Source organism: Streptomyces sp. NPDC045695, from assembly GCF_056432025.1.
The window spans coordinates 169,110-225,219 of record NZ_JBWKJU010000009.1 but is presented as its reverse complement, the minus strand read 5'-3'; the positions used below and the strand labels follow the sequence as shown (position 1 = coordinate 225,219).

Annotated in this window: 51 protein-coding genes (2 of these 51 only partly in view); 30 read left to right on the top strand and 21 right to left on the bottom strand. The window is 73.3% G+C overall.

Translation table 11 applies throughout. The annotated features are described in order from the left end of the window. The 10 genes from AC07DU_RS18535 to lgt all read left to right on the top strand — a co-directional run. Positions 1 to 1,191: the 3' portion of an anthranilate synthase component I gene (locus AC07DU_RS18535; RefSeq protein WP_479112338.1), read on the top strand. It extends 300 nt beyond the left edge of the window; the window shows 1,191 of its 1,491 coding nt (coding positions 301-1,491); its start codon lies off the left edge, out of view; the stop codon is at positions 1,189 to 1,191. Positions 1,192 to 1,205: 14 nt separating this feature from the next. Beyond that, positions 1,206 to 1,859 carry a TIGR02234 family membrane protein gene (locus tag AC07DU_RS18530; protein WP_360890578.1) on the top strand — a complete coding sequence of 218 codons (654 nt, stop codon included), beginning with the start codon at positions 1,206 to 1,208 and terminating at the stop codon, positions 1,857 to 1,859. A 116-nt stretch (positions 1,860 to 1,975) separates the two neighbouring features. After that, on the top strand, positions 1,976 to 2,227 hold the full coding sequence (locus AC07DU_RS18525; protein WP_360890575.1) for an HGxxPAAW family protein: 252 nt from the start codon (positions 1,976 to 1,978) through the stop codon (positions 2,225 to 2,227). Positions 2,228 to 2,301: 74 nt separating this feature from the next. Then, entirely contained in the window at positions 2,302 to 2,796 is a 495-nt protein-coding gene (locus AC07DU_RS18520; protein WP_479112335.1) for a DUF2752 domain-containing protein, read from the top strand. A gap of 171 nt (positions 2,797 to 2,967) precedes the next feature. Next, positions 2,968 to 3,777, top strand: coding sequence for an indole-3-glycerol phosphate synthase TrpC (trpC, locus tag AC07DU_RS18515; RefSeq protein ID WP_360890573.1), 810 nt, complete (start codon positions 2,968 to 2,970; stop codon positions 3,775 to 3,777). Between the two features lie 8 nt (positions 3,778 to 3,785). Then, positions 3,786 to 4,010 (top strand): tryptophan biosynthesis modulator TrpM, encoded by a 225-nt coding sequence (trpM, locus tag AC07DU_RS18510; protein WP_479032715.1) that lies wholly within the window; start codon positions 3,786 to 3,788, stop codon positions 4,008 to 4,010. Positions 4,011 to 4,205: 195 nt separating this feature from the next. Next, positions 4,206 to 5,450, top strand: coding sequence for a tryptophan synthase subunit beta (gene trpB / locus AC07DU_RS18505; protein ID WP_453372365.1), 1,245 nt, complete (start codon positions 4,206 to 4,208; stop codon positions 5,448 to 5,450). After that, positions 5,447 to 6,286 carry a tryptophan synthase subunit alpha gene (gene trpA, locus AC07DU_RS18500; protein ID WP_360890564.1) on the top strand — a complete coding sequence of 280 codons (840 nt, stop codon included), beginning with the start codon at positions 5,447 to 5,449 and terminating at the stop codon, positions 6,284 to 6,286. The genes trpB and trpA overlap by 4 nt, the downstream gene beginning before the upstream one ends. A gap of 110 nt (positions 6,287 to 6,396) precedes the next feature. After that, positions 6,397 to 7,320, top strand: coding sequence for a DsbA family protein (locus AC07DU_RS18495; RefSeq protein WP_479112333.1), 924 nt, complete (start codon positions 6,397 to 6,399; stop codon positions 7,318 to 7,320). An 87-nt stretch (positions 7,321 to 7,407) separates the two neighbouring features. Further along, on the top strand, positions 7,408 to 8,400 hold the full coding sequence (gene lgt, locus AC07DU_RS18490) for a prolipoprotein diacylglyceryl transferase (RefSeq protein WP_479112331.1): 993 nt from the start codon (positions 7,408 to 7,410) through the stop codon (positions 8,398 to 8,400). A gap of 436 nt (positions 8,401 to 8,836) precedes the next feature. Here the strand turns inward: lgt and AC07DU_RS18485 are convergent, their stop codons facing one another. The 7 genes from AC07DU_RS18485 to AC07DU_RS18455 form a co-directional block, all read right to left on the bottom strand. Next, on the bottom strand, positions 8,837 to 9,649 hold the full coding sequence (locus tag AC07DU_RS18485; RefSeq protein ID WP_479032725.1) for an HpcH/HpaI aldolase/citrate lyase family protein: 813 nt from the start codon (positions 9,647 to 9,649) through the stop codon (positions 8,837 to 8,839). Further along, complete coding sequence (locus tag AC07DU_RS18480) at positions 9,646 to 10,839, bottom strand: CaiB/BaiF CoA transferase family protein (RefSeq protein WP_479112329.1); 1,194 nt, start codon at positions 10,837 to 10,839, stop codon at positions 9,646 to 9,648. The genes AC07DU_RS18485 and AC07DU_RS18480 overlap by 4 nt, the downstream gene beginning before the upstream one ends. Continuing rightward, complete coding sequence (rbsK, locus tag AC07DU_RS18475; RefSeq protein ID WP_479112327.1) at positions 10,836 to 11,747, bottom strand: ribokinase; 912 nt, start codon at positions 11,745 to 11,747, stop codon at positions 10,836 to 10,838. Before rbsK ends, AC07DU_RS18480 begins: the two co-directional genes overlap by 4 nt. Next, the gene (locus AC07DU_RS18470; RefSeq protein WP_479112325.1) at positions 11,744 to 13,216 is read right to left on the bottom strand and encodes an ADP-ribosylglycohydrolase family protein; all 1,473 of its coding nucleotides are present in this window, start codon (positions 13,214 to 13,216) and stop codon (positions 11,744 to 11,746) included. Before AC07DU_RS18470 ends, rbsK begins: the two co-directional genes overlap by 4 nt. After that, positions 13,213 to 14,358 carry an ADP-ribosylglycohydrolase family protein gene (locus AC07DU_RS18465; RefSeq protein WP_479112323.1) on the bottom strand — a complete coding sequence of 382 codons (1,146 nt, stop codon included), beginning with the start codon at positions 14,356 to 14,358 and terminating at the stop codon, positions 13,213 to 13,215. Before AC07DU_RS18465 ends, AC07DU_RS18470 begins: the two co-directional genes overlap by 4 nt. Then, positions 14,355 to 15,710, bottom strand: a complete 1,356-nt coding sequence (locus AC07DU_RS18460; protein ID WP_479112409.1) for an ADP-ribosylglycohydrolase family protein — start codon at positions 15,708 to 15,710, stop codon at positions 14,355 to 14,357. The genes AC07DU_RS18465 and AC07DU_RS18460 overlap by 4 nt, the downstream gene beginning before the upstream one ends. A 1,211-nt stretch (positions 15,711 to 16,921) precedes the next feature. Continuing rightward, positions 16,922 to 17,908 (bottom strand): ADP-ribosylglycohydrolase family protein, encoded by a 987-nt coding sequence (locus tag AC07DU_RS18455; protein ID WP_479032740.1) that lies wholly within the window; start codon positions 17,906 to 17,908, stop codon positions 16,922 to 16,924. 248 nt (positions 17,909 to 18,156) lie between these two features. On the opposite strand from AC07DU_RS18455, the gene AC07DU_RS18450 reads away from it, so the two are divergent. From AC07DU_RS18450 to AC07DU_RS18440, 3 genes are all read left to right on the top strand, one after another. Further along, positions 18,157 to 18,888: a VIT1/CCC1 transporter family protein gene (locus AC07DU_RS18450; protein WP_360890534.1), complete on the top strand. Its 732-nt coding sequence runs from the start codon at positions 18,157 to 18,159 to the stop codon at positions 18,886 to 18,888. A gap of 374 nt (positions 18,889 to 19,262) precedes the next feature. Beyond that, positions 19,263 to 23,801: a glutamate synthase large subunit gene (gene gltB / locus AC07DU_RS18445; RefSeq protein WP_479112407.1), complete on the top strand. Its 4,539-nt coding sequence runs from the start codon at positions 19,263 to 19,265 to the stop codon at positions 23,799 to 23,801. Further along, positions 23,794 to 25,254 carry a glutamate synthase subunit beta gene (locus AC07DU_RS18440; RefSeq protein WP_360890531.1) on the top strand — a complete coding sequence of 487 codons (1,461 nt, stop codon included), beginning with the start codon at positions 23,794 to 23,796 and terminating at the stop codon, positions 25,252 to 25,254. Before gltB ends, AC07DU_RS18440 begins: the two co-directional genes overlap by 8 nt. 125 nt (positions 25,255 to 25,379) lie before the next feature. Here the strand turns inward: AC07DU_RS18440 and AC07DU_RS18435 are convergent, their stop codons facing one another. Then, positions 25,380 to 26,162, bottom strand: coding sequence for a GntR family transcriptional regulator (locus AC07DU_RS18435; RefSeq protein ID WP_479112321.1), 783 nt, complete (start codon positions 26,160 to 26,162; stop codon positions 25,380 to 25,382). Then, positions 26,159 to 26,701 carry a GntR family transcriptional regulator gene (locus AC07DU_RS18430; RefSeq protein ID WP_479112319.1) on the bottom strand — a complete coding sequence of 181 codons (543 nt, stop codon included), beginning with the start codon at positions 26,699 to 26,701 and terminating at the stop codon, positions 26,159 to 26,161. The genes AC07DU_RS18435 and AC07DU_RS18430 overlap by 4 nt, the downstream gene beginning before the upstream one ends. Before the next feature lie 149 nt (positions 26,702 to 26,850). On the opposite strand from AC07DU_RS18430, the gene AC07DU_RS18425 reads away from it, so the two are divergent. Continuing rightward, positions 26,851 to 27,240, top strand: coding sequence for an ATP-binding protein (locus AC07DU_RS18425; protein ID WP_479112317.1), 390 nt, complete (start codon positions 26,851 to 26,853; stop codon positions 27,238 to 27,240). A gap of 82 nt (positions 27,241 to 27,322) precedes the next feature. Here AC07DU_RS18425 and AC07DU_RS18420 read toward each other — a convergent pair whose 3' ends face one another. Both AC07DU_RS18420 and AC07DU_RS18415 read right to left on the bottom strand, forming a co-directional pair. Further along, positions 27,323 to 27,757 carry a hypothetical protein gene (locus AC07DU_RS18420; RefSeq protein ID WP_360890528.1) on the bottom strand — a complete coding sequence of 145 codons (435 nt, stop codon included), beginning with the start codon at positions 27,755 to 27,757 and terminating at the stop codon, positions 27,323 to 27,325. Positions 27,758 to 27,859: 102 nt separating this feature from the next. Continuing rightward, entirely contained in the window at positions 27,860 to 28,840 is a 981-nt protein-coding gene (locus AC07DU_RS18415; protein WP_479112314.1) for an ArsR/SmtB family transcription factor, read from the bottom strand. A 124-nt stretch (positions 28,841 to 28,964) separates the two neighbouring features. On the opposite strand from AC07DU_RS18415, the gene AC07DU_RS18410 reads away from it, so the two are divergent. Both AC07DU_RS18410 and AC07DU_RS18405 read left to right on the top strand, forming a co-directional pair. Further along, a complete protein-coding gene (locus AC07DU_RS18410; protein WP_479112404.1) occupies positions 28,965 to 30,182 on the top strand; it encodes an MFS transporter in 1,218 nt (405 codons plus the stop codon). A 98-nt stretch (positions 30,183 to 30,280) separates the two neighbouring features. Further along, positions 30,281 to 31,588, top strand: coding sequence for a DUF1906 domain-containing protein (locus AC07DU_RS18405; protein WP_479112312.1), 1,308 nt, complete (start codon positions 30,281 to 30,283; stop codon positions 31,586 to 31,588). On the opposite strand, the gene AC07DU_RS18400 is transcribed toward AC07DU_RS18405, so the two are convergent. Both AC07DU_RS18400 and AC07DU_RS18395 read right to left on the bottom strand, forming a co-directional pair. Next, on the bottom strand, positions 31,581 to 32,153 hold the full coding sequence (locus tag AC07DU_RS18400) for a pyridoxamine 5'-phosphate oxidase family protein (protein WP_479112310.1): 573 nt from the start codon (positions 32,151 to 32,153) through the stop codon (positions 31,581 to 31,583). The two genes, AC07DU_RS18405 and AC07DU_RS18400, sit on opposite strands and share 8 nt — an antisense overlap. Before the next feature lie 36 nt (positions 32,154 to 32,189). Then, a complete protein-coding gene (locus AC07DU_RS18395; RefSeq protein ID WP_360890516.1) occupies positions 32,190 to 32,918 on the bottom strand; it encodes a VWA domain-containing protein in 729 nt (242 codons plus the stop codon). A gap of 169 nt (positions 32,919 to 33,087) precedes the next feature. Here AC07DU_RS18395 and AC07DU_RS18390 point away from each other — a divergent pair, with 169 nt between their 5' ends. Continuing rightward, entirely contained in the window at positions 33,088 to 33,819 is a 732-nt protein-coding gene (locus tag AC07DU_RS18390) for a class I SAM-dependent methyltransferase (protein WP_479112308.1), read from the top strand. Here the strand turns inward: AC07DU_RS18390 and AC07DU_RS18385 are convergent. Continuing rightward, entirely contained in the window at positions 33,800 to 34,816 is a 1,017-nt protein-coding gene (locus tag AC07DU_RS18385; protein WP_479112306.1) for an acyl-CoA dehydrogenase family protein, read from the bottom strand. The genes AC07DU_RS18390 and AC07DU_RS18385 overlap by 20 nt on opposite strands. Continuing rightward, the gene (locus AC07DU_RS18380; protein WP_360890508.1) at positions 34,816 to 35,961 is read right to left on the bottom strand and encodes an acyl-CoA dehydrogenase family protein; all 1,146 of its coding nucleotides are present in this window, start codon (positions 35,959 to 35,961) and stop codon (positions 34,816 to 34,818) included. Before AC07DU_RS18380 ends, AC07DU_RS18385 begins: the two co-directional genes overlap by 1 nt. Before the next feature lie 110 nt (positions 35,962 to 36,071). Here AC07DU_RS18380 and AC07DU_RS18375 point away from each other — a divergent pair, with 110 nt between their 5' ends. From AC07DU_RS18375 to AC07DU_RS18355, 5 genes are all read left to right on the top strand, one after another. Continuing rightward, the gene (locus AC07DU_RS18375) at positions 36,072 to 36,857 is read left to right on the top strand and encodes an SDR family oxidoreductase (protein WP_453372346.1); all 786 of its coding nucleotides are present in this window, start codon (positions 36,072 to 36,074) and stop codon (positions 36,855 to 36,857) included. Positions 36,858 to 36,883: 26 nt separating this feature from the next. Continuing rightward, complete coding sequence (locus AC07DU_RS18370) at positions 36,884 to 37,510, top strand: TetR/AcrR family transcriptional regulator (protein ID WP_360890504.1); 627 nt, start codon at positions 36,884 to 36,886, stop codon at positions 37,508 to 37,510. A 27-nt stretch (positions 37,511 to 37,537) separates the two neighbouring features. After that, complete coding sequence (locus tag AC07DU_RS18365; protein ID WP_360890501.1) at positions 37,538 to 38,695, top strand: acetyl-CoA C-acetyltransferase; 1,158 nt, start codon at positions 37,538 to 37,540, stop codon at positions 38,693 to 38,695. Between the two features lie 353 nt (positions 38,696 to 39,048). After that, the gene (locus AC07DU_RS18360) at positions 39,049 to 39,255 is read left to right on the top strand and encodes a cold-shock protein (RefSeq protein WP_030707191.1); all 207 of its coding nucleotides are present in this window, start codon (positions 39,049 to 39,051) and stop codon (positions 39,253 to 39,255) included. A 101-nt stretch (positions 39,256 to 39,356) separates the two neighbouring features. Further along, on the top strand, positions 39,357 to 41,036 hold the full coding sequence (locus tag AC07DU_RS18355; protein WP_479112303.1) for a DEAD/DEAH box helicase: 1,680 nt from the start codon (positions 39,357 to 39,359) through the stop codon (positions 41,034 to 41,036). An 86-nt stretch (positions 41,037 to 41,122) separates the two neighbouring features. On the opposite strand, the gene AC07DU_RS18350 is transcribed toward AC07DU_RS18355, so the two are convergent. The 5 genes from AC07DU_RS18350 to AC07DU_RS18330 are packed head-to-tail and all read right to left on the bottom strand — an operon-like array spanning position 41,123 to position 45,498. Further along, positions 41,123 to 42,058: a tyrosine-protein phosphatase gene (locus AC07DU_RS18350; protein ID WP_479032785.1), complete on the bottom strand. Its 936-nt coding sequence runs from the start codon at positions 42,056 to 42,058 to the stop codon at positions 41,123 to 41,125. Positions 42,059 to 42,088: 30 nt separating this feature from the next. Further along, complete coding sequence (locus tag AC07DU_RS18345; protein ID WP_479112301.1) at positions 42,089 to 43,171, bottom strand: NAD(P)H-dependent flavin oxidoreductase; 1,083 nt, start codon at positions 43,169 to 43,171, stop codon at positions 42,089 to 42,091. Between the two features lie 4 nt (positions 43,172 to 43,175). Further along, positions 43,176 to 43,898 carry a CoA-transferase subunit beta gene (locus tag AC07DU_RS18340; RefSeq protein ID WP_360890489.1) on the bottom strand — a complete coding sequence of 241 codons (723 nt, stop codon included), beginning with the start codon at positions 43,896 to 43,898 and terminating at the stop codon, positions 43,176 to 43,178. After that, positions 43,895 to 44,746, bottom strand: coding sequence for a CoA transferase subunit A (locus AC07DU_RS18335; protein ID WP_360890486.1), 852 nt, complete (start codon positions 44,744 to 44,746; stop codon positions 43,895 to 43,897). The genes AC07DU_RS18340 and AC07DU_RS18335 overlap by 4 nt, the downstream gene beginning before the upstream one ends. Next, positions 44,743 to 45,498, bottom strand: coding sequence for an enoyl-CoA hydratase family protein (locus AC07DU_RS18330; RefSeq protein ID WP_479112299.1), 756 nt, complete (start codon positions 45,496 to 45,498; stop codon positions 44,743 to 44,745). The genes AC07DU_RS18335 and AC07DU_RS18330 overlap by 4 nt, the downstream gene beginning before the upstream one ends. Before the next feature lie 56 nt (positions 45,499 to 45,554). On the opposite strand from AC07DU_RS18330, the gene AC07DU_RS18325 reads away from it, so the two are divergent. From AC07DU_RS18325 to AC07DU_RS18315, 3 genes are all read left to right on the top strand, one after another. Continuing rightward, positions 45,555 to 46,355, top strand: coding sequence for an SDR family oxidoreductase (locus tag AC07DU_RS18325; RefSeq protein ID WP_479112297.1), 801 nt, complete (start codon positions 45,555 to 45,557; stop codon positions 46,353 to 46,355). A gap of 1 nt (position 46,356) precedes the next feature. Continuing rightward, positions 46,357 to 47,268, top strand: a complete 912-nt coding sequence (locus AC07DU_RS18320) for an SDR family oxidoreductase (protein ID WP_360890477.1) — start codon at positions 46,357 to 46,359, stop codon at positions 47,266 to 47,268. Positions 47,269 to 47,450: 182 nt separating this feature from the next. Continuing rightward, positions 47,451 to 47,906, top strand: a complete 456-nt coding sequence (locus tag AC07DU_RS18315) for a VOC family protein (RefSeq protein ID WP_479112295.1) — start codon at positions 47,451 to 47,453, stop codon at positions 47,904 to 47,906. 213 nt (positions 47,907 to 48,119) lie between these two features. Here AC07DU_RS18315 and AC07DU_RS18310 read toward each other — a convergent pair whose 3' ends face one another. Then, complete coding sequence (locus tag AC07DU_RS18310; RefSeq protein WP_479112293.1) at positions 48,120 to 48,779, bottom strand: HAD family acid phosphatase; 660 nt, start codon at positions 48,777 to 48,779, stop codon at positions 48,120 to 48,122. Between the two features lie 392 nt (positions 48,780 to 49,171). On the opposite strand from AC07DU_RS18310, the gene AC07DU_RS18305 reads away from it, so the two are divergent. The 5 genes from AC07DU_RS18305 to AC07DU_RS18285 all read left to right on the top strand — a co-directional run. Further along, on the top strand, positions 49,172 to 49,990 hold the full coding sequence (locus AC07DU_RS18305) for a serine protease (protein WP_453372337.1): 819 nt from the start codon (positions 49,172 to 49,174) through the stop codon (positions 49,988 to 49,990). A gap of 263 nt (positions 49,991 to 50,253) precedes the next feature. Then, the gene (locus tag AC07DU_RS18300; RefSeq protein WP_479112291.1) at positions 50,254 to 50,640 is read left to right on the top strand and encodes a chorismate mutase; all 387 of its coding nucleotides are present in this window, start codon (positions 50,254 to 50,256) and stop codon (positions 50,638 to 50,640) included. 38 nt (positions 50,641 to 50,678) lie between these two features. Next, entirely contained in the window at positions 50,679 to 53,186 is a 2,508-nt protein-coding gene (gene pepN, locus AC07DU_RS18295; RefSeq protein ID WP_479112289.1) for an aminopeptidase N, read from the top strand. A gap of 231 nt (positions 53,187 to 53,417) precedes the next feature. Beyond that, entirely contained in the window at positions 53,418 to 54,845 is a 1,428-nt protein-coding gene (locus tag AC07DU_RS18290) for a pyridoxal phosphate-dependent decarboxylase family protein (RefSeq protein ID WP_479112287.1), read from the top strand. Continuing rightward, positions 54,842 to 56,110, top strand: the 5' portion of a protein-coding gene (locus AC07DU_RS18285; RefSeq protein WP_360890459.1) for a lysine N(6)-hydroxylase/L-ornithine N(5)-oxygenase family protein. 141 nt of this gene lie beyond the right edge of the window; the window shows 1,269 of its 1,410 coding nt (coding positions 1-1,269); its start codon is at positions 54,842 to 54,844; the stop codon falls past the right edge of the window. The genes AC07DU_RS18290 and AC07DU_RS18285 overlap by 4 nt, the downstream gene beginning before the upstream one ends.

The following is a 56,110-nucleotide window of genomic DNA, read 5'->3' as shown; positions in this document are numbered from 1 at the left end:
GAGGCCCTGCACACGCCCCGGGACCTCGCGGGAGGCATGCCGCCCTTCACCGGAGGCATGGTCGGCTACCTCGGCTACGACATCGTGCGCCGCCTGGAGCGCATCGGCGAGCACACCGCCGACGACCTGCGGCTGCCCGAGCTGACCATGCTGCTCACCTCCGACCTGGCGGTCCTGGACCACTGGGACGGCACGGTCCTGCTCATCGCCAACGCCATCAACCACAACGACCTGGACACCGGGGTCGACGAGGCGTACGCGGACGCCGTCGCCCGCCTGGACGCCATGGAGGCCGACCTCGCACGGCCCGCCCCCTACACCCCGGCCCCGCTGCCCGTCTCCGAGCTGCCCGAGTTCTCGGCGCTGTGGGGCGGCGAGAAGTACCAGGCCGCCGTCGAGGACATCAAGGAGCGGATCCGGGCCGGCGAGGCCTTCCAGGTGGTGCCCTCGCAGCGGTTCGAGACCCTCTGCACGGCCTCCGCGCTGGACGTGTACCGGGTGCTGCGGGCCACGAACCCGTCCCCGTACATGTACCTCTTCCGCTTCGAGAACGGCTTCGACGTGGTCGGCTCCAGCCCCGAGGCGCTGGTCAAGGTCGAGGACGGGCGGGCCATGGTCCACCCCATCGCGGGCACCCGCCACCGCGGCGCCACCCCGCAGGAGGACCACGACCTCGCCGAGGAGCTGATGGCCGACCCGAAGGAGCGCGCCGAGCACCTGATGCTCGTCGACCTGGGCCGCAACGACCTGGGCCGGGTCTGCGAGCCGGGCTCCGTCGAGGTCGTCGACTTCATGTCCGTCGAGCGGTACTCGCACGTCATGCACATCGTCTCCACCGTCACCGGGCGGGTCGCCGAAGGCAAGACCGCCTTCGACGTGCTCACCGCCTGCTTCCCGGCCGGCACCCTCTCCGGCGCCCCCAAGCCGCGCGCCATGCAGATCATCGAGGAGCTGGAGCCCTCCCGCCGCGGCCTCTACGGCGGCTGCGTCGGCTACCTGGACTTCGCCGGGGACTCCGACACGGCCATCGCCATCCGCACCGCGCTGCTGCGCGACGGCACGGCGTACGTGCAGGCCGGCGCCGGGGTCGTCGCCGACTCGGTGCCCGAGCTGGAGGACAACGAGTGCCGCAACAAGGCCGCCGCGGTGCTGCGCGCGGTCGGAGCGGCGAACCGCCTCAACGGCTCTTGAGGGCGTAGGGGATAGTGGGGTACGTGAGTGCCGTACCCCCGCCCCGATCCGATGCCGCCTCCGAGCCCGACGAGGCTCCCGACAGCCGTAGCGGCCGCCGCAGCGTGGCCGTCGCGCTGCTGCTCGGCGCGCTCGGCGCGACCGTCGTCCTGCTCGCCTCCGGCCGCGTCTGGGCCCGGGGCACCACCGCCATCGGATCCGACGCCCTCCACCTGAGCGCCGACGGCCGGGACGTCTCCGGCCTCCCCGCGGCGCTGGCCATCGTGGGCCTCGCCGCGCTGGTCGCCGTCTTCGCCGTACGCGGCAAGGGCCGGGTGCTGGTGTCGGGGCTGCTGGCCCTCAGCGGCCTGGGCGCGGCGCTGTCCGCCGTCTTCGGCCCGGACGGGCGCCGGGCCCTGGACGCGCAGGCCGCCCGTACGACCGCGGACACCGCGGCGCACGTGGCCGGCCTGACCCAGACCGCGTGGCCGTACGTCACCGCCGCCGGAGCCGTCCTGATCCTGTTCGCCGGGCTGCTCGCGCTGCGGTTCGGCCGGAGCTGGCCCTCGATGGGCGGCCGTTACGAGCGGGACGGCAGCCCCCGTCCGCGTAGGGTCGCGGCGGTTGATCCGGACCGGCCGGAGGATCTGTGGAAGGCTCTGGACCGCGGCGAGGACCCGACCCGCTGACGGACCCCCCGTGGACGGCCGCCCCGCCCCGTGCGGGACAATGGTCACGGAGCGTCGACACAGACCGCGCTTTCCGCACCGCATCACCATCGCGACAGAGCAACGAGGAGCAACTCATGGCGGGCACGAGCCACGGACACACCCCGGCCGCCTGGACCGGTGTCGTCATCGCATTCATCGGTTTCTGCGTCTCCGGCGCCTTCATGGTGATCGCGAACCCGCTCGGCTTCTGGGCCGGTCTGGTCGTCGTCGCGCTCGGCGGTGTCGTCGGCCTGGCGATGAAGGCCGCGGGCATGGGCGCGCCGAAGGCCCAGCACAAGGACCTCGCCGAGGTCATCGCCGCCAACAAGGTCCCCGCCAAGGTCTGAGCGGCGCCTTTCGCTCTTCCGGGCGCATGAGGCGCGGCCGAAAGGCGCGGCCCCGTCGGGCTGCGCCTTTTGCCATGACTGGAGAGAATCAGCTGGTGGACGCCTCCCGTTCCCCCGATGTCCCGCCGCCGTCGTTGTCCTGGGTGCCCCCGGGGCCCGCGGAGCGGCCCTCAAGGGCCCGGCGGATGGCCGCCCCGGCGCTCTACCTGGCCGCGGCCGCGTCGGCCTTCGCGTACGTGGGCGCCGTGGACCCCAACGAACCGGGCCACTACCCGGTCTGCCCGATGCTGCGGCTGACCGGGATCCTGTGCCCCGGCTGCGGCGGGCTGCGCAGCGCGCACGCGTTCGCCCACGGCGATCTGATCACCGCTGCCGGGGCGAACGCCCTCGCCGTCGTCGGCTACTTCGCCTTCGCCGCCTTCATGGCCGTGTGGCTGGTTCGCGCCTATCGCGGCGGGCCCGTTCCCAGGCTCGCCCTGCGGCGGCCGCACTGGTGGGGGCTCGGCGTGCTCGCGCTGGCCTTCGTCGTGGTCCGAAATCTTTCTTTCGGGGCGGCGCTGGCGCCCTGAGCCCGTGAGCAGGCCTGATGAGGGCCCGATTCCGGATGTCCAGTTACTGGGACGCCGTCAACCGCGTGCGGAGCGCGACGCCTCCTGCGGATACCATTTGATTGCTGACCTCGCAGGTGTACGTGTCTGCAAGGCGGCCGACCGTCATCGACCCGGAAGGGGGCCGCTCGCGTGAGTGTGCTCGACGAGATCATCGAAGGGGTCCGCGAAGACCTTGCCGAACGGCAGGCCCGCGTGAGCCTCGACGAGCTCAAGGAGCGTGCCGCCAAGGCGCCCCAGGCCAAGGACGGCGTCGCCGCTCTGCGCGGCGACAGCGTCAAGGTGATCTGCGAGGTCAAGCGCTCCAGCCCCTCCAAGGGCGCGCTGGCCGCGATCGCCGATCCGGCCGGGCTCGCCGCCGACTACGAGGCGGGCGGTGCGGCGGTCATCTCGGTCCTCACCGAGCAGCGCCGGTTCGGCGGCTCGCTGGCCGACCTGGAGGCCGTCCGCGCCCGCGTGGACATCCCGATCCTGCGCAAGGACTTCATCGTCACGGCGTACCAGCTGTGGGAGGCCCGTGCCTACGGCGCCGACCTCGTGCTGCTGATCGTCGCGGCCCTGGAGCAGGAAGCCCTCGTCTCCCTGATCGAGCGGGCCGAGTCCATCGGCCTCACCCCGCTCGTCGAGGTGCACGACGAGGAGGAAGTGGAGCGCGCGGTCGCCGCCGGCGCCAAGATCATCGGCGTCAACGCCCGTAACCTCAAGGACCTCAAGGTCGACCGCTCCACCTTCGAGCGCGTCGTCGGCGAGATCCCGGCCCACATCGTCAAGGTCGCCGAATCCGGCATCCGCGGGCCGCACGACCTGATCGCCTACGCCAACGAGGGCGCCGACGCCGTCCTCGTCGGGGAGTCCCTGGTGACCGGACGCGACCCGAGGGCGGCCGTGGCCGACCTCGTCGCGGCCGGCGCCCACCCCGCCCTGCGTCACGGGCGGAGCTGACCCCGCCCATGGCCCACCACCCGCCCTCCGTCAGCCCGCAGTCCGCGCCCCCGGCAGCTCGCCGCGGCGCGGTCGGCGTGCCGGCGGCGTACGCGCCCCTGGCGCGTGGCTGCCGCCCCCGCGGTTGCCGCGCACCGGCCCGGCGGGTGCACGGGCGGCGGGTGCGGTATGTGATCGGCTCCGAGCCCGGTCAGGTCAACGGCATGCGATGGCGTCGCGGAGGCGCGCTGTAACGAGGGCCGCCGCGGCCCGGTACCCCGACGTACCGCGCCGCGCCCAGGCCCCGTGCGGCCGGCGCCCCGAGCCGCCGGCTTCGGGCGCGGTCTCCTCGTACCGACACACCACCGGTCCCCGAGCGGGACGCGTGTGTCCCGTGCGAGCGGCGCAATACGGTGAACCCACTCGTCGCATCCCGTAGGAGCACTGGCATGTCCAGCCAATACTTCATTCCGGACCCGGAGGGTCACGTTCCGAACGCCGAGGGCTACTTCGGCGACTTCGGAGGCAAGTTCATCCCGGAGGCGCTCGTCGCCGCCGTGGACGAGGTCGCCGTCGAGTACGAGAAGGCCAAGACCGACCCCGCCTTCGCCGCCGAGCTGAACGACCTGATGGTCAACTACACCGGCCGCCCCAGCGCCCTCACCGAGGTGCCCCGCTTCGCCGAGCACGCGGGCGGCGCGCGGGTCTTCCTCAAGCGCGAGGACCTCAACCACACCGGCTCGCACAAGATCAACAACGTGCTGGGCCAGGCGCTGCTCACCAAGCGCATGGGCAAGACCCGGGTCATCGCCGAGACCGGAGCCGGCCAGCACGGCGTGGCCACCGCCACCGCCTGCGCGCTCTTCGGACTCGACTGCACCATCTACATGGGCGAGATCGACACCCAGCGCCAGGCCCTCAACGTGGCCCGGATGCGCATGCTGGGCGCTGAGGTCATCGCCGTGAAGTCCGGCTCGCGGACCCTGAAGGACGCCATCAACGAGGCGTTCCGCGACTGGGTCGCCAACGTGGACCGGACCCACTACCTCTTCGGCACCGTCGCCGGCCCGCACCCCTTCCCGGCCATGGTCCGCGACTTCCACCGGGTCATCGGCGTCGAGGCCCGCCGCCAGATCCTGGAGCGCGCCGGCCGCCTGCCCGACGCCGTCGCGGCCTGCGTCGGCGGCGGCTCCAACGCCATCGGCCTGTTCCACGCCTTCATCCCGGACGCCGACGTCCGGCTGGTCGGCTTCGAGCCCGCCGGGCACGGCGTCGAGACCGGCGAGCACGCCGCCACGCTGACCGCCGGCGAGCCCGGGATCCTGCACGGCTCCCGCTCCTACGTCCTCCAGGACGAGGAGGGCCAGATCACCGAGCCGTACTCCATCTCCGCCGGCCTGGACTACCCGGGCATCGGCCCCGAGCACTCCTACCTCAAGGACTCGGGCCGCGGCGAGTACCGCGCGGTCACCGACGACGCCGCCATGCAGGCCCTGCGCCTGCTGTCCCGCACCGAGGGCATCATCCCGGCGATCGAGTCGGCGCACGCCCTCGCCGGCGCCCTGGACCTCGGCAAGGAGCTGGGCGAGGACGGCCTGCTGGTCGTCAACCTGTCCGGGCGCGGCGACAAGGACATGGACACGGCGGCCCGCTACTTCGGGCTGTACGACGGAACCGAGGGGGAGACCAAGTGAGTGCCAGCGAGAAGACCGGGCGCATCCAGCTGCTGATCGACACCCTCGCCAAGGCGAAGTCCGAGGACCGCGCGGCCCTCGTCGCCTACCTCCCCGCAGGCTTCCCGACCGTCGACGGCGCCATCGAGGCGGTCAAGGCCGTCATCGCGGGCGGCGCGGACGTGGTCGAGGTCGGTCTGCCGCACAGCGACCCGGTCCTGGACGGCGCGATCATCCAGACCGCCGACGACATCGCCCTGCGCGGCGGCGTCAAGATCGCCGACGTGATCCGCACGGTCCGCGAGGCGCACGAGGCGACCGGGGCCCCGGTCCTGGTGATGACGTACTGGAACCCCATCGACCGCTACGGGGTCGAGCGGTTCACCGCCGAACTGGCCGCGGCCGGCGGCGCCGGCTGCATCCTGCCCGACCTGCCGGTGCAGGAGTCCGCGCTGTGGCGCGAGCACGCTGAGAAGCACGGTCTGGCGACCGTCTTCGTCGTGGCCCCCAGCAGCAAGGACGAGCGACTGGCCACCATCACGGAGGCCGGCTCCGGCTTCGTCTACGCCGCCTCCCTCATGGGCGTCACCGGCACCCGCGAGTCGGTCGGCAACCAGGCGCAGGACCTCGTACGGCGCACCCGCGCCACCGAGGGCGCCCGCCGCGGGCTCCCCGTCTGCGTCGGCCTGGGCGTCTCCAACGTCGAACAGGCCAGGGAGGTCGCGAGCTTCGCCGACGGGGTGATCGTCGGCTCGGCCTTCGTGAAGCTGCTCCTGGACGCGCCGGACCTGCCGGCCGGGCTGGAGGCCGTACGGGCGCTGGCGGGCGAGCTCGCGGAGGGCGTGCGCCGCAGCTGACGTGCGCGTTCGATCGAAAGTACGGATGCTTGAGCGGGTTCTGTAGCCCGATCGGGTGGAAGTGGGAGCAGGGAGGCACGAGAGTGCCTCCCTGCTTCGTTTGGCGGAACGTGAGCGAGAAGAACGACGGTGCGAACCGCGATGCGACGAAACGATCGGCCCGGGAGCGACTCCTCGTGGAGCGCGAGCGGCAGAAGACCCGGGACAAGCGCCGGCGGACCCTCATCGTGGCGGCGGCGGTGGTCGGCGTGCTCGGCCTGGCGACCGTCGTCGGCGTGATCGCGGCCAATACCGGCAAGGACTCCGGCTCCGCGAAGGCGGGCCCCGTGGTCGCCCCCTCCGGGGCCACCGGCAAGGACGCCCTCGCGATCCAGACGGGCAAGGCGGAGGCCAAGTCCACCCTGACCGTGTGGGAGGACTTCCGCTGTCCCGCCTGCAAGCAGTTCGAGGACAACTACCGGGACACCATCCACGACCTGGAGGCCAAGGGGCTGCTCAAGGTCGACTACCACCTGGTCACGCTCATCGACGGGAACATGAGCGGCAGCGGATCGCTGAAGGGCGCGAACGCCGCGGCCTGCGCGCAGGACGCCGGCAAGTTCACGGCGTACCACGACCTCCTCTTCCAGAACCAGCCGCAGGAGATCGACGACGCCTTCGGCAAGAACGCCAGGCTGCTGGAGCTGGCGGGCAAGGTGCCCGGGCTGGACACTCCCGAGTTCCGCTCGTGCGTCGAGGACGGGACGCACAACAGCTGGGTGGCCAAGTCGCACGAGGCCTTCGCCGCCGGGAAGTTCCGGGGCACGCCGACCGTGCTCCTGGACGGCAAGAACATCTTCTCCGACGAGAAGAACCCGCTGACCCCGCAGAAGCTCAGGGAACAGGTCGAGGGCGCGGCCAAGGGCTCCGGGGCCGACGCGGTGAAGGGGTCGGGGAAGTCCGCCTCGCCGTCGGCGTCACCGTCGGCCTCTCCGTCGGGCGGGGGGTTGCGGACGGCCTCGAAGAGCGCCTCGCACTCCCCCTCGCAGAATTAAGACCGGCCGCTCAAGGTCTGGATTTGGTTTCGTCTTGCCGGGCGGGTTGCGGTCCGCACCGCCCGGCAGGGTAGCGTCATGTCTGCCATGGACATTGCTTACATCCCCAGTCCGTCGACCGGCGTGATCCATCTCGGACCGATCCCGCTCCGCGGCTACGCGTTCTGCATCATCATCGGCGTCTTCGTCGCCGTCTGGCTCGGCAACCGGCGCTGGATCGCTCGCGGCGGAAAGCCGGGCACGGTCGCGGACATCGCCGTGTGGGCGGTGCCGTTCGGCCTGGTCGGCGGTCGCCTCTATCACGTGATCACCGACTACCAGCTCTACTTCGGCGAGGGCCGCGACTGGGTCGACGCCTTCAAGATCTGGGAAGGCGGCCTCGGTATCTGGGGCGCCATCGCGCTGGGCGCCGTGGGCGCCTGGATCGGCTGCCGCCTGCGCGGCATCCCGCTGCCGGCCTGGGCGGACGCCCTGGCCCCCGGCATCGCGCTGGCCCAGGCCTGCGGCCGCTGGGGCAACTGGTTCAACCAGGAGCTGTACGGCCGGGCCACCGACCTGCCGTGGGCGGTGGAGATCAGCGCCGGCCCCAACCGGGACGCGGGCACCTACCACCCGACCTTCCTGTACGAGTCGCTGTGGTGCATCGGCGTCGCGCTGCTCGTGATCTGGGCCGACCGCCGCTTCAAGCTCGGCCACGGGCGGGCGTTCGCCCTGTACGTCGCCGCGTACTGCGTCGGCCGCAGCTGGATCGAGTACATGCGGGTCGACGAGGCGCACCATGTCCTCGGCCTGCGCCTGAACGTGTGGACCTCGATCGTGGTCTTCGTGCTGGCCGTGGTCTACCTGGTCCTGTCGGCGAAGCTGCGGCCGGGCCGGGAGACGGGCGTGGAACCGGATGCCTCCGGCGGTGAGGGCGGTGAGGGTTCGGCTCCGGCCGACGCGGCTGCCTCCGGCGACGAGGCTTCGGCTCCCGCCGACGCGCCTGCCTCCGGTGACGAGGCTTCGGCTCCGGCCGACGGGGCTCCCGTGAAGGCGACCGTTCTGACGAAGGACGTGCCCAGCGGCGAGAGCGGGCGCTGACCGTACGTTTTCCGGGTGCGGCCCGGTGCCCGCGCCTCAATCGCCGGCGGGGCTGGGTCTGTGCGGCCTGACCGGCCAGGGGGCTGGCTTCGAGGTGGGGCGGTGCCCCTGCGGGGGCTCTCCTCGGCTTGCGAACCCGGGCGGGATCGAGAAGTGGCGGGGTGGTTGGTTCGCCGCGCCTGCGGGGAGCCCCCGCAGTGTCCCCGCCCCGCGGTCCCTGCGTGGATCGGCCCGGGTGGGGGTGCGGGGACGGCGGGGGGTGTCCCCGCAGGCGCGGCGAACCAAACCCCCCGCACTTCGGATCCTGCCAAGGTTCGCAAGCCGAGGAGACACCCCCCGGCGGCCCCGTGCCCCCACCCCGCACTCCGGTCCCGCCAGGGGACACCCACCAGCCCCGCCGGCGATTGAGGCGCGGCCACCGGGCCGCACCCGGGATTCAACGGGCCACGCGCGCGGCGAGCGCAAGGGTGCGGTGGGCCGCCGCCACCACCGCCGGGTCCACGAAGCGGCCGTCGGGGAGCGCCAGCGCCCCCGGCGTGGCGCGGGCCGCGTTCAGGACCTCCACGGCGGCGCTGACCTCCTCCGGCGCCGGGAGATAGGCCCGTTCGATCACCGGGAGCTGGCGCGGGTGGATCGCCGCGCGGCCGAGGAAGCCCAGGGACCGGCCGCGCTCGCAGGACACCGCCAGCGCCTCCACGTCCCGGATGTCCGGGAAGACGGACTGCGCGGGGGGCGCCAGCCCCGCCGCGCGGGCAGCCACCACCACCCGGGAGCGGCACCAGTCCAGGCCCGCCTCCGCGCTCACCGCCAGGTCGGCCCGCAGGTCCGCCTCGCCGAGGGAGAGCCCGCGCAGAGCGGGGTGCGCGCGGGCGATCTCGTACGCGCGCTCCACGCCCAGCGCCGATTCCAGCAGGGCGTGCAGGCTCACCCCGCCGGTGCGGAGCGCGACCGCGGTGACCTGTTCGGGGGCGCTGATCTTGGGCAGCCGCAGCCCCGCCAGGCCCCGGAGCCCGGCGAGGGCGCCGAGGTCGGCGCCGCCCCAGGGGGAGTCGAAGGCGTTGACGCGGACGTGGACGGGGACCGGGGGCCGCTCGTCGAGCAGTTCGGCCGTGGCGGCGCGGGCGTACTCCTTGCGGGAGGCCGGGACCGCGTCCTCCAGGTCCACGATGACGGCGTCCGCCCCGCAGCGCAGGGCCTTGGCGACCACGTCCGGCCGGTCGCCGGGGGCGTACAGCCAGGTCAGGATCACAGCGCGCCCTCCCTGCGCAGCGCGGAGATCTCGGCTCCGGTCAGCCCGAGCTCGGCCAGTACCTCCTCGGTGTCCGCGCCGTGCGGGCGGCCGGCCCAGCGGATCCCGCCGGGGGTCTCGGACAGCCGGAAGAGGATGTTCTGCATCCGCAGCGGGCCGAGCTCCGGGTCCTCGACCTCGGTGAGCGTGTCCAGGGCCGCGAACTGGGGATCGGCCATCACGTCCCGGATGTCGTAGACCTGCGCGACGGCCGCCTCGGCGTCCTCGAAGGCGGCGATCACGTCCTCGGCCTTGTGCCGGGCGATCCAGCCGCCGACCGCCTCGTCCAGGAGGGGCGCGTGGGCGGCCCGGCCGGAGCCGGTCGCGAACCACGGCTCGGCGATCAGCTCCGGCCGGCCGACCAGCCGCAGGACCCGCTCCGCGACGGACTGGGCCGAGGTGGAGACCGCCAGCCAGCGCCCGTCCGCGCTGCGGTAGGTGTTGCGGGGGGCGTTGTTGGCGGAGCGGTTGCCGGTGCGGGGCTGGACGTAGCCCAGCTGGTCGTACCAGAGCGGGTGCGGGCCCAGCACGGTGAGGATCGGCTCGATGATCGCCAGGTCGACGACCTGCCCGTGCCCGGTGCGGTCGCGGCCCGCGAGGGCGGTCATCACGGCGTACGCGGTGGTCAGCGCGGCGATGGAGTCCGCGAGCCCGAAGGGCGGCAGGGTCGGCGGCCCGTCCGGTTCCCCGGTGATCGCGGCGAAACCGCTCATCGCCTCGGCGAGGGTGCCGAAGCCCGGGCGGTGGGCGTACGGCCCCTGCTGGCCGAAGGCCGTGACACGGGCCAGGACCAGCCGCGGGTTCGCGGCGGACAGCTCGGGCCAGCCCAGACCCCACCGCTCCAGGGTGCCGGGGCGGAAGTTCTCGATGACCACGTCGGCGGTGGCGGCGAGGCGCAGAAGGGTGTCCCGACCGCCCGGGGTGGACAGGTTGAGGGTCATCGTCCGCTTGTTGCGGCCGAGCAGCTTCCACCACAGGCCGACGCCGTCCTTGGCGGGGCCGTGGCCGCGGGACGGATCGGGGATGCCGGGGTGCTCGACCTTGACGACGTCGGCTCCGAAATCCCCCAGGAGGGTGGCGGCGAGCGGCCCCGCGAACAGGGTGGCGAGGTCCAGGACGCGGAGCCCCTCCAGCGGCCCGCTGGTGGTCACGAGCCGGCCCCGGACTGCGCCGCGGCGAAGGAGTCGGTCTCCGCGCGGGTCGGCATCGAGTCCTGGGCGCCCGGGCGCTGGACGGAGAGCGCGGCCGCCGCCGAGGCCCAGCGCAGCGCTTGCGGCATCGGCCGGCCCTCGCCCAGGGCCACGGCGAGGGCGCCGACGAAGGTGTCCCCGGCGGCGGTGGTGTCCACGGCCCGGACCCGGGGCGCGGGCACGGTGAGCGGCTCCCGGCCGCGCGCCGCGTACAGCGCTCCGGCCGCGCCGAGGGTGATCACCACTTCGGGCACGTCGTTCAGCAGGGCCGCCGCGGCCTGATGGGGGTCGGTGAGGCCGGTGAGGGCGGCCGCCTCGTGCTCGTTGGGGACCAGGAGGTCGACGGCGGCGAGGAGTTCGGCCGGCAGCGGCTGCACGGGGGCCGGGGTGAGCACCGTACGGACCCGGTGCGCGCGGGCTGCGCGGGCGCCGGCGAGGACGGCGGGCAGGGGCAGTTCGAGCTGGAGGAGGAGGGTGCCGGCGGCGGCGATGCGGGCCTCGTCGCCCGCCTCCAGGCCGGTGACGTGGGCGTTGGCGCCGGGGATGACGATGATGCTGTTGCCGCCCTCGTCGTCCACGGTGATGTGGGCGGTGCCGCTGGCGCCCTCGACGGTGCGCAGGGCCGCCGCATCGACGCCGGCCGCGGTGAGCGCGGAGCGCAGCCGTACGCCGAACTCGTCGGCCCCGACCGCGCCGATCATCATCACCTCCCCGCCGCAGCGGGCGGCGGCCACGGCCTGGTTGGCGCCCTTGCCGCCGGGGACCGTGCGGAAGGCGCGGCCGGTGACGGTCTCCCCGAGGCGGGGGGCCTTGGGGACGTAGGCGACGAGGTCCATGTTCGTACTGCCGAGCACGGCGATGGCCGTCATGAGCGTGCTGCCTCCTGTGCGGTGAGGTGGGCGAGGGTGTCGAAGCCGATGCCGTCGAAGCCGGGGACGGTGGTGGCGAGGCGGTTCTTGAGCGGGGCGCTCCAGCGGTCCGGGATGCCCTGCGGTGAGCCGGCGATCAGTCCGGCGAGGGCGCCGGCGGTGGCTCCGTTGGAGTCGGTGTCCCAGCCGCCGGACACGGCGCGGCAGACGGAGTGCGTGAAGTCGCCGTCGGCGTGGGTGAGGGCGGCGGTGATCAGGGCGGTGTTGGGGACGGCGTGGACCCAGTGGTAGTGCCCGTAGCGGGCGTGCAGCCGGTCGACGACGAGGTCGAAGTCGGCGTGGCGGAGCTCGTGGGCGGTGGCGAGGGCGAACCGGACGGCCTCGGCGAGGCGGGAGCGGGGCGGTACGACGTCCAGTGCGGCCCGCAGCGCGGTGTGGACGTCGGCGTGGCCGGTGGCGGCGGTGGCGGTGGCGGCGGCGACGAACAGGGCGGCGTAGACGCCGTTGCGGGTGTGCGTCAGGGCGGAGTCCCGGTAGGCCTGCGCGGCGGCGGCGGCCGGGTCGCCGGGGTTGGTCCAGCCGTGGACGTCGGCGCGGATGAGGGCGCCGATCCACTCGCGGAAGGGGTTGCGGTGGGTGGCGGTGGCGGGCGGCTCCAGCCCGAGGAGCAGATTGCGGTACGCGATGCGCTCGGCGGTGAAGGTCCGCCCGGCCGGCAGCTCGTCGAGCCAGAGGCGGGCCACGTCGGCGGTGGTGAAGCCCTTGCCGTGCCGCTGGAGCAGGAGCAGCCCGAGCAGGGGGTAGTTGAGGTCGTCGTCCTCGGGCATGCCGTCGATGTTCTCGGCGAGGGAGGTGGAGGCGGAACGGCGGTTCCAGGGGTGCGCGGCCAGGATCTCCGGCGGGACGCCGCGGGCGGTGAACCAGTCGCGGATCGGCCAGTTGCCCGCGGCGCGGGCGAGGGTGCGGATGGCGTGCAGGGGCAGCTTCTCGACGGGCTTGCCGAGCAGACACCCGACGGCCCTCCCGACCCAGGCGGCCTCCAGCCGGGTCGCGAGGTGGGGGCTGCGGCCGGGGGCCGGGGCGGGCCGGGGGTGTGCCCCCGGGCCTCCCTCGGGCTGCAGCGGGGTCGCGGCCCCGGATTGCGGTCCGGTCGGTGCCACGGCGGGCCAGGTGGCGCGGATGGACTCCCAGGAGTCCGGTTCGTCGGTGGAGAGCGGGGAGGGGAGCTGCGCGAGCTCGTCCAACAGGCGCGAGGCCAGCGCATGCAGCTCCGGCGGGGCCGGGACGGGGGAGGCCCCGGCGCGGGCGGGGGCGGGGTGGCCGCCCGCAGCCAGCCAGGCGCGCCGGGCGGGCTCCAGGTCCCGCCCGTCCTCGGCCGCCTGGCGCAGCTCGTGGCCGATCAGGTCCTCGGGCTGCGCCCAGGTGAGCCGCACGTGCTCCGGGGCGGGGAGGGGGCGGGGTGGGGTCATCGGGGGGCCGTGAGGGTGGTGAAGGCCGACGCGTGGGAGCGGTGGCGGGACTGGTCGAGGGCGAAGATCTCGCGGGCCACGGCGGCCATCGACGCGGCCGGGGCGTGCAGGTCGAGGCGGCTGGCCTCGGCCACCTGCTTCGCCCAGGCGGCGGGGATCGCGGCTTCGCCGCCCAGGGCTCCGGCGATCGCCCCCGCCATGGTGGCGATGGAGTCGCAGTCCCGGCCGTAGTTGACCGCGCCGAGCACGGAGGTCTCGTACGCCCCGTCCGCGATCAGCAGCATGCCGAGGGCGATCGGGAGCTCCTCGATGGAGTGCAGACGGGAGGGGCGGCGGGCGCCGAGCGAGGGGTTGCGGTAGTCCGGGCCGACCGAGTCGTACGGGGCCACCGCCGCCCGGAGGGGAGCCAGGGCCGACTCGAAGTCCCGGTGGCGGGAGGCGACTTCCGTGACGGCGGCGATGGCCGGCCGGGTGCCGTCCTTCGCCAGGGACAGGGCCGTGTCCACGACGGAGGCGGCCGTCGCCCCCGGCGCGCAGGCCGCCGCGACCGCCGCCGCGAACACACCAGCGGCCTCCCGCCCGTACGAGGACTGGTGCGCGCCGGCGATGTCCAGAGCCTCCCGGTAAGCCCCTTCCGGATGGCCCGCGTTGGCGATGCCCACCGGCGCCATGTACATCGCCGCACCGCAGTTGACGATGTTGCCGGTGCCCGCCTCGCGCGGGTCGGCGTGCGCGTAGTGCAGGCGGGTGACGATCCACTTCTCGGCCAGGAAGATCCGCTGCAACGGCAGGGCGTCCGCCTCCAGTTCGGGGATCCAGCGGGGGACGGACATGAGGTCCGGGACCAGGTGCTCGGCGATCGCGTAGGCGTCGAGGTGGTCCCGTACGGCCTCGTAGACGCGTACCAGCGCGTGCGTCATCAAGGTGTCGTCCGTCACGTGTCCGTCGCCCTTGTGGTACGGGGCGATGGGGCGGGCCGTGCGCCAGTTCTCGTACCACGGGCCGACGATGCCGTGGATGCGGCCGCCGTGCCGTTCCACGATCTGGTCCGGGGTCCAGCCCTCCACCGGGCCGCCGAGCGCGTCGCCGACGGCGGCCCCGACGAGAGCGCCGGTGGCCCGGTCCTCCAACGTGAGCGTCATGTCCGAATCATCCCCTGGGGTGTGGGTGAGGTGAGTTCCGTACGCGCGAGGAGCGCGGCGAGTTCCACGAGGTCGGTGCCGGCGAGACGGGGCAGGGCGCAGCCGGAGAGGGTGCGGCAGGCTTCGCGCCAGGCGGCGGGGATCGAGCCGCCGCCGGTCAGCGCGCCGGTCAGCGCGCCGGCCAGGGCGGGGGCGGAGTCCGCGACGCGCGACAGGCAGGCGGCGGCCGGGACGGCCTCGGTCACTCTGCCGCGGGCGGCGGTCGCGAGGGCGAGGGCCACGGGGACGGTCTCGGCGGCGGCGATCCCGTAGCTGTAGACGTGGTCCACGATCTCGTGTTCGAGGGTGGGGACGATGGCGAAGGCGCCGCCGTCGGTGTGCGTACGGGCGAGGGTGACGGCGTGGCGGGCGTTGCGGCCGATCTCGGTGGTCCCGGGGAGCTGGGCGAGGGCGGCGTCGACGCAGGCGTCGACGCAGGCGTCGACGTCCGTGGTGGTGAGGGCGGTCGCGACGGCGGCGGCCATGGCGCGTGCGCCGTGGACGCCGTCGCCGTCCTGGGTGTAGCGGGCGTCGAACTCGGCGAGGTCGGCCGCCGCGCGGGCGTCGCCGGGGTGGACGACGGCGAGGACGCAGGCGCGGATGCAGGCTGCGTCGTCGAAGTAGTGCGGGTTGTCGTGGCCGGTGGCGGGCGGGCGCAGGCCGGCGGCGAGGTTGCCGAGGCCGGCGCGGACGGAGATCCGGGCGCGCAGGGGAAGCACGGCGGACTCGACCTCGGGCGCGCGTTCCGCTGCCGCGGCGACCTCGGAGGCCAGGGCGTTCCACGCGAGGTCGATGGCGGCGCGCATGCGTCTCGACCGACTGAGGTCGGAGAGCAGGGCGCCGGCGGCGGTGAGGACGGACTCGGCGACGAAGGCCGCCCACTCGGCGTCGTCGGAGGGGCCGAGGCGCAGCGGTTCGGGGGGCTGGTTGAGGGCGATGGGGACGGGGAGGGTGGTGGTGGCGTTCTGCTCGGCGAAGGTGTCGAGCTCGCGGGTGAGGCGGCGGGTCCACTCGGGCATCCGGCTGGCGCGGTGGCGCGCGGCGGGCCACCCGGCCGCGTCGCCTGCGGCGAGCCCGAGCAGGAGGCCCTCGATCCGGCGCTCCCCGGCCGAGGCCGTGGCCGAGGCCGTACGGGTCTGCGCGCGTGCGGTGTCTTCGGCCGCGCCGGGGGAGGACGCCGGGCTACGGACGACGGCCCGGAGCCCGATGGCGGCCGCGGGGGCCGTTTCCGGCACGCCGCCGCCTTGCGGTGCGGGGCGGCCCGCTGCTCCCCGTTCGCCCTGCGCGGGCGAGCCCGCGGGGAGCGCGGCCAGTGCTGCGCGTGGCCGGGCCTCGGGACCGCGTCCCCCAGGCGCGGCCGCGCGGGCCGGCTGCCCGTCGCCCGGCCGTTCCGGCGGGGCCGGCAGGGCGGGCGCGCCCCAGTGTTCCGGCGGGGCCGGCAGGGCGGGCGCGCCCCAGTGTTCCGGCGGGGCCGTGAGGGTGGCCGGCGCCGCGGCGGGCCGGGGCCGGTGCTCCGGCTGCACCGGGCGCGGCGGCCGGTCGTCGCCTGACGGTGCCGTCGGGTCGAGGCGCAGGCCCTCCGCCACGGGGTCCCGGTCCCGGCGCTCTCGACCGACCGCCGCGCCCGGTCGGGCGACTACCACCCAGCCCGGAGCAGCGGCCTCCCCGAACTCCGCCGGGCCCACCAGGCTCGCCTGGGGCGCCGGGCGGGCGGGGGCCGCCGGGTCTGCTGGGGCTGCGGGGTCCGCCGGGGCTGCGGAGTCAGCCGGGCTCGCCGGGTCCCCCTGGGGCGCCTGGCCTGCCGGGGCCGTGCGGTCTACCTGGGGTGCCGCATCCTGCGGACCCGTCTGCGTCGCCGGGCCCACCAGGCTCGCCTGGGGCGCCGGGCGGGCGGGGGCCGCCGGGTCTGCTGGGGCTGCGGGGTCCGCCGGGGCTGCGAAGTCAGCCGAGCGCGTCGCGGTCCCCCGGCCTGCCGGGGCCGTCCGGTCCGCCTGGGGTGCCGCGTCCCGCGGACCCGTCGGCGTCGCCGGGCTCGCCAGGCTTGCCTGGCGCGCCGGGCCCGTGGCGGCCGTGGCTGCCGTGCCCGCCAGGCTCGCCTGGGGCGCCGGGCGGGCGGGGGCCGTCAGGTGCGCCGGGGCTGCGGAGTCAGCCGGGCCCGTCGCGGTCACCTGGCCAGCCGGGGCCGTGGGAGACGCCGAGCTCGCCGGGTCCCCCTGGGGCGCCCGGCCTGCCGGGGCCGTGCGGTCTACCTGGGGTGCCGCATCCTGCGGACCCGTCTGCGTCGCCGGGCCCACCAGGCTCGTCTGGGGCGGCGGGCCCGTGGCGGCCACTCGGTCTGCCGGGGGTGCCGGGCGGGCGGGGGCCGTCAGGTCTGCTGGGGATGTGGAATCCTCCGGGACCGCCGGGGCTGCGATGTCCGCCGGGGTCGCTGCGGGCGCTCGGTTCGCCGGGGCTGTTTCCTCCGCCGGGGGTGCCGGGGGTGTCGTGAGTGCGGGGCCTGGCGGGGGTGAGGGGTCCGGTGGGGTCATCGGGGAGCCTCGTATTCCGGGGTGAGGAGGTCCGCGATGTCCAGGACGTGGTAGCCCCGCATCGAGGGGAGGCAGCTGCCGCGGACCGGGCCGATGACCGAGGACCAGGCCTCCGGGATCGCGGCCGCGCCCGACAGCGCCCCGGCCAGGGCGCCCGCCACCGCCGCGGTGGTGTCCGCGTCGCGGCCCATGTTGACCGCGGTCAGGACCGAGGAGGGGAAGTCGCCCCGGCACGCCGCGAACGCGCCGAAGGCCAGGCCCACCGCCTCGGGCGCCAGGTCCGTCCACGGGTAGCCGCCGATGACCACCGCCGAGCGCACCGCCCGCTCGCCGCGCGGCGCGGCGGTGACCGCCCGGCGCAGGGAGCGGGCCGTCCAGGAGTCGGACGGGATGACGGAGAGGGCCGCCGAGACGACCGAGGCGGGGGAGCCGCCGGCCATCGCGGCGGCGACACCGGCGGCCACCGCCTGGCCGCCGTAGATGCCCTCGCCCTCGTGGCTGACCGTGCCGTCGATGGCCACCAGCCGGGCCGCCTCCGCGGGCCGGCCCGCCGCGAAGACGCCGAACGGCGCCGCCCGCATGGCGAGGCCGTCCGACCACGCGTGCCGGTGCTGGGCGGAGATGGGGGCCGCCAGGCCGCGGCGGAGGTTCTCCAGCGTGCCGCGCTCCGAGAAGCCGGCGCCGCGGAACGGGCCCTCGTCGAGGTCCGCGATCCAGTGGTGCCAGGCCCGCTCCACGTGGGAGACCGTGAGGGCCGAGCCGTGGCGGGCCAGCAGCAGCCCCGAGAAGATCGCGTACTCGGTGTCGTCCGTGCCCGCCGGGTCCTGCGAGACGAAGCCTTCGATGCGGCCCCACTTCGCCCGGATCTGAGACGGCTTCATGTTCTCCGCGGGGGCGCCGAGCGCGTCGCCCACCGCGAGCCCCAGAAGAGCGCCCCTGGCCCGTTCGAGGAGGACCTGCGGATTGCATGCAATCAGCTCCATGGCGCGCCTCTCCACTTGATGGGACTCATGATGAGCCCTTGGGGGATTTGTGCCATGGCATGTGGTTTGTCGCTCACCGCGAAACACCCCGCGCGCACCGCCGTCACCCGGTCGCCGACCGGCAAAACAGCAGGTAAGTACGGCCTTCCTTGCTGGCGGGCGGCAGAAATCGTGCGTACTTTCGAGGTGTTCAGGGGGCGCGACGCACCTCACGGCCTGCCGTTGGCGCGAATGGGGAGAAAAGACGCATGTCCATCATCGATGTCGAAGCACCGCTGCACACCGCACACCGTGACAACCACACCCACCGCGACGTCAACGGCGGGTGGCTGCGGCCGGCCGTCTTCGGTGCCATGGACGGACTCGTCTCCAACCTCGCCCTCATGACCGGCGTGGCCGGCGGCGCGGTCGCTCCGCAGGTCGTGGTCGTCACCGGGCTGGCGGGCCTCGCGGCCGGCGCGTTCTCGATGGCGGCCGGCGAGTACACCTCGGTCGCCTCGCAGCGCGAGCTCGTCCTCGCGGAGCTGGACGTGGAGCGCCAGCAGTTGCGCAAGCACCCCGTGGACGAGATGGAGGAGCTGGCCGCGCTCTACGTCTCGCGCGGCGTCGAGCCGGCCCTCGCCCGCCAGGTCGCCGTGCAGCTGTCCCGCGACCCCGAGCAGGCCCTGGAGATCCACGCCCGCGAGGAGCTCGGGATCGACCCCGAGGACCTGCCCTCCCCGCTGGTCGCCGCGGTCTCCTCGTTCGGCTCCTTCGCGCTGGGCGCGCTGCTCCCCGTCCTGCCCTACCTGCTCGGTGCGGCGGCCCTGTGGCCCGCCGTGCTGCTCGCGCTGGCCGGGCTCTTCGCCTGCGGCGCGGTCGTCTCGCGGGTCACCGCCCGGTCCTGGTGGTACAGCGGGACGCGCCAGCTCGTACTGGGTGGCGCGGCCGCCGGTGTGACGTACATCCTGGGAACCTGGATCGGCGCAGCCATAGGCTGACCGGGCCTGGAGTGAGACACTATGCAGTACGCAACATAAGTAGTTCATTACCTGGCGGTTTCGACCTCGTGTCCGCCGGGCATCACACCAGGGCTCCGGGCAATGATGCCCGCCCTGCACCCGGGACCTTCGCCTCGCAGTGTGTCCGGAAAGCGCCGCGGAAGTCCCCTTTTCCTGCCTCGTGCAGTGTCCGCATGCTGGAATGGCATATCCACTTCTCGGGATAGTCGCCATCATGTAATCTGCACGAAATTTCGCAGAGGGCCAACGTCGTCCCTCGGCTATGCACATATGCCACGACGACGACGGGAGAGCCGATGCGTTCCGCATCCACGCACTCCGCGACCGGCCCCAGCACCACCGCCTGGTCGCCCATGGACGGTCGCCCCGCCCAGCAGGGCATGTACGACCCGCGCAACGAGAAGGACGCCTGTGGCGTCGGATTCGTGGCGAACCTCACCGGCGAGGCCACCCACACCCTCGTTGAGCAGGCAGTGACCGTATTGCGGAACCTCGAGCACCGCGGCGCGACCGGCTCGGAGCCGGACTCGGGCGACGGCGCCGGAATCCTCTCCCAGGTGCCGGACGCGTTCCTGCGCGAGGTCGCCGGGTTCGACCTCCCCGAGGCCGGCGCGTACGCCGTCGGCATCGCCTTCCTCCCCGCCGACGGCACCGCACAGGCCGTCGCCGTGGAGCAGATCGAGGCCATCGCCGCCGAGGAGAACCTGACGGTCCTCGGCTGGCGCGAGGTCCCGGTGACGCCGGACCTGCTCGGCAACGGCGCCCGCGCCACCATGCCGGCCTTCTCCCAGCTGTTCGTCAGCAATGGCAGCACGGGCATCGAGCTGGACCGCAAGGCCTTCGTGCTGCGCAAGCGCGCCGAGCGCGAGGCCGGCGTGTACTTCCCGTCGCTCTCCGCCCGCACCCTCGTCTACAAGGGCATGCTGACCACCGGCCAGCTGGAGCCCTTCTTCCCGGACCTCTCCGACCGTCGCTTCGCGTCGACGCTCGCCCTGGTCCACTCCCGGTTCTCCACGAACACCTTCCCGTCGTGGCCGCTCGCCCACCCGTACCGCTTCGTCGCGCACAACGGCGAGATCAACACGGTCAAGGGCAACCGCAACTGGATGAAGGCCCGCGAGTCCCAGCTGGCGTCCGACGCCTTCGGAGACGGCGTGCTGGACCGGATCTTCCCGATCTGCACCCCGGACGCCTCCGACTCGGCCTCCTTCGACGAGGTCCTGGAGCTGCTCCACCTCGGCGGCCGCTCGCTCCCGCACAGCGTGCTGATGATGATCCCCGAGGCGTGGGAGAACCACACCTCGATGGACCCGGCCCGCCGCGCCTTCTACAAGTACCACTCCACGCAGATGGAGCCGTGGGACGGCCCCGCCTGCGTCACCTTCACCGACGGCACCCAGGTCGGCGCGGTCCTCGACCGCAACGGTCTGCGCCCCGGCCGCTACTGGGTCACCGACGACGGCCTCGTCGTCCTCGGCTCCGAGGTCGGCGTGCTCGACATCGACCCGGCCAAGGTCGTCCGCAAGGGCCGCCTGCAGCCCGGCAAGATGTTCCTCGTCGACACCGCCCAGAAGCGGATCATCGAGGACGACGAGATCAAGAACGAGCTGGCCGCCGCCGCGCCGTACGCGCAGTGGCTGGAGACCGGCGAGATCGAGCTGTCGGACCTGCCCGAGCGCGAGCACATCGTGCACACCCACGCCTCGGTCACCCGCCGCCAGCAGACCTTCGGCTACACCGAGGAAGAGCTGCGCGTCATCCTCGCGCCGATGGCCCGTACGGGCGGCGAGCCGCTCGGCTCCATGGGTACGGACTCCCCGATCGCGGCCCTGTCCGAGCGCCCCCGGCTGCTCTTCGACTACTTCACCCAGCTGTTCGCGCAGGTCACCAACCCGCCGCTGGACGCCATCCGCGAGGAGCTCGTCACCTCGCTGCTGTCCTCGCTCGGCCCGCAGGGCAACCTGCTGGAGTCGACCGCCGCGTCCTGCCGCAGCGTCACCCTGCCCTTCCCGGTGATCGACAACGACGAGCTGGCCAAGCTCATCCACATCAACGCCGACGGCGACATGCCGGGCATGAAGGCCGCCACGCTCTCCGGCCTCTACCGGGTCTCCGGCGGCGGCGAGGCGCTGGCCGCGCGGATCGAGGAGATCCGGGCCGAGGCCGACGCGGCCATCGCCAACGGCGCCCGCCTGATCGTCCTCTCGGACCGCCACTCGGACGCCGAGCACGCGCCCATCCCGTCGCTGCTGCTCACGTCCGCCGTGCACCACCACCTCATCGCCACCAAGCAGCGCACCCAGGTGGGCCTGCTGGTCGAGGCCGGTGACGTCCGCGAGGTCCACCACGTCGCGCTGCTCATCGGCTACGGCGCCGCCGCGGTCAACCCGTACCTCGCCATGGAGTCCGTCGAGGACCTGCTGCGCGCCGGTACCTTCCTGTCCGGCCTGGAGCCGGAGCAGGCCATCAAGAACCTGATCTACGCGCTCGGCAAGGGCGTCCTGAAGGTCATGTCCAAGATGGGCATCTCCACCGTCGCCTCCTACCGCGGCGCCCAGGTCTTCGAGGCCGTCGGCCTCAACGAGGAGTTCGTCGAGACCTACTTCAACGGCACCGCCACCAAGATCGGCGGCGCCGGCCTGGACGTCATCGCCAAGGAGGTGGCCGCGCGCCACGCCAAGGCGTACCCGGTCTCCGGCATCGCGGCCACGCACCGCGCGCTGGAGATCGGCGGCGAGTACCAGTGGCGCCGTGAGGGCGAGCCGCACCTGTTCGACCCGGAGACCGTCTTCCGTCTCCAGCACGCGACGCGCGGCCGCCGGTACGACATCTTCAAGCAGTACACGGCCCGGGTGAACGAGCAGTCCGAGCGCCTGATGACGCTCCGCGGGCTCTTCGGCTTCAAGAGCGACCGTCCGTCGATCTCCATCGACGAGGTCGAGCCGGTCGCCGACATCGTCAAGCGCTTCTCCACCGGCGCCATGTCGTACGGCTCCATCTCCAAGGAGGCGCACGAGACCCTCGCCATCGCGATGAACCAGCTGGGCGCCAAGTCCAACACCGGTGAGGGCGGCGAGGACCCGGACCGTCTGTACGACCCGCAGCGGCGTTCGTCGATCAAGCAGGTCGCCTCCGGCCGCTTCGGCGTCACCTCGGAGTACCTGGTCAACGCGGACGACATCCAGATCAAGATGGCGCAGGGTGCCAAGCCCGGCGAGGGCGGCCAGCTGCCCGGCCACAAGGTCTACCCGTGGGTCGCCAAGACCCGGCACTCCACCCCGGGCGTCGGTCTCATCTCCCCGCCGCCGCACCACGACATCTACTCCATCGAGGACCTGGCTCAGCTGATCCACGACCTCAAGAACGCCAACCCGGCCGCCCGCATCCACGTGAAGCTGGTCTCCGAGGTCGGCGTGGGTACGGTCGCCGCGGGTGTCTCCAAGGCCCACGCGGACGTCGTCCTCATCTCCGGCCACGACGGCGGAACGGGCGCCTCCCCGCTCACCTCGCTGAAGCACGCGGGCGGTCCCTGGGAGCTCGGCCTCGCCGAGACCCAGCAGACGCTGCTGCTCAACGGGCTGCGCGACCGGATCGTCGTCCAGACGGACGGCCAGCTCAAGACCGGCCGCGACGTGATCATCGCCGCGCTGCTCGGCGCCGAGGAGTTCGGTTTCGCGACCGCACCGCTCGTCGTGTCCGGCTGCGTCATGATGCGCGTCTGCCACCTGGACACGTGCCCGGTCGGCATCGCCACGCAGAACCCGGTCCTGCGGGACCGTTTCTCCGGCAAGCCCGAGTTCGTCGTCAACTTCTTCGAGTTCATCGCGGAGGAGGTGCGCGAGCTCCTCGCCGAGCTGGGCTTCCGTACGATCGAGGAGGCCGTCGGCCACGCCGAACTGCTCGACACGACGCAGGCGGTCACGCACTGGAAGGCGCAGGGCCTCGACCTGGAGCCCCTCTTCTACGTGCCGGAGCTGCCCGAGGGCGCGGTGCGCCACGCCCTGATCGAGCAGGACCACGGTCTGGAGAAGGCACTCGACAACGAGCTCATCGAGCTCGCCGCCGACGCGCTGAACGCCGAGTCCGCCGAGGCGGCCCAGCCGGTCCGCGCCCAGGTCGCGATCCGCAACATCAACCGGACCGTCGGCACCATGCTCGGCCACCACGTCACCAAGAAGTTCGGTGGCGCGGGCCTGCCCGACGACACCATCGACCTGACCTTCACCGGCAGCGCCGGCCAGTCCTTCGGCGCCTTCGTGCCGCGCGGCATCACCCTGCGCCTGGAGGGCGACGCCAACGACTACGTCGGCAAGGGCCTCTCCGGTGGCCGGATCGTGGTCCGCCCGGACCGCGCCGCCGACCACCTCGCCGAGTACTCCACGATCGCCGGCAACACCATCGGCTACGGAGCCACCGGCGGCGAGATGTTCCTGCGCGGCCGCACCGGCGAGCGCTTCTGCGTCCGCAACTCCGGCGCCCTGGTCGTCTCGGAGGGCGTGGGCGACCACGGCTGCGAGTACATGACCGGCGGCACGGCCGTCGTCCTCGGTGAGACGGGCCGCAACTTCGCGGCGGGCATGTCGGGCGGCGTCGCGTACGTCATCGACCTCGCCGCGGAGAACGTCAACGCCGGAAACGCGGGCGCCGTCGAGGCCCTGTCCGACGCCGACAAGCAGTGGCTGCACGATGTGGTGCGCCGCCACGAGGAGGAGACCGGCTCGACCGTGGCCGCGAAGCTCCTGGCTGACTGGTCCGTCGCGGCGGACCGCTTCAGCAAGATCATCCCGACCACGTACAAGGCAGTGCTCGCCGCCAAGGACGCCGCTGAGCTCGCCGGACTCTCGGAATCCGAGACCACGGAGAAGATGATGGAGGCGGCGACCCATGGCTGACCCGAAGGGCTTCCTCACCACCCCGCGCGAGACCGCCTGTTCCCGTCCCGTGGCTGAGCGCCTCAAGGACTGGAACGAGGTCTACGTCCCGGGCTCGCTGCTCCCGATCATCAGCAAGCAGGCCGGCCGCTGCATGGACTGCGGCATCCCGTTCTGCCACAACGGGTGCCCGCTGGGGAACCTGATCCCCGAGTGGAACGACTTCGCGTACCGCGAGGACTGGACCGCGGCCTCGGAGCGTCTGCACGCGACGAACAACTTCCCCGAGTTCACGGGCCGGCTGTGCCCCGCTCCGTGCGAGTCGGCGTGCGTCCTCGGCATCAACCAGCCGGCCGTCACGATCAAGAACGTCGAAGTCTCGATCATCGACAAGGCGTGGGACAACGGCAACGTCACCCCGCAGCCGCCGGAGCGCCTCTCCGGCAAGACGGCCGCCGTCATCGGCTCCGGCCCGGCGGGTCTGGCCGCGGCGCAGCAGCTGACCCGGGCCGGGCACACCGTCGTGGTGTACGAGCGCGCCGACCGCGTCGGCGGGCTGCTGCGCTACGGCATCCCCGAGTTCAAGATGGAGAAGGTGCACATCAACCGCCGCATCGAGCAGATGCGCGCGGAGGGCACCAAGTTCCGTACGGGTGTCGAGGTCGGCCGCGACATCACCGCCACCGACCTGCGCAAGCGGTTCGACGCGGTGGTCATCGCGGCGGGCGCGACCGTCTCCCGCGACCTCCCGGTCCCGGGCCGCGAGCTGGGCGGCATCCACTTCGCGATGGAGTACCTGCCGCTCGCGAACAAGGTCCAGGAGGGCGACTTCATGGCGCCCCCCATCACGGCCGAGGGCAAGCACGTGGTCGTCATCGGCGGCGGCGACACCGGCGCGGACTGCGTGGGCACCGCCCACCGTCAGGGCGCGGCCTCGGTGACGCAGCTGGAGATCATGCCGAAGCCGGGCGAGGAGCGCAACGCCAACCAGCCGTGGCCGACCTTCCCGATGCTCTACAAGGTCACCTCGGCGCACGAGGAGGGCGGCGAGCGGGTCTACTCCGTCTCCACCACCCACTTCGAGGGCGACGAGAACGGCAACGTCAAGGCGCTGCACCTGGTCGAGGTCGAGTTCGTCGACGGCAAGCTCGTCCAGAAGCCCGGCACCGAGCGCGTCCTCCCGGCGCAGCTGGTGACCCTGGCGATGGGCTTCACGGGCACGGACCAGGAGAACGGCCTGGTCCAGCAGTTCGGCCTGGCGCTGGACGCCCGCGGCAACATCGAGCGCGACGCCTCCTACGCGACCAACGTCGACGGCGTCTTCGTCGCCGGCGACGCGGGCCGCGGCCAGTCGCTCATCGTCTGGGCCATCGCGGAGGGCCGCTCGGCCGCCCGCGGCGTGGACCGCTTCCTCACCGGCAGCAGCGCCCTCCCGTACCCCGTCAAGCCGACGGACCGCTCGCTGACGGTGTAACCCGGCAGTACCCCCGCCCCCCGCGGGCGGGACCCCTCATGCGGTCCGTACAACGGCGTGCGGAACTCCGACACAGCGCCCGTCATGTCCCCGACCAGGGATGACGGGCGCTGTGGCGTTTTCCGTCAGGCTTCGGGCGCGAACTCGTACTGGAGCTCGTAGAGGTGCCCGGCTTTCACCATCACGGTGACTTCGACGGGCCGGTCACCGTCGCTGTACACGGTGCGGAGCGTCCGCAACACGGGCAGCTCTCCGGGCAGCCGCAGGGCGGCGTACTGCTCTTGCGTCGCGACCCGGGCGGAGATCCGGTCCACGCTGTGGCGGGGTGGGAAGCCGAGTTCTGCCAGCAGGGTCGGGGTCCCGCCCCGGATTCGACGCGGCGCTTCCAGCACGGTGCCGCGCGCGATCTCCGGCGGGTAGTACGAGCTCACCAACTCCGCGGGTTCGTCATTGACGGTGATCAGCTGGCGGCGACACACGGCCGGACTGCCCTCCGGGCAGCCCAGCGCGGTGGCCAGGTCGCCGAATACGCCGACTTCCTCGACCGACAGCAGCGTGCTGTGCGCAGATGACTGCTGCTCCGAAACCTTGGAGAGCCAGGGGTACGCTGCCCCGTCCGCCGCAGGTGCGAGAGAAGCCGCCGACCGGACAGTCCTCTGCCGTGCCTCCCGTACTGTCACCGCCGCGCCCGCGCGTCCGACGGCCAGCCCCTCGTCCTTCAGGAGCTGAACGGCCTTCTGGATCGTGGCGTTGGACGCGTCGAAGCGGCTCTTCAACTGTGCGGTCGAGGGGAGTTTGGCACCTGCCGCAAGGTCGCCGCTCATGATCTCGTCGCGGAGATCGGCGGCGATGCGGGCGTGGAGCGGGCGGGGGTCGACTCCCTCGGCTTTGTGGCTGGGCAAGGTCATCCGATCCTGATCTCGTACCTCAACTGCTGGCGGCTGGCGGGCATGACCATCACGTCCGCCTGGATCGGTCCGTCCGCCGAGTCATAGGTGGTGCGGGTGAGTTGGAGGACCGGTTCCCCCGCCCCAAGGTGGAGATGCTCGCGCTCCTCGGCGCTGGGCATCCTTGCCGTCACGTTCTCGACGACCCGTACGGCGACATGTCCGAGCGTGGCCAGCAGGGTGACGGCGCCACCGCGGATCTTCCCGGTGCCGGCCAGCGGAGTGCCTGCCGCGATGGCTGCCGGATAGTAGGTGTCCGTCAACTCAGTCGGCTCGCCGTCAAGTTCGATGATCCTGCGGCGGACGACGACCGTAGCCTCTGCCGTCAGGCCGAGGGCCAGGGCGACGTCGGCGGGGACCTCGGCTTCCCCCGCGTGGATGATGCGCTGGCTTCCGCGTCGACCGGCTTCCTTGGCCTCTTCGGTCCACGCGTCCGTGTCCCCGGCATTGCGTGGAGTCAGATACGGCATCGACGTACTGGTCCAGCCGCTGCTGCTCACGATGCCTCCTGCGTATCCGATTCCCCCTGCCGTGCTCCACGTTAAGCGACGGCGCCGCGAGAACCCACCCTTCCAAACCTTGCCGCTTTTCGCGAATAGCGATACGTTCTGTGAGGTCTTGGAGGCTCAGCGTTAAGGCGGTGGGGTCTATGCCCTTGTTTCGGCGGCAGCGTTTCCCTGGAGCCCGCACTTCGGTGCGCGCGGCTCGTCAGTTCGTAGGCGACACGCTCGCTGAGTGGGACGTGACGGAGAGGCGGGACGACATACGGCTCTGCGCCTCGGAGCTCGCCGCGAACGCCGTTCTGCACGGCGTGCCGCAGGGGCGTGAGTTTTCCGTACAGCTGGTGCGGGATGGGGTCCTTCTGCGGATCGAGGTGCGCGACAGCGGCCCTGGCATTCCGGTCGTGCGGCAACCTGAGGTCGACGCCCAGGGCGGCCGGGGGCTGTGGCTGGTGACGGCGCTCGCGGACGAGTTCGAGATCCGTGACGAGACGGTGGGCAAAACGGCCTGGGTCGGCTTCAAGCTGGCGCAGGAGTGAGGGGAGTGCATGGAGCCACAGCGCCCGTCATGTCCCCGACCAGGGATGACGGGCGCTGTGGCGTGCGCCGGGCGTGGCCGGGTTACTCGGGCTGGACGACCGTGGCGCCCCAGCGTATGGACGGGGACGAGGTCGTCACCGTGGCTCCGAAGCCGCCCTGGAGGCCGGTGCCGAGGGGGAGCGTGACGAGGGTCGGGCTGGTGTCCGGGCAGGTGACCGTGAAGGGGGCCGGGTCGCGGTCCGGGTGGCCGTCGAGGTGGAAGGCGACCTCGATGCTGCCGCCGTCCGCGCAGCCGAAGGTGATGAACGTGTCCAGCCGGGAGGAGAGCCCGCCCGAGACGAAGCCGCTGGAGCCGGTCTGCTCGGGGATCCAGATGAGGCCGTCGGGCCCCGGGTAGCCGATGATCTCCCCCTCCGCCGAGGCCTGGGCCGTGCCTGCTGCGAGCGTCAGCGTGAGGGCCGCGGCCAGTGTGGTGATCGCGGCGGCCCTGCCGCGCCCGCGCGTCTGCTTCTTCATGTGAACCCCCGTGGTGTCTTCGGTCGTATCCGACACCGGCCACGTTAATCGGGGGCACTGACAACGGAGTTCGGACCAGGCGTAGCCCGTACGCGGTCGGGGTCAGGCCCCTGTGAGGTCGTCCCCGAGCGGGCTGCGCCGGTAGAGGACCTGGCGGCCCTGGCGGGCGCGGGTGACCAGGCCGGCCGCGTACAGCACGCGCAGGTGCTGGGACACGGCACTGGGGGTGACCCGTAGGCGGCGGGCCAGTTCGACGGTGGCCAGCGGCTCCGCCAGCAGGGCGAGCAGCCGCGCCCTCGGAGCGCCGAGGAGCGGTACGAGGGCGTCGGAGCGGGCGGGCGCGGGGTCGGCCGCCCAGAGCGTCGCCGCCCCGCGGCTCGGGTACATCAGCGAGGGCGGTTCCTCCGGGCCGGCCGGGGGCGCGGGCTTGTGGGCGAAGGCGCACGGGATCAGGAGGAGCCCCCGGCCGGCGGCCCTGACCCGGTGCGTGGCGAGCATCTTGTCGATGTGCAGGACCCCGTCGTGCCAGCGCAGGATCGGGTGCATGTCGGCGAAGAGCAGCCGGGCGCCGCCCATGGCCAGCCGCCGGGCGCGGTAGGTCATGTCCGCCTCCGCCACCAGTCTCAGCTGCGGCCACAGCGGCTCGACGGCGATCTCCCAATAGCGTTGCAGGAGCGTGCAGATGGTGTCGCGCAGGCCGGCGACGGCCGTGTCGTCACCCGTGGCGGCGGCGCGCAGGGGCGCGGGCAGCCGGCCCGGCGCGTGCGTGGCCAGCAGATCCCGGCGGACCAGTGCGGGCGGGGTCCGGCGGACGGTGGCGAGTTCGTCCGCGAAGGACGGGGCGAAGGCCGTGGGCCGGGGCGTCAGGAAGTCGGGCAGGGTGAGCCGCACCGCCACCAGGGACATCAGCAGGCCGGTGTCCAGCCCGCCGAGCGCCCCGAGGACGGCCCTGCGCCAGGGAAGGTGGACGGCGGAGAGGCCCGGATCGTGCAACACCCGCAGGCTCAGCACGGTTTCGCCCAGGGGTGACAGCGCGAAACGGGTGTCGGCGAGGTCTTCGACGCCGAGCTCGAAGCTGATCATTAAGCCGTACGCTACCTCCATTGGCAGCGCACCGCCCGTGCCGTGGACTCCTCCCATGACCAACTCCACCCCCGCCCTCCCTTCCCGCGCGGCCCCTCGGGCCGCGGCCCCCTGGGGCGGCGGGCTGAGCCGCCGGCTGGTGCTGCTCCTCGCCGTGATCTCCGGTGTGGCCGTGGGGAACCTCTACTTCCCGCAGGCCATCGCGCCGCTGATCGCCTCGGGCCTGGACGTCCCGGCCGACGGGGCCTCCCTGGTGGTGACGGCCATCCAGCTGGGATACACCGCCGGGATGGTCCTGCTGGTGCCGCTCGGCGACCGGCTGCGGCACCGCCCGCTGCTGGCCGTACTGCTCTGCCTGACCGGCCTGGCCCTGCTCGGCGCGGGTTGCGCCCCGGCGCTGACGCCGCTGGTCGCCGCGAGCGCCCTGATCGGGCTGACCACGGTGGCCGCGCAGATCATCGGACCGCTGGCCGCAGGTCTGGTGGCGCCCGGCCACCGGGGGGCGGTGATCGGCACGCTGATGAGCGGATCGACCGGGGGCATGCTGCTGGCCCGTACGTTCGGGGGGACGCTCGGCGAGTGGCTGGGCTGGCGGGCTCCGTACCTGGTGGCCGCGGCCGTGGCGCTGATCCTGGCGGCCGTGATCGCCCACGCGGTGCCGGACACCACCCCCTACACCACCCCCGACACGAGACCGTCAGGCTCCGCCTCCGCCTCCCTACGGTCGTACGCCGCGTTCCTGACCGCCCCGCTCCGCCTCCTGCGCGCCGAGCCGGACCTGCGCCGCTCCTGCCTCTACCAGGCCGCGGTCTTCGGGGGGTTCTCCGCCGCCTGGACCAGCCTGGCCCTGCTGCTGACCGGCCCGGCCTACCGCCTGGGAGCCGAGGCCGTCGGCCTGCTCGCGCTGGTCGGCGCCGTCACCATGCTGTGCACCCCGGTCGCCGGTCGCCTGGTGGACCGCCACGGCCCCGACCCGGTGAACCTGGTCTCCCTGCTGGGCGTCCTCGCCTCCGCCGCGGTCCTCACGGCCGGCGCCCTGGGCGGCGTCGCCGGCCTGGCCGCGCTGACCGCGGGCACCCTGCTGCTGGACGTCGCCATGCAGTGCGGCATGGTCGCCAACCAGGCACGGGTGTACGCCCTGCGCCCCGACGCCCGCAGCCGGCTCAACACCGCCTACATGACCTGCGCGTACCTGGGCGGCACCGCCGGCTCCTGGCTCGGCGTCCGCGCCCACGCCGCGTTCGGCTGGCCGGCGGTCTGCGCCCTGATCGCGCTGCTCGCGGCGGCGGCCCTGGCCCGTGCCGTCACCGGCCCCCGGGGCCGCATCGCCCGCCCGTCCTGACGGGCCCGGGCCCCGCCTCACTCGTGCGGGTGACGCACGCATCTGCTGGGCCCTACGGCGCAGTTGAGCGCCCCGGCCGTCTGGTAACCATCTGCCTCATGGCCCCCACCACCCCCACCCGAATGCTGCTGAGCGGACTCCTCGGCGCCGCCCTCCTCTTCCCCGTGCCGCTCGCCGCGCCCGCGGCGGCCGACGCGCGGATCATCGACTACCACGGGCTGCGCCTCACCCTCCCCGACGGCTGGCGCGTCGTCGACCTCGACCGCGACCCCACCGCCTGCCTGCGCCTGGACCTGCCCACCCTCTACCTCGGGCACGCCGGCACCCAGAGCGCCTGCACCGGCCGGGCCGTCGCCGACCGCGCCGACACCCTGCACCTGGAACCGCTCGACGGGGCCCCGCCGCGCGCCGACATCCCGACGATCGACGTACGGGGCGCCGCCGTACCGCCCGTGGACGAGGCCCCCGCCGACAGCAACGAGCTGCGCTACGAGCTGCGCCGCGCCGGAGTCATGGCCACCGTCTCCTACGGGGCCACGCCCGACCTCGTACGAGAGCTGCTCGCCGAGGCGGCCCGCGCGCTGCCCGCCCCGCCCCCCGCCCCGGCCCCGACGGTCGCCGAGCCGGCGCTGGCCCCGGCCGCGCCGAAGCCCCGCAACGCCCAGGAACCCTTCACCGGCGAGGGCTTCGACGCCTGCACCGCCCCGACCCAGAAGGCCATGGACAGCTGGCGGGCCGATTCCCCCTTCGGCGCGATCGGCGTCTACATCGGCGGCCGGGCCCGGGCCTGCGCCCAGCCGCAGCTCACCGCGGGCTGGGTGGAGCGGCAGACCGCGGCGGGCTGGCACCTGATGCCGATCTGGGTGGGCCGGCAGCCCTGGAGCAACTCCAGCAGCGGCCTGTCCACCGACCCCTCCGAGGCCGACGGGCAGGGCCGGTCCGCCGCGGACGGCGCGGTGGACGCGGCCCGGTCACTGGGCCTGGCCGAGGGCACGGTCCTCTACAACGACCTGGAGAACTACACCGACCGCGCCCTCTGGGACGCCCCGGTCGTCGCCTACCTGACGGGCTGGACCCAGCGGCTGCACGAGCTGGGCTACCGCTCCGCCGCCTACGTCTCGGCGAGCTCCGGGGCCAAGGCACTGAGCGCCCACTACCACCAGGCCCCCGAAGCGATGCCGGACGTGCTGTGGGTCGCCCGCTGGAACCTCTCGGCCTCGGTCAGCGACGCCGACATGGGCCTGCCCGAGGGCACCGCCCAGTGGGCCGGACCGCGCAGGGCCCACCAGTTCCGCGGTGACCACGACGCCACCTACGGCGGGGTCACCATCAACATCGACCGCAACTGGGTGGAGGTGGATCCCGCCGCCCTCGGCCCGGTCGGCGGGATCCTCCCGCTCAGCTAGAGCCCGGCGTACCGGGCTCGCTCGACGGACCCGGCGTGCCCGGTGCGCTCGGCACGCTCGGCTCCGGGTCCTCGCGCGGCGGCTCGTCGTCGTTGCCCCGGCGGACGGTGCGCAGGCCGCGCGCCGGGGTCCACGACCGCACCACCAGGTCATCGCCCTCCACGCCGATGTGCACGACCTCCGTCAGGTCGGCGTGGAAGAGGTGGAAGGGGTGCGGGGTCTGCGTCTCCTCCGCGTACCGGTGCAGCTCCGGCGGGTCCACGAGCTCCAGCGCGCGCCCGGAGATCCGTACGTCCCCGTCCGGCATCTCCTCGCCCGAGCCCGGATTGGTGTGCAGGGCGAAGCGCGGGTCGCGCTGCAGGTCCTTGGCCTTCATCGAGCCGGCCATCATCCCGAGCCACAGCTCCCCGCCACGGAAGTCGACATTCAGCCCGGCCACGCGGGGAGAGCCGTCCTTGCGGACGGTGGCCAGGACATGGTGCGGGTACTGCGCGAAGCGGGCCCGGACGGCCGCCGCGAAGTCCGGTTCCGCCTTCTCGAAAACTGCCCAGTTGTTCGTCGTCATGCGTCCATCAAAGCGTGGGGCACCGACAGCCGCCGCTCAGGCGCGCACGATGCCCGCGCCGCGCGCCGCCGCCAGCCAGGCCGGGAACTCCCCGACCAGGCGGTCGTACAGCACCGCGTCCGGGACGGAGCGCGGATCGGGGCCCGCGTGGAAGTAGCCGGCGTTGTCCACCTCCCGCTGCGCGGGCACGGGCAGTTCGTCCAGCCGGCGCAGGAAGTCGAACTGCGTGCTGCGCGTGTTGCCGAAGCCGACGAACTGCCAGAAGAGCGGCAGCCGGGCCGCCTTGCACAGGTACCTCTCGGCCGCGAGCTTGTTGATCGGCCCGCCGTCGGTCTGGAAGACGACGAGGGCCGGCCGCGTCGAGCCCGAGTCCAGGTAGTGGTCGATGACCGCGTCCATCGCCGCGTGGTAGGCCGTCTTGCCCATGTGGCCGAGCCGGGAGGCGATCTCGGCGACCCGGCCCTCGTGCCCGGCGAGGGAGATCTCCTCCACCGCGTCGACCTCGGTGGAGAAGAAGACCACCGGTACGCGGGCGTCGTCGGTCAGGTGCGCCGACAGCCCCAGCACCCGGTCCGCGAGGGCCTGCACGCTGCCGTCCGCGTAGTACGGGCGCATCGATCCGGAGTAGTCCAGGACCAGGTAGACGGCCGCGCGCCCGCCCTCCATGCCGTGCTTGCGCAGGGAGATCCCGGCGCTCTTGTAGAGGCTCACGAGCGCCGGAGCCGTTTCCTCGACCTTGCGCAGGTTCATCGCACTGCCCGTCATGGGGCGAGGGTACGTCAGCCTCTTCGTCGTCGGCGCGGCCGTACCGCACGGCGCCGGTGCGCAGTTCGTGTTCTCCCTGCGCCGCCCCCGGACCTGAGCCCCGGACCCGGGACGCCCCTGCGCGCCCAGGCTGTTGGCGTCCGCCGAAGTGATCGAAAACAATGGGCACATGACGACACGCGCCCGCTCCTTCGACGCCGCCGCCGCGCTCTACGCCGCCGCCCGGCCCGGCTACCCGCCGGCCCTCTTCGACGCCGTCGAGGAGCTGGCCGGGCGGCCGCTCGCCGGGGCGCGCGTGGCCGACGTAGGAGCGGGGACCGGGATCGCCACCGCGCCGCTGCACGAACGCGGGGCCGAGGTGCTCGCCGTGGAGCCCGGCGACGGGATGGCCGCCGAGTTCCGGCGGGCGCACCCCGCGATCCCGCTCGTACGCGGGGACGGGGACCGGCTGCCGCTGGCGACCGGCGCGTTCGACCTCCTCACCTACGCCCAGGCCTGGCACTGGACCGACCCCGAGCGCGCCGTACCCGAGGCCCGGCGGGTACTGCGCCCCGGCGGCGCCCTCGCCGTCTGGTGGAACGACACCGATCGCACGGTCCCCTGGATCGCGGCGCAGGAGGAGCGGCTGCGGGTCTTCTTCGGGGCCCCCGAGGGGACGAGCGACCACCGCACCCTGCCGAAGGGGATCGACGGGTTCACCACGCGCGCCGTGCGGTGGTCCCGGCGCATCACACTGGACGACCACCTCGCCAACCTATCCAGCCACTCCGCCTTCCTCGTCCTCGGCGAGGCCGGCACGCGGGAGTTCACGGCGGCCGAGCGCGAGCGGCTGAGCCCGCTCTTCCCGGACGGCACGGTCGAGGAGCAGTACGTCGTGAGCCTCAGCGTCGCCCGCGTGTGACGCGGAACCCGTGCGAGCGCAGGACCTCCGCCCGGCAGGCCGACGGGGTGCCCCAGGCGTCACGCAGCGGGCGGGCCTTGAGCAGCCACAGCGACAGGTCCAGCTCCTGCGTGTAGCCGACCGCGCCGTGCACCTGCAGCGCCGTCATCGCCGCGGTGTACGCCGCCTCGCCGGCCCGCAGCTTCGCCGCCGCCACGTCGCCGGGGCTCAGCGACAGCGCCGCCGCCCACACCAGCGGGCGGGCGAATTCGAGGCCCAGGAGGGCGTCCGCCAGCCGGTGCTTCACCGCTTGGAAGGCTCCGATCGGCGAGCCGAACTGCGTGCGCTGCTTGGCGTACTCCACCGTGCGGGCCAGCAGCGTCTCGCCCACGCCCAGGCACTGGGCCGCCGTCAGCAGCCGGGCCCAGCGGCCGGCGGCCTCCGCGGCCCGGGCCACCGCCGGCCCCGCCGCCAGCAGCTCGGCCCCGCCCGCCGCGGGGACCGACAGGCGCCGCGCCGGGTCCGTCGAGTCCAGGGGCGGACCGGCGGCGCCGGCGGCCCCCGCCAGCCGCAGCTCGCCCGCCGCCGACACCGTGAAGCAGTACGTGGCCGCGTCGGCGTCCAGGGCGTACGGGCTTCCGCCCGGCAGGGTCAGCGTGGCCGAGGAGCCGCCCGCGACCAGCCCCGGCAGGAACCGCTCCGCCAGCCCCTCGTCCCCCAGTTCGCACAGCAGCACGGACACGGCGGCGCTCTCCACCAGCGGCCCCGGCACCCCCGCCCGCCCCAGCTCCACGAAGCCGAGGGACAGCTCCAGCGGAAGCAGGCCCGCGCCGTCGTACGCCTCCGGTGCGGCCAGCGCGAACAGGCCCGCGTCCGCGAGGCGCGCCCACACCGCCCGCCCCGGACCGTGCTCCCCGTCCGCCCAGGCCCGTACCGCCGCCGGTACCCCGGCCGCGCCCAGCAGGGAGCGCAGCGTGCGGGCGAAGTCCGACTGCTCGTGGGTCGGCAGGAAGCGCATCAGCGGCGGCCCTTCGGGAGGCCGAGCAGCCGCTCGGCGATGATGTCGCGCTGGATCTCGTTCGTCCCCGCGTAGATCGGCCCCGCGAGGGAGAAGATCCACGGCTCCGCCCACGGGCCGTCCGCGCGCTCCGCGTCCGCGCCCAGCAGGTCCAGCGCCGTCTCGTGCAGGGCGATGTCGTACTCCGACCAGAACACCTTGTTCAGACTGGATTCGGCGCCGATCCTCTCCCCGGCCGCGAACCGCGAGGCGTTGGCCCACGTGAACAGCTCGTAGGCGCGCGCCCCCACCACGGCGTCCGCCACCCGGTCGCGCAGCGCGGTGTCGGACGGGTCGCCGGCCGCGTGCCACAAGGACACCAGCCGGTCCGCCGCGCTGAGGAAACGGCCGGGCGCGCGCAGCGTCAGCCCCCGCTCGTTGCCGGTCGTCGACATCGCGATCCGCCAGCCCTGTCCCGGCTCCCCGATCACGTCCTCGTCCGGTACGAAGACCTCGTCCAGGAAGAGCTCCGCGAAGGCCGGCTTGCCGTCGAGGCGGCCGATGGGCCGCACCGTCACCCCCGGCGCCCGCAGGTCGAACATCAGGTACGTCAGTCCCCGGTGCGGTTGCGGGGCGTCCGGGTCGGTGCGGAAGATGCCGAAGGCGCGGTCCGCGAAGGCCGCCCGCGAGGACCAGGTCTTCTGCCCGGACAGCAGCCAGCCGCCCCGCGTGCGCACCGCCCGCGACGTCAGCGAGGCCAGGTCGGAGCCGGACCCGGGCTCCGACCAGGCCTGCGCCCAGATCACCTCCCCGCTCGCCATCGACGGCAGCACCCGCGCCCGCTGCCGTTCGGTGGCGTGGTCGAAGAGGGTCGGGGCGAGGAGGCTGATGCCGTTCTGCGAGACCCGGCCGGGCGCGCCCGCCGCCCAGTACTCCTCCTCGAAGACCAGCCACCGCACGATGTCCGCGCCCCGGCCGCCGTACTCCTCGGGCCAGGACACCACCGACCAGCGGTCCGCGTGCAGCCGCGCCTCCCACTCCCGGTGCGCGGCGAAACCCTCCGCGGTCTCCAGGGAGGGCAGGGGGGAGGCGGGTACGTGGTCGGCCAGCCAGGCCCGGGCCTCGGCCCGGAACGCCGCCACCTCCGCCGTCTCGGTGAGGTCCATCGGTCCCGCCTCCTTGAACGTCCTCGGACGCCCTCGTGCTACCTCGGACGCTTCCCTAACAAGTGTTTGGTAGGTTAACGTACGGTCATGAGCAGCGTCGAGGAGTTCGCATGAACGAGCCCCGGTACGTCCCCGGCCACCACCTGCTGGAGGACCGCACCGCGGTCGTCACCGCGGCCGCCGGAGCCGGGATCGGCGGCGCCACCGCCCGCCGCTTCCTGGAGGAGGGCGCCCGCGTCCTCATCAGCGACGCCCACGCCCGCCGGCTGAAGGAGACCGAGGAGGCGCTCGCCGCCGAGTTCGGGGCGGACCGCGTCACCTCCCTGCCCTGCGACGTCACCGACGAGGACCAGGTCCGGGCGCTCTTCGCGCGCGCCGAGCAGACCCACGGCCGCCTGGACGTCGTCGTCAACAACGCCGGTCTCGGCGGCACCGCCGCCCTCGTCGACATGACCGACGCCCAGTGGTCCCAGGTCCTCGACGTCACCCTGAACGGCACCTTCCGTTGCACGCGCGCCGCCCTGCGGTCCTTCCGGGCCGCCGGCACCACGGGCGGGGTCGTCGTCAACAACGCCTCCGTCGTCGGCTGGCGCGCCCAGACCGGCCAGGCCCACTACGCCGCCGCCAAGGCGGGCGTGATGGCGCTGACCCGCTGCGCGGCCCTGGAGGCGGCCGAGTACGGCGTACGGATCAACGCGGTCGCCCCGAGCCTGGCCATGCACCCGCACCTGGTGAAGGTCACCAGCGAGGAACTGCTCGCCGAGCTCACCGCCCGCGAGGCCTTCGGCCGGTACGCCGAGCCCTGGGAGGTCGCCAACGTCATCGTCTTCCTGGCCAGCGGCTACTCCTCGTACATGACGGGCGAGACCGTCTCGGTCAGCAGCCAGCATCCCTAGGGGGTGCCGTGTCCGAGAATGGCCCCGTGCCAACGAACAAGGCGACAGCCAAGAAGAAGCCCCAGGTGACGGCCTCGCCCGAGCGGCGCCGCGAACTCCTCGACACCGCCGCCGAGGTCTTCGCCGCACAGGGCTACAACGCCACCACCGTCCGGAAGATCGCCGACGCCGCCGGGATGCTCGCCGGCAGCCTCTACTACCACTTCGATTCCAAGGAATCGATGCTCGACGAGATCCTCTCCGCCTTCCTGAACGAGCTCTGGGAGGGCTACGACACCGTCCTCGCGGCCGGTCTCGGCCCCAGGGAGACCATCGAGGCCCTGGTCACCGAGTCCTTCCGGGAGATCGACCGGCACCGCGCCGCCGTCGCCATCTACCAGAAGGAATCCCGCACCCTCAGCGCCCAGCCCCGCTTCCACTACCTGTCCGACTCGCAGGTGAAGTTCGAGAAGGCCTGGCTGGGCACCCTGGAGCGCGGGGTCGCGGCCAAGGTCTTCCGCGCCGACCTCGACATCCGCCTCACCTACCGCTTCGTGCGCGACACGGTGTGGGTGGCGGCGTCCTGGTACCGGCCGGGCGGACAGCACAGCCCCGAGGAGATCGCCCGCCAGTACCTGTCGATGGTGCTGGACGGGATCGCCCTGCGCACCTGACCGATCAGCACACCAGAGGAGCCCCCGATGCCCGAGGCCTACATAGTCGACGCGGTACGCACCCCCGTGGGGCGCCGGGGCGGCGGTCTGTCGGCCGTCCACCCCGCCGACCTGGGAGCGCACGTCCTGAAAGCGCTGGTCGAACGGTCCGGGGTGGACCCGGCCGCGGTCGACGACGTGGTGTTCGGCTGCCTCGACACGGTCGGCCCGCAGGCGGGCGACATCGCGCGGACGGCCTGGCTGGCGGCGGGCCTGCCGCAGGAGGTCCCGGGCGTCACGGTCGACCGCCAGTGCGGTTCCTCCCAGCAGGCGGTGCACTTCGCGGCGCAGGGCGTCCTGTCGGGCACCCAGGACCTCGTGGTCGCGGGCGGCACCCAGAACATGTCGATGATCCCGATCGCCTTCGCGTCGCGGCAGGCGGCCGAACCCCTGGGCCTCACCCAGGGCCCGTACGCGGGCTCGGAGGGCTGGCGCGCCCGGTACGGCGACGCCCCCGTCAACCAGTTCCACGGCGCGCAGCTGATCGCGCAGAAGTGGGGCATCTCGCGACGGGACATGGAGGAGTTCGCGCTCCGCTCCCACCGGCGGGCGCTGCGGGCGATCGACGAGGGGCGCTTCGAGCGCGAGACGGTGGCGTACCGGGGCGTCGCGGTGGACGAGGGCCCGCGCCGGGACACCTCGCTGGAGAAGATGGCGGGCCTGAAACCGGTCGTCGAGGGCGGCACCATCACGGCGGCGGTCTCCTCCCAGGTCTCGGACGGCGCGGCGGCGATGCTGATCGCCTCGGAGCGGGCCGTCCGCGAACACGGCCTGCGGCCCCGCGCCCGCATCCACCACCTCTCGGTCCGCGGCGAGGACCCGATCCGCATGCTGTCCGCGCCGATCCCGGCCACTGCGCACGCGCTGAAGAAGACGGGCATGGCGCTGGCCGACATCGACCTGGTGGAGATCAACGAGGCCTTCGCGCCCGTGGTGCTGGCCTGGCTGAAGGAGACCGGAGCCGACCCGGACAAGGTCAACGTGAACGGTGGCGCGATCGCACTGGGGCACCCGCTGGGAGCGACGGGCGTGAAGCTGATGACCACCCTGCTGCACGAGCTGGAGCGCACGGGCGGCCGCTTCGGCCTCCAGACCATGTGCGAGGGCGGCGGGCAGGCCAACGTGACGATCATCGAGCGGCTGTAGCGCTTGGGCGTACTTCCGGGCCATTCGGTGCCATTCGGGCGGCTGAGCCGGGGGCTGGACGAGCCCCCCCGGCTCACCTGTCCGAATGAATTTTTCGCCGAGCAGTCAGGGGGTGCGAACCGCTCTCGACCCAAGCGGGACGGGCCTTCCGGGCTCACGGCCGACACGCCGAAGGGCGCAGGTCACACCCTCGCGGCCACCCCGACCCGCCGAGGTGTGCTAGCTTAGAGCTCGTTGCAGTTGTGGTACCCATGAACTTTATGTGCGCCTGACGGGAATGCTCCGCAGGCGCTTTTATTGTTTTGCCGGAATCTCCGGATGGGGCCCTTTGCCGCCTATTCAGGAGATTCAAAATGGCACTTGGCACCGTGAAGTGGTTCAACTCGGAAAAGGGCTTCGGCTTCATCGAGCAGGACGGTGGCGGCCCGGACGTCTTCGCCCACTACTCGAACATCGCCACCCAGGGCTTCCGTGAGCTCCAGGAGGGCCAGCGCGTGTCCTTCGACGTGACGCAGGGCCAGAAGGGCCCCCAGGCGGAGAACATCCTCCCCGCCAACTAAGTATTTCAGCTTGCCGGGGTCCGCACCGTGAGGTGCGGGCCCCGGCTTGTCTGCTGTCTCGACCTTTGTTTTACCTGCCGGTTTCAGGAGGGCTTTCTCGCATGACCAGCTCCAGCTCCGCACGACCCAGCCGCCGCCCCACCCGGGGTCGAGGTGCGGCCCAGGGGCGTCCGAAGTCTGGCGCGGGACGGCAGAAGTCCGCCCCCGTTGCCCGGCCCCAGGAATTCACCATGCCCGAGCCGATCGCCCCGGCGCTGCCGCCGGTCGAGGCGTTCGAGGACATGGGCATGCCCGAGGCGCTGCTGAAGACCCTCGCCGCCCAGGGCGTCACCCAGCCGTTCCCGATCCAGGCCGCGACGCTGCCGAACTCGCTGGCCGGCCGCGACCTGCTCGGCCGCGGCCGCACGGGCTCCGGCAAGACCCTGGCCTTCGGCCTGGCGCTGCTGGCCCGTACCGCCGGCCGCCGCGCGCAGCCCAAGGCACCGCTCGCGCTGGTCCTCGTACCGACCCGCGAGCTCGCGCAGCAGGTGACCGACGCCCTGGCCCCGTACGCCACGGCCGTCAACCTGCGCATCGCGACCGTCGTCGGCGGCATGTCGATCAACCGGCAGTCGGGCGCCCTGCGCCGCGGCTCCGAGGTGCTCGTCGCCACCCCCGGCCGTCTCAAGGACCTCATCGACCGCGGTGACGCGGACCTCTCGCAGGTGTCGATCACCGTCCTCGACGAGGCCGACCAGATGACCGACATGGGCTTCATGCCGCAGGTCACCGCGCTGCTCAAGCAGGTCGAGCCCGGCGGCCAGCGCATGCTGTTCTCGGCGACGCTGGACAAGAACATCGACAAACTCGTCAAGATGTTCCTGACCGACCCGGTCGGCCACTCCGTCGACCCGTCGGCCGGTGCGGTCACGACGATGGAACACCACGTCCTGTACGTCATGGACGAGACCGACAAGAAGGCCGTGGCGACGCGTATAGCCGCTCGCGACGGCCGGGTGATCATGTTCGTGGACACCAAGCGTGCCGTGGACCGCATGGTCAAGAAGCTCCTCGCCGACGGCGTACGCGCCTCCGGCCTGCACGGCGGCCGCTCCCAGCCGCAGCGCAACCGCACCCTCGACTGGTTCAAGACGGGCGAGGTCACCGCGCTGGTCGCCACGAACGTCGCGGCGCGCGGCATCCACATCGACGACCTCGACCTCGTCGTGAACGTGGACCCGCCCACCGACCACAAGGACTACCTGCACCGCGGCGGCCGTACCGCCCGCGCCGGTGAGTCCGGCAGCGTGGTCACCCTGGTCCTGCCCGACCAGAGGCGGGACATGACCCGCCTGATGTCGGACGCGGGGATCTCCCCGCGCACCGCGCAGATCAAGTCCTCCGACGAGGAGCTGACCCGGCTGACCGGCGCCAAGGAGCCCTCGGGCATCCCGGTGGTGCTGGACGTGCCGCAGCCGACCCCGCCCAAGCCGCGCGGCGGCTCCGGCGCGGGCTCCGGTGCCCGCCGCCGCTCGGGCGGGGGCGCGCCGCGCACCGGCTCCGCAACGGGTGGCGCGACGGCGGCCGGCGGTCGTGGCCGTCGCTCGGGTGGCGCCGGCTCCGGGCAGGCCCCGGCGGCCTCCGGTAACGGCCAGGCCCGTCGTGGTCAGGGCGGCGCGGGCGCGGCCTCCGGTTCGGGCCAGGCCCGTCGTGGTCAGGGCGGCGCCTCCGGTGGCGCGGCCGCGGCTTCCGCGCGCAGCCGGGTCGGCTCCGCGGGCCAGGGCCGCCGCCGGGCGGTCTGACCGCAGCCGAGGACGCAGGACGACGCCGGGCCGTGCATCGCGCACGCGCCCGGCGTCGTCGTGTCCGCGCCCTCTCCAGGAACTCCCTAGCGGACCATCTTGTTCTGCAGCTTCGCCAGGGTCCGCAGGTCCAGGCCGAGGCCTTCGGTGAGGTAGCCGTAGAAGCTGCCGTAGTCGGCCTCCATCCGGGCCGTCGCCGAGTCCAGGTAGTCCTGGCGGACCTCCTGGAGCGGGATCAGCAGGTCCGGGTTCTGCATCCGCCCGGACTGCTTGAGGCCCGCCCGCACCCGGGCGTCGTAGGCGGCGCGGAAGGTGTTCGACGCCAGGTAGTCGCGCGCGGCGGCGTCCTCGGGGACGGCCAGCGCGCGCAGCAGGACGTAGCTCATCCAGCCGGTGCGGTCCTTGCCGGACGTGCAGTGGTACAGCAGCGGGCCCTGCGCGCCGTCCGCGATCTCCCGCAGGGCCGCCGCGAACTGCGCCCGGTTCTCGGGGCTGCTCACGAAGGTGCGGTAGATGTCGCGCATGTAGGCCTCGGCGCGGCCGCCGCCGAGCATCTGCTCCTGCGTGACGGGGTCGCCGCTGGTGATCGCGCCGACCAGGGTCCCGTACAGGCCGAGGTCGCTGACCGGGCGGGAGGTGGGGGTGAGCGGGGCGGGCAGTCGGTCGGCGCCGTCGTACTGGACCTCCACGGGGATGCGGAAGTCGAGGACCTTCGTGAGGCCCAGACCGGAGACCGTGGTGAGGTCCGCGTCGGTCAGCTTGCTCAGCGCGTCGGAGCGGTAGACCAGCCCCTGGCGGACCTGGCCACCCGTCCAGGTGCGGTAGCCGCCGACGTCCCGGACGTTGACGGCGCCCTGGAGGGTGATCTGGCGAATCGTTTCAGCTTGCTGCTGGTGCCAGTGCGGCCGGGCACTGACCCCGGCGCCGGGCGCCGCCGCCGCGTACGCGGAGGCGGGCAGGGTCCCGAGGGCGAGTGCGGCGGCGGCCGCCGCGGTCGCCAGGCGGATACGGGCACGGCTCATGGGGGCGACTCCTGTGGCGGAGAAGGGGGATCACCCTGCGGGTGGCAGGGTGCGGAGCGAGTGCTGCGCTGCGAGTGCTTCCAGTACCTGGTGTGCCTCGGCCATGACGCGGGAGACGAGCTCCGCGCAGGACGGCAGATCGTCGATCACCCCCGCGACCTGGCCCGATGCCATGACGCCGAGGTCCGTACGGCCCTCGACCATGGACGCCTTCAGGAGCATCGGGGTGTTCGCCGCGAGCAGGACCTGGCTCCAGGACAGGTCCTTGCCGTGTTTCACGGCGAGGCCGTCACGGACCATCCGCGGCCAGCTCAGACCGGACAGCTTCCGGAAACCGGCCGCGTGCCGCACCGCCCGCACCAGGGCCCGTACGCGGCCCGCGCGCTCCAGGGAGTCGACCAGCTCGGTGCGGAGCATGCGGTGCGGCAGCCCGTCGACGGCCGTGGTGACGGTGACGTCCTTGACCGTGGCCTTCAGGTACGCGGCCTTCACCGCGTCCGGGACGGTGGAGTCGGAGGTCAGCAGGAAACGGGTGCCCATGGCGATGCCCGCCGCCCCGTAGGCCAGGGCGGCGACCAGGCCGCGTCCGTCGCTGAAGCCGCCCGCCGCCACCACCGGGATGTCCACGGCGTCCACGACCTGGGGCAGCAGCACGCTCGTCGCCACGTCCCCGGTGTGGCCGCCGCCCTCACCGCCCTGCACGATCACCGCGTCGGCTCCCCAGGCGGCCACCTTCTCGGCGTGCCGCCGGGCCCCGACCGAGGGGATGACCACCACGCCCGCGTCGCGCAGCCGCCCGATCAGCTCCTTGGAGGGCGCGAGGGCGAACGAGGCGACCCGCACCCCCTCGTCGATGATCAGCTGGGCGCGCTCGGCCGCGTCCCCGGCGTCCGCGCGCAGGTTGACCCCGAAGGGGGTCCCGGGCGCGGTGCGGGCCTTGACCTCGCGGACCGCCGACCGCAGCTGGTCCATCGTCATCGTCGCCGAGGCCAGGATCCCCAGGGCCCCCGCGTTCGCCGCGCCCGACACCAGGCGCGGGCCGGCGACCCAGCCCATGCCCGTCTGCACGATCGGGTGCCGCACGCCCACCAGCTCGGTGAATGCCGTCTCCACCGGATCAGCCCCGCACTTCCCGGTCGCGCAGCCCCCGGGGATCGATGACCTCGCGGATGAGCCGCAGTTCCTCGGCGCTCGGCTCCCGCGTGTACGGGACCTGCTCGGCGACGGCCAGGTCGAAGCCGGTGGCGGCCCGGACCTGCTCGACGCCGACCCCCGGATGCACGGAGGCCAGGCGCATCGAGCGGTCCGGGCCGGTGAAGTCGAAGACGCCGAGGTCGCTGACCACCCGCGGGAGGCGGTGGTAGCGCGTCACCCCGGCCGCCTCGGCGCGGTCGTGGCCGACGCCGCTGACCATGTCGACCCGTTCGACGAACACCCGGGTGGAGTGCCGGGGGATCCAGTAACTCACCGGATTGTTCAGGGTGTTGACGGGTGCGCCGCGCACCCCCAGGAGCTGGCGGGCCGGCCGCCGCCAGTCGCCGATGCAGGAGATGTTCTGGTTGCCGAAGCGGTCGATCTGGCTGGCGCCCATCATCACGTGCCGCTTGCCGCCGGTGACCATGGTCAGGTGCCGCCGGTACGGGAGCCAGCCCTCGGCCGTGCCGTCCAGTCCGACGAGCATGGCCTCGCCGTCGGTCAGGAGCAGGTCGGGGGAGAAGGTCCGCTTCGCGAGACGGGCCCCGAAGGAGGGGATCAGGCCCATCGGGCTGGCGAGCACCTCGCCGTTGTCGCGCCAGGCCTCGGCGCAGGCGATCACGCAGTACTCCGCACGACTGGTCATTTCTGCTCCTCGTGCCAGGTCCGGACCGCGCGCTGGTAGTCGTGCTCGTCGGCGCCCGAGAGGAAGCGCTCCGCGAACTCGGGCCAGGGAGTGGTCGCGTACAGCTTCTGGAAGGCCTCGTCGCGGTCGTAGTCGGGGACGCAGGAGGTGAAGTGCGCGCCGCCCGGGGCCTCCACGACCCCGGTGACGCAGTGACGGCTGACCAGGAGCGACTGCGGGGGGCCCGCCTTGCCGAGCTCGGCGGTCTCGACGAGCTGCTCGCAGGAGACGTAGGCCGCCTCGGCCGCCTCGCAGAAGAGGTCGTCGAAGTACGGGTCCGGCCCCAGGTACTGGGCGTTGCCCAGGCGGTCGGCCCGGTTCAGGTGGACCAGGGCGGCGTCCATGCGCAGGGCGGGCACGGCGACGAACTCCTCCCCGTCGGCGTAGGGCGAGGTGACGGTGCGCAGCTCCGGGTTGACCCGCATCACGTCGGAGCCGAGCCCGGCGCGGACGGGCAGGAAGGGCAGCCGGTTCGCGGCGGCGTGCAGGCCCCACATGAACATGGCCTCGTCGAGCTCGGTGAGGGCGAAGGCGGCGCGCTCGCGGGCGGCCCGGAAATGGGGCTCCAGCGGGATGGAGTCCAGGGTGGCGAAGGGGGCGACGAGCCTCTTGATCCGGCCCGCGGCGGCCAGCAGGCCGACGTCGGGGCCCCCGTAGGAGATCACCGTGAGATCGGTGACGGCGGAGCGGAGCAGTGCGCGCACCAGGGCCATGGGTTTGCGGCGCGAACCCCAGCCGCCGATGCCCAGGGTCATGCCGCTGCGCAGCTGCCCCACGACCTCTTCGGGGCTCATCGTCTTGTCGGTCATGCGGTGTCTCCCTGTCCCTTCCCGAAGGTGTCGCGGACCCGGTCGGCCACCCCGCTGAGGTTGGCCTCGAAGGTGAAGCCCTGCTCGAAGCGGTAGCTGCGGCGCACGTCCACGGGGTCGATGCCGTTGATGGCCGCCTTGGCCAGCCGCAGGAGACAGCCGTCCTTCGCCGCGATCTCGGCGGCCAGCTCCAAGGCGGCGGCGCGCAGTCCGCCCGCCGGGACCACCCTCCAGACCGAGCCGTGCGCGTGCAGTTCGGCGGCGGTCGCGGTCCGCGAGGTGTAGTACAGCGTGCGCATCAGGTGCTGCGGGACGAGCCGGGCCAGATGGGTGGCGGCGCCGAGCGCGCCCCGGTCCAGCTCGGGCAGGCCGAAGACGGCGTCGTCGGAGGCGACGATCGCGTCGGCGTTGCCGACGAGGCCGATGCCCCCGCCCAGGCAGAACCCGTTCACGGCCGCGACCACCGGCACCTCGCACTCGTACACGGCGGCGAAGGCCTCGGAGCAGCCCCGATTGGCGCCGATGAGGCGGCCGTGGCCGGTGTCGCGCTGGATCTCCTTGATGTCGACGCCCGCGTTGAAGCCGCGGCCCTCGGCGGCGAGGACCACGCACCGGACCGCGGGATCGCGGCCGGCGGCGCGCAGGGCGTCGGCGAGGTCGTACCAGCCCTGCACGGGCAGCGCGTTGACCGGCGGGAAGTCGACGGTGACGCATGCGACGCCCTGGCCCGGGCCGGAGGTGGAGACACCCATGAGAGGATCAGCTACCTTTCCACCAAACATTTGTTAGGTGAGGAAGGTAGCAGCCCATGGAGCTCGACGGGAGGGTCGTCGTCGTCACCGGGGGAACCCGCGGCGTCGGCGCGGGAATCGCCCGGTCGTTCCTCACGGCCGGCGCGGACGTCGTCGTCTGCGCCCGCCGACCACCGCCCGAACCGGTGGCGGCGGGCGGCCGGGAGGCGTCCTTCACCGCGCTCGACCTGCGCGATCCGGCCGCGGTGGGAGCACTGTTCGAGTCGGTCGGGGGCCGCCACGGACGGCTCGACTGCCTGGTCAACAACGCGGGCGGGACCCCGTACCGGCTGCTGGGCACGGGGGAGGGCGAGGGCGCGGGTGCGGGGGAGGGTGCGCGGGAGGCGCAGCGCCACGCGCGGGTCGTCGAGCTCAACCTGCTCGCGCCGCTGACGGCCTCGCTGGCGGCCTACCCGTGGCTGCGGCGGACCCGCGGCTCGGTGCTGATGATCGGCAGCGTCAGCGGCACCCGGCCCTCCCCGGGCACGGCGGCGTACGGGGCGGCCAAAGCCGGCCTGGAGAACCTGGCCCGGTCCATGGCCGTGGAATGGGCGCCCGAGGTACGGGTCAACTCCCTCGTCCTCGGCATGGTGCGCACCGAGCTGGCGCACCTGCACTACGGGGACGAGGCCGGGATCGCGGCCGTGGCCGCGACCGTACCGCTGGGGCGGCTCGCGGAACCCTCCGACGTGGGCGAGGCGGCGGTGTTCCTGGCCTCCGCCCGGGCGGCGTACGTGAGCGGGGCGAGCCTGCTCGTGCACGGGGGCGGGGAGCGCCCCGCGTTCTTGGATGCGGCAACTGTCAACAAGGAGAGCTGACATGGCGGGACTGTGCGAGGGCCGGGTCGTGATCGTGACGGGTGCGGGGCGGGGGCTGGGGCGGGCCCACGCCCTGGCCTTCGCGGCGGAGGGGGCGAAGGTCGTCGTGAACGACCTGGGGGTCGCGCTGGACGGCCGAGCGGCCGCGGACGGTCCCGCGCACCTGGTCGTCCGCGAGATCCGGGCGCTGGGCGGGGAGGCGGTGGCGCACGGCGGGGACATCGCGACGTCCGCTGGAGCGGACTCGCTGGTGGAGACGGCCGTCGACACCTTCGGCCGCCTGGACACCCTGGTCAACAACGCGGGCTTCCTGCGGGACCGGATGCTGGTCAACCTCGACGAGGACGACTGGGACGCGGTCGTCAGGGTGCACCTGAAGGGGCACTTCCTGCCGCTGCGGGCGGCGGCCGCGTGGTGGCGGGCGCAGGCGAAGGCGGGCCGGCAGGTGGCGGCCCGGGTGGTCAACACCTCGTCGGGGGCCGGGCTGCTGGGCTCGGTCGGCCAGGGCAACTACAGCGCGGCGAAGGCGGGGATCCTCGGCATGACCCTGGTCGCGGCGGCGGAGATGGGCCGGTACGGGGTCCAGGTCAACGCGATCGCCCCGGCCGCCCGGACCCGGATGACGGAACAGGCCTTCGCGCAGACCATGGCCGCCCCCGAGGAGGGCGGCTTCGACGCGATGGCCCCGGAGAACGTCTCCCCGCTGGTGGTGTGGCTCGGCTCGGGGGCCTCGGCCGGTGTCACGGGCCGGGTCTTCGAGGCGGAGGGCGGCCGGATCACGGTGATGGAGGGCTGGCGGCCGGGGCCCACCGCGGACCGGGGGGCGCGTTGGACCGCGTCGGAGGCGGGGGAGGCCACGCTGAAACTCCTCGCGGCGGCCGAGGCGCCGCTGCCGGTGTACGGCGCGCGGTGACGCCCGGCGCTGCCGGTGTACGGGGCGCGGTGACGCCCGGCTCTGCCGGTACGGCGCGCGGTGACGCCCGGCGGCGGGCGTGCGTGGCAGGCGCCGGGAGGCGGGCCCGATCGGGAAGACTCCCCGCAGGGTCCCGGGTCCGTCCGGGTCCGGGACGAGAGCCGAAGGAGCCTGATCCCACGATGGCCGTCACGCCGCCCCCGCAGAAGATCACCACGTTCCTCATGTTCGAGGGGCGGGCCGAGGAGGCCATGCTCTTCTACACCTCCCTCTTCGACGACGCGCAGGTCCTGTCCGTCAGCCGCTACGGTCCCGACGAGACCGGACCCGGCGCCGGGGCGGAGGGGACCGTGCGCCACGCGACCTTCGCCCTGGCCGGACAGCGGTTCATGTGCATCGACAGCCCGGCTCCGCACGCGTTCGGCTTCACCCCTGCGGTGTCGCTGTACGTCCAGTGCGAGGACGAGGCCGAGATCGACCGCCTCTACGGCGCGCTCGCCGAGCAGGGCCAGGAACTGATGCCCCTGGGGTCGTACGGATTCAGCGCCCGCTTCGGCTGGGTGAACGACCGCTTCGGCGTCTCCTGGCAGCTGAACGTGGCGGCCGCGCCGAGCGAGGGGGTCGTGGTCGGGCAGTGACGGCGCTCGACGGCTGACCGCCGGCCGCTGACGCTGACCGCTGACCGCCGGCACACGAAAGCGGGCCCGGCCCCCTGGCGAGGGGTCGGGCCCGGGTCTTCACCGGTGCGGTGGGATATGACTACCCGCTCCATGCACGTGCTGAACCGCGGTCGGCCCATCAGCTTGTCCCACGTACTGCGGACCCCTGACTCCCGGACCGGGCGCCTCGGGTCAGGACAGCTTGCCGTCGTAGTCCGGCAGCTTCACGGTGCGCTCGGCGTGACCGCCGACGAGGTCGGTCGGGCTGTTGCCGATGTTGGCGATGATCGTGTAGCCGAGCGCCTCGATCTCCGCGCGCTTGCCCGTCTTGTAGGCGCTGACCTCGTCGAACAGGTCGGGCAGGTCGCGGACGTAGAGGCCCGACACCGGGTAGCCGACGGCCTTGAGGTTGTGCTCGGTGAGGGAGTGGATGATCCCGGGGCGGGCGGTGACGAAGAAGACGGCGACGCCGCGCTCGTTCGCGTAGCGGGTCAGGTCGCGCACCTTGGAGATCGCGGGGGTCGGGAACGTCCAGAACCAGTGGAAGTCCGTCTCCAGCGAGGTGTTGTCGATGTCGAGGACGATCGCGGGCTTCTCGCCGGCGGGCGAGGCGGCGATGCGCTGCTCGATTGCGGGCCGGGCGGCGTCGATGACGGAGGCGACGTCCCGCTGCCAGGTGCCGTAGTCGATGCCGAGGATCGCGGCGTTGCCGCCGGGCGCGGACGCGGAGGCCGACGCGGTGACGGGGGCCGCCTGGGCGGCGGTGGCCGGCACCAAGGTCAGGACGGCGGCCGCTGCGGCCACGCCTGCGGCGGCGGTACGGGACATACGGATGCGACGGCTGCTGCGCATGGGGGGCGCTCCTGGGTCACGAAGTGGCATGTGAACGACCAGAGTTGGCGAGAAGCCGACGCATGTCTACCGACCAGTAGGAAATCTTTCACGACCGGGAGGTGAATGCTCTCGAGATGGGCACTTATGCCCACCCCCGCCGACCCGGCCCACCGCCTCCTGCCCGTCGGCGCCTGCCCGCTGGGCCACTGCGTGCCCGCGGGGGGCCGCGTGGAACGCGCTCGGTTCCGAGGCGGCCGCATGCCCCATCGGCCGCCTGCTCCCTCGGCCGCCTGTTCTGCGCTGCCGGACGTCCTGCGCCGTACGTCCTGTCGCTCGAACAGGTGGTGGCCGAAAGTGCGTTCTTGATGCCCGTCATACGGCTGCTGTGTCATGGACGTGTCATTCACCCGATGACGCGCACGGCCCAACCCCCCACGAAAGGCAGTGTGTTGACTGTGAGTACCTTCACGCGGTTCTTGAAGCGCACTCTCGCCGTCGGCGCGGTCGCCCTCGCAGCCGTCAGCCTCCAGCCCGGCAGCGCCACCGCCGGCACCGCCCCCGTCGTCGGCGGCACCCGAGCCGCCCAAGGCGAGTTCCCCTTCATGGTGCGCCTCTCCATGGGCTGCGGCGGCGCCCTGTACACCCAGCAGATCGTCCTCACCGCCGCCCACTGCGTCAGCGGATCGGGCAACAACACCTCCATCACCGCCACCGCCGGAGTCGTCGACCTCAACAGCTCCAGCGCCATCAAGGTCCGGTCCACCAAGGTCCTCCAGGCCCCCGGCTACAACGGCACGGGCAAGGACTGGGCCCTGATCAAACTCGCCCAGCCCGTCAACCTCCCCACCCTCAAGATCGCCGAGACCAAGGCCTACGACAACGGCACCTTCACCGTCGCCGGCTGGGGCGCCACCCGCGAGGGCGGCGGCCAGCAGCGCTACCTGCGCAAGGCCACCGTCCCCTTCGTCTCCGACGCCAGCTGCCAGGCCTCGTACGGCAGCTCCCTCGTCCCCGCCGAGGAGATCTGCGCCGGCTACGAGGAGGGCGGCGTCGACACCTGCCAAGGCGACTCCGGAGGCCCGATGTTCCGCCGGGACGACGCCGGCGCCTGGATCCAGGTCGGCATAGTCAGCTGGGGCGAAGGCTGCGCCCGTCCCGACTACCCCGGCGTCTACACCGAGGTCTCCACCTTCGCCGCCGCGATCAAGAGCGCAGCGGCCACGATGTAGCCGGTGCCCGTCCTTCCGGCCGGCCCCCGACCGGCCAACCGGCCGGCCAGCCGGAAGGACGTGACCCCGGGGGCGCGTCCCGGGGCGGGTGCCGGCGGGCACCTGCCCCGGGGAGGCACCCGAAGCCCCGCCGCCGCCCCGCCGCCGGCCGGACACGTACGTCGGGCTGGGCGGCCCCCGCCACCGGCAGTGCGCCCACCTCGGCGTCTCACTGGCCGACTGCCCGAGGACGCACCCGCCGCCGCCCCGTATTCTCGGGAACCATGAGCATCAGCAACACCGGCAACGGCATGAGCAGCGACAACGGCGTGATCAGCGGCAGCGGTGAAGGCGAGCCCCAGGCCGCCCCCGGCATCGACGCGAGCGTCGCCGCCGAACTCGCCCGCCTGCGCGACAGCATCGACAACATCGACGCGGCCGTGGTCCACATGCTCGCCGAACGCTTCAAGTGCACCCAGCAGGTCGGCCACCTCAAGGCCCGACACCAGCTGCCCCCCGCCGACCCGGGCCGCGAGGCCAGCCAGATCGCCCGGCTGCGCCAGCTCGCCGAAAACGCCAAACTCGACCCGGCCTTCGCCGAGAAGCTCCTCAACTTCATCATCGCCGAGGTCATCCGCCACCACGAGACGATCGCCGCAGGCGAGGAGTAGCACCCCGGGCCCGCCACCCGCTGAGGCAGCATGGGCCCATGTCCGCACTGACGCGCACCGAAGCGCAGCACCGAGCCCGGCTCCTCGACGTCCACCACTACGCCGTCACCCTCGACCTCACCGGCGGGGACGAGACCTTCGACTCCACCACCGTCATCCGGTTCACCGCCCGCACCACCGCAGACACCTTCATCGAGCTCAAGCCGGACCTGCTGCGCTCCGCCACCCTCGACGGCGCCCCCCTCGACCCGGCGGCCCTCGACGACAACCGTCTCCCGCTCACCGGCCTCACCCCCGGCCCCCACGAACTGCGCCTCGACACCCGCATGCGGTACTCCCGCACCGGCGAGGGCCTGCACCGCTTCACCGATCCCGCGGACGGGCACACGTACGTCTACAGCCAGCTGTTCCTGGACGACGTCCAGCGCGTCTTCCCGGCCTTCGACCAGCCCGACCTCAAGGCCGTCTTCGAGTTCACCGTCACCGCCCCCGCGCACTGGACCGTCCTCGCCAACGGCGTCACCACCCGCACCGGCGACAGGGAAGGCGACGGCGCCGGCATCTGGCAGTCCGCCCCCACCCCCGTCATCTCCACCTACCTCGCCGCCGTCGCCGCCGGCCCCTGGCACAGCGTGACCACCGAACACGCCGGACTGCCCTTCGGCATCCACTGCCGCCAGTCCCTCGCCCCCCACATGGACGCCGACGCCGACGAGATCCTCTCCATCACCAAGGCCTGCTTCGACCGCTACCAGGAGAAGTTCACCGAGCCCTACCCCTTCGACTCCTACGACCAGGCCTTCGTACCGGAGTTCAACGCCGGCGCCATGGAGAACCCCGGCCTCGTCACCTTCCGCGACGAGTTCATCTACCGCTCCGCCGTCACCGACACCGAACGCCAGTCCCGCGCCATGGTCATCGCCCACGAGATGGCCCACATGTGGTTCGGCGACCTCGTCACCCTCGCCTGGTTCGACGACATCTGGCTGAACGAGTCCTTCGCCGAGTACATGGGCTACCAGACCCTCACCGAAGCCACCCGCTTCACCGACACCTGGACCGACTTCGGCGTCACCCGCAAGCCCTGGGGCTACGACGCCGACCAGCGCCCTTCCACCCACCCCGTCGCCCCCGTCCCCGAGGACGTCCCGGACACCGCCTCCGCGCTCCTCAACTTCGACGGCATCTCCTACGCCAAGGGCGCCTCCGCCCTGCGCCAGCTCGTCGCCTGGCTCGGCGAGAAGGACTTCCTGGCCGGCATCAACACCCACTTCGCCCGCCACAAGTTCGCCAACGCCTCCCTCGCCGACTTCGTCGAATCCCTCGCCGCCCACACCGACCGCGACGTCCGCGCGTGGGCCGACAGCTGGCTGCGCACCACCGGCACCGACACCCTCACCCCGCGCGTCGAGGAAGGCGCAGAGGGGTGGACCCTCACCGTCGACCGTCACGGCAGCCGTCCGCACCACATCACCGTCGGCGTCTACGACCGCGACCCCGCCGACGGCCGTGCCCTGCAGCCGCGCGAACACCTCGACCTCGACATCCCCTCCGACGAGATCGTCTCGGTGAGCGGCCCGCGCCCCGCACTGCTCCTGCTCAACGACGGAGACCTCACCTACGCCAAGGTCCGGCTCGACGAAACCTCCGTCGAAACCGCCCTGCGCAGCCTCTCCGGCATCCCCGACGCCCTCACCCGCGCCGTCGTGTGGAACTCCCTGCGCGACATGGTCCGCGACGGCGAACTCGACCCGCAGGTCTACCTGCTGACCGCTGCCGCGCACCTGCCCGAGGAACACGACCTGGCCATCGTCCAGGGCGTCCTCGCCTTCGCCCGGCAGCAGATCGCCGTGCGCTACCTCGCACCCGAGGAGCGGACCGCGGCGCTCGACGCCCTCACCTCCATCGGGCACGAGCTGATCAGCCAGACCGAGGACGGCTCGGAGCCCGGCCTGCGGCTGACCGCCGTACGCTCCCTCATCGACAGCGCCACCCGGCCCGACACCCTCGCCTCCTGGCTCGCCGACGACACCGTCCCCGGCGGCCCCGCACTCGACCCCGAGCTGCGCTGGCGCATCCTCGCCCGCCTCGCCGTCCTCGGCGCCGTCGGGGAGGGCGAGATCGCCGCCGCCCTCGCCGCCGACCCCAGCGCCACCGGCGAGGAAGGCGCGGCCCGCTGCCGCGCCGCACTGCCCACCGCCGAGGCCAAGGCCGCCGCCTGGGACCGGCTCTTCCACGACGACACCCTGTCCAACTACCTCTTCAGCGCCACCGCCCAGGGCTTCTGGCAACCCGAACAGGCCGATCTCGTACGGGAGTACGTGCCCCGCTACTACCCGGAGGCCGTCGCCCTCGGCGCCCGCCGCGGCCCCGCCATCGGGGAGGCGGCCGGCAGGTGGGCCTTCCCCGCCTACGCCGTCGACGAGGCCAACCTCAAGGCCGGCCACGCCTGCCTCGCCGACCCGGACATCCTCCCGCTCCTGCGCCGCAAACTCGTCGACCAGCTCGACGACCTGGCCCGCGCCCTCCGCGTCCGCACCACCTGACCCCCTCCCGCCCCGCGCCCCCGGCACCCGACCAGCCCGGTCGGGAGCGGGGGCCGGGACGGAGCCCCGGTTCTCGAGCCCCCGCCGGCGATCGAGGGGCCGGGCAGGACCGGCGGCGGCCCCGCGGCATCGGTACACCCCGGACAAACCCCGGCGGTTACCCCATTCGGGTCGGATCGTTGTACTGGCCGGGTGCCCCGCACCGCACCCCTCCCAGCCCCGGAGGACCCGATGACCGCGCCGCCCGGCACAGGCCCAGGCACCCACCCACGCCCCGGCACGGACACCGGCATCCCACCCCTCGCCGGGGGCCCGGACGGGCCGGCCGCCCTGCGGCCCCTCCTCGACACCGTCCTCGACGCCCTGCACAACGGAGCCCGGGACCGCGGCGGCCCCCTCCCGGCCGGCGGCCCCGACGCCCTCGCCGCCCACGTCCGCGCCGCACTGGGCGACGTACTGCCCGCCCACGGAACCGGCGACCACGAAGCGCTGCGGACCCTCGTCCACACCCTCGCCGCCGGCGCCGCCGACCCCGCCGACCCCCTGTGCGCGGCCCACCTGCACTGCCCGCCCCTCGCCGTCGCGGCCGCCGCCGACCTCGCGGCCAGCGCCCTGAACCCCTCCCTCGACTCCTGGGACCAGGCCCCCGCCGCCTCCGCCGTCGAAGCCCTCCTCACCCGCGCCCTCGCCGCCGAGTTCTACGCCACCCCCCACCCCGACGCCCTCGTCACCACCGGCGGGACCGAAGCCAACCAACTCGCGCTGCTCCTCGCCCGCGAACGCCACGGCCCCCGGCTCACCGTCCTGCACGGCGCCAACGCCCACCACTCCGTCCCCCGCGCCGCCTGGCTCCTCGGCCTGCCCCCCGCCGTCGCCGTCCCCACCCCCACCGGCACCCTCGACCCCGACCGTCTCGCCGAAGCACTCGCGGCCGCCCCCGGCCCCACCCTCGTCACCGCCACCGCCGGCACCACCGACGCCGGACTCATCGACCCCCTCCACCGCATCGCCGACCTCTGCGACCGCTACGGCGCCGACCTCCACATCGACGCCGCGTACGGCGGCCTCCTCGCCCTCAGCCCCCGCCACCGCGACAAACTCGCCGGACTCGGCCGCGCCCACTCCATCACCGTCGACCTGCACAAACTCGGCTGGCAGCCCGTCGCCGCCGGACTCCTCGCCGTCCCCGACACCGCCCTGCTGGCCCCCCTCGCCCACCAGGCCGACTACCTCAACGCCCCCGACGACACCGAAGCCGGCCTGCCCGACCTCCTCGGCCGCTCCCTGCGCACCACCCGCCGCCCCGACGCCCTCAAGATCGCCACCACCCTGCGCTCACTGGGCCGCGACGGCCTCATCCGCCTCATCGACCGCACCTGCGAGCTCGCGGACCACCTCGCCGGGCTCCTCGACGCGCACCCCGGCTTCGAACTCCACGCGGCGCCCACCATCAGCACCGTCCTCTTCCGGCCCACCCACGCCGACGACGACGAGCTCGCCACCCTGCGCCGCACCCTCCTGCACGAAGGCCGCGCCGTCCTCGGCCGCACCCACGCCGACGGCCGCCTGTGGCTCAAAGCCACTCTGCTCAACCCGCACACCACGGCGGGTGACCTGGACACCCTGATCGCCCTCCTGGAAGGCAGCACCCACCGATGACCGCCCACCTCGATGCACCCCACGACCTCGTCGGAATCGGCATCGGCCCGTTCAACCTGTCCCTCGCGGCCCTCGCCCACGGCCTGCCGCAGCAAGGAGCAGGGGAACTCGCCACCGCCTTCTACGACCAGCGCCGCGACTTCCGCTGGCACCCCGGACTCCTCATCGACGGGGCCACCCTCCAAGTCCCCTTCCTGGCCGATCTGGTCACCCTCGCCGACCCGGCCAGCCCCTGGAGCTTCCTCAGCTACCTCAAGCACAAGGAACGGCTCTTCCCGTTCTACTTCGCCGAGCAGTTCCACATCCACCGCGCCGAATACGACGCCTACTGCCGCTGGGTCGCCGGCCGCCTCCCCGGACTCCACTTCGGCCACCAGGTCGACGCCGTCCGCTGGAACCCCGAACGCGACCTCTTCGAAGTCGACTTCACCCAGCTCGACTCGGCGGGCGAAGCCGAAGCCCTCGGCCGCACCCACACCCGGCACCTCGCCCTCGGCATCGGCACCGCCCCCTACGTCCCCGAACCCCTGCGCCCCCTGGCCGAAGCCCCCGCCGTCCCCGTCATCCACTCCGCCGACTACCTCGACAACCGCTCACGCATCCTCGGCGCCGAACACGTCACCGTCATCGGATCAGGCCAGTCCGGAGCAGAGGTCTTCCTCGACCTGCTCCGCGCCCGCCCCGCCGGACGCGAACGCCTCACCTGGCTCGCCCGGACCCCCTCGTTCGCGCCCATGGAGTACTCCAAGCTCGGCCTCGAACACTTCACCCCCGACTACACCCGCTACTTCCACTCCCTCCCCGAGCCCGTCCGCGACCGGCTCGTCCCCGCACAGTGGCAGCTCCACAAGGGCATCGACGCCGCCACCATCGCCGCCATCCACGAGGAGCTCTACCGCCGCACCCTCGACGGCGGCTGGCCCGACGCCGTCCTGACCCCCGGAGTCAGCGTCCGTACCGCCGGCCGCGTCGCCACCACCAAGGTCGAACTCCACCTCGAACACGTCGAACAGGGCACCCGCTCCCGCCTCACCACCGACGCCGTGGTCCTCGCCACCGGCTACCGGGAACGCCCCCTCGGCAGCCTCCTCGCAGGCCTCGACCCCTACCTGCGCAAGGACTCCTCCGGCCGCCCCCGCATCGACGACCGCTACCGGATGATCACCGACCCGGCGGTCACCGGCTCGATCTTCGTCCAGAACGGCGAACGCCACACCCACGGCGTCGGAGCCCCCGACCTCGGCCTCGCCGCCTGGCGCAGCGCC

Excerpts from the sequence above, each read along its gene's own strand:
- AC07DU_RS18525 (WP_360890575.1), top strand. The coding sequence starts at position 1,976 with ATGGCGGGCACGAGCCACGGACACACCCCGGCCGCCTGGACCGGTGTC.
- AC07DU_RS18520 (WP_479112335.1), top strand. The coding sequence starts at position 2,302 with ATGACTGGAGAGAATCAGCTGGTGGACGCCTCCCGTTCCCCCGATGTC.
- trpM (WP_479032715.1), top strand. The coding sequence starts at position 3,786 with ATGGCCCACCACCCGCCCTCCGTCAGCCCGCAGTCCGCGCCCCCGGCA.
- trpB (WP_453372365.1), top strand. The coding sequence starts at position 4,206 with ATGTCCAGCCAATACTTCATTCCGGACCCGGAGGGTCACGTTCCGAAC.
- lgt (WP_479112331.1), top strand. The coding sequence starts at position 7,408 with ATGGACATTGCTTACATCCCCAGTCCGTCGACCGGCGTGATCCATCTC.
- rbsK (WP_479112327.1), bottom strand. The coding sequence starts at position 11,747 with ATGACGGCCATCGCCGTGCTCGGCAGTACGAACATGGACCTCGTCGCC.
- AC07DU_RS18470 (WP_479112325.1), bottom strand. The coding sequence starts at position 13,216 with ATGACCCCACCCCGCCCCCTCCCCGCCCCGGAGCACGTGCGGCTCACC.
- AC07DU_RS18465 (WP_479112323.1), bottom strand. The coding sequence starts at position 14,358 with ATGACGCTCACGTTGGAGGACCGGGCCACCGGCGCTCTCGTCGGGGCC.
- AC07DU_RS18455 (WP_479032740.1), bottom strand. The coding sequence starts at position 17,908 with ATGGAGCTGATTGCATGCAATCCGCAGGTCCTCCTCGAACGGGCCAGG.
- AC07DU_RS18450 (WP_360890534.1), top strand. The coding sequence starts at position 18,157 with ATGTCCATCATCGATGTCGAAGCACCGCTGCACACCGCACACCGTGAC.
- gltB (WP_479112407.1), top strand. The coding sequence starts at position 19,263 with ATGGACGGTCGCCCCGCCCAGCAGGGCATGTACGACCCGCGCAACGAG.
- AC07DU_RS18440 (WP_360890531.1), top strand. The coding sequence starts at position 23,794 with ATGGCTGACCCGAAGGGCTTCCTCACCACCCCGCGCGAGACCGCCTGT.
- AC07DU_RS18435 (WP_479112321.1), bottom strand. The coding sequence starts at position 26,162 with ATGACCTTGCCCAGCCACAAAGCCGAGGGAGTCGACCCCCGCCCGCTC.
- AC07DU_RS18425 (WP_479112317.1), top strand. The coding sequence starts at position 26,851 with ATGCCCTTGTTTCGGCGGCAGCGTTTCCCTGGAGCCCGCACTTCGGTG.
- AC07DU_RS18420 (WP_360890528.1), bottom strand. The coding sequence starts at position 27,757 with ATGAAGAAGCAGACGCGCGGGCGCGGCAGGGCCGCCGCGATCACCACA.
- AC07DU_RS18415 (WP_479112314.1), bottom strand. The coding sequence starts at position 28,840 with ATGATCAGCTTCGAGCTCGGCGTCGAAGACCTCGCCGACACCCGTTTC.
- AC07DU_RS18405 (WP_479112312.1), top strand. The coding sequence starts at position 30,281 with ATGGCCCCCACCACCCCCACCCGAATGCTGCTGAGCGGACTCCTCGGC.
- AC07DU_RS18400 (WP_479112310.1), bottom strand. The coding sequence starts at position 32,153 with ATGACGACGAACAACTGGGCAGTTTTCGAGAAGGCGGAACCGGACTTC.
- AC07DU_RS18395 (WP_360890516.1), bottom strand. The coding sequence starts at position 32,918 with ATGACGGGCAGTGCGATGAACCTGCGCAAGGTCGAGGAAACGGCTCCG.
- AC07DU_RS18390 (WP_479112308.1), top strand. The coding sequence starts at position 33,088 with ATGACGACACGCGCCCGCTCCTTCGACGCCGCCGCCGCGCTCTACGCC.
- AC07DU_RS18385 (WP_479112306.1), bottom strand. The coding sequence starts at position 34,816 with ATGCGCTTCCTGCCGACCCACGAGCAGTCGGACTTCGCCCGCACGCTG.
- AC07DU_RS18380 (WP_360890508.1), bottom strand. The coding sequence starts at position 35,961 with ATGGACCTCACCGAGACGGCGGAGGTGGCGGCGTTCCGGGCCGAGGCC.
- AC07DU_RS18375 (WP_453372346.1), top strand. The coding sequence starts at position 36,072 with ATGAACGAGCCCCGGTACGTCCCCGGCCACCACCTGCTGGAGGACCGC.
- AC07DU_RS18365 (WP_360890501.1), top strand. The coding sequence starts at position 37,538 with ATGCCCGAGGCCTACATAGTCGACGCGGTACGCACCCCCGTGGGGCGC.
- AC07DU_RS18360 (WP_030707191.1), top strand. The coding sequence starts at position 39,049 with ATGGCACTTGGCACCGTGAAGTGGTTCAACTCGGAAAAGGGCTTCGGC.
- AC07DU_RS18355 (WP_479112303.1), top strand. The coding sequence starts at position 39,357 with ATGACCAGCTCCAGCTCCGCACGACCCAGCCGCCGCCCCACCCGGGGT.
- AC07DU_RS18350 (WP_479032785.1), bottom strand. The coding sequence starts at position 42,058 with ATGAGCCGTGCCCGTATCCGCCTGGCGACCGCGGCGGCCGCCGCCGCA.
- AC07DU_RS18340 (WP_360890489.1), bottom strand. The coding sequence starts at position 43,898 with ATGACCAGTCGTGCGGAGTACTGCGTGATCGCCTGCGCCGAGGCCTGG.
- AC07DU_RS18335 (WP_360890486.1), bottom strand. The coding sequence starts at position 44,746 with ATGACCGACAAGACGATGAGCCCCGAAGAGGTCGTGGGGCAGCTGCGC.
- AC07DU_RS18330 (WP_479112299.1), bottom strand. The coding sequence starts at position 45,498 with ATGGGTGTCTCCACCTCCGGCCCGGGCCAGGGCGTCGCATGCGTCACC.
- AC07DU_RS18325 (WP_479112297.1), top strand. The coding sequence starts at position 45,555 with ATGGAGCTCGACGGGAGGGTCGTCGTCGTCACCGGGGGAACCCGCGGC.
- AC07DU_RS18320 (WP_360890477.1), top strand. The coding sequence starts at position 46,357 with ATGGCGGGACTGTGCGAGGGCCGGGTCGTGATCGTGACGGGTGCGGGG.
- AC07DU_RS18315 (WP_479112295.1), top strand. The coding sequence starts at position 47,451 with ATGGCCGTCACGCCGCCCCCGCAGAAGATCACCACGTTCCTCATGTTC.
- AC07DU_RS18310 (WP_479112293.1), bottom strand. The coding sequence starts at position 48,779 with ATGCGCAGCAGCCGTCGCATCCGTATGTCCCGTACCGCCGCCGCAGGC.
- AC07DU_RS18305 (WP_453372337.1), top strand. The coding sequence starts at position 49,172 with ATGACGCGCACGGCCCAACCCCCCACGAAAGGCAGTGTGTTGACTGTG.
- AC07DU_RS18300 (WP_479112291.1), top strand. The coding sequence starts at position 50,254 with ATGAGCATCAGCAACACCGGCAACGGCATGAGCAGCGACAACGGCGTG.
- pepN (WP_479112289.1), top strand. The coding sequence starts at position 50,679 with ATGTCCGCACTGACGCGCACCGAAGCGCAGCACCGAGCCCGGCTCCTC.
- AC07DU_RS18290 (WP_479112287.1), top strand. The coding sequence starts at position 53,418 with ATGACCGCGCCGCCCGGCACAGGCCCAGGCACCCACCCACGCCCCGGC.